Source organism: Streptomyces sp. NPDC050842 (genome assembly GCF_044456565.1).
Classification (GTDB): Bacteria; Actinomycetota; Actinomycetes; order Streptomycetales; family Streptomycetaceae; genus Streptomyces.
Genome location: NZ_JBITGA010000012.1, coordinates 1 through 56792, shown reverse-complemented (window position 1 = coordinate 56792; position 56792 = coordinate 1). Strand labels below are relative to the sequence as shown.

At 70.9% G+C, this 56792-nt stretch carries 49 protein-coding genes and 1 tRNA gene (1 of these 50 running past the window's edge); 15 read left to right on the top strand and 35 right to left on the bottom strand.

Features of this window, described 5'->3' with window-relative positions:
* The 12 genes from ACIBG6_RS33015 to ACIBG6_RS32960 form a co-directional block, all read right to left on the bottom strand.
* A protein-coding gene (locus tag ACIBG6_RS33015; protein ID WP_399226401.1) for a DEAD/DEAH box helicase crosses the window boundary here: on the bottom strand, positions 1-1995 show its 5' portion. Its footprint begins 831 nt before the window's first position; only the first 1995 of its 2826 coding nucleotides appear in the window; the start codon lies at positions 1993-1995; its stop codon lies off the left edge, out of view.
* Positions 1996-2039: 44 nt separating this feature from the next.
* Positions 2040-2969: a diacylglycerol kinase gene (locus tag ACIBG6_RS33010; RefSeq protein WP_399226400.1), complete on the bottom strand. Its 930-nt coding sequence runs from the start codon at positions 2967-2969 to the stop codon at positions 2040-2042.
* A gap of 42 nt (positions 2970-3011) precedes the next feature.
* On the bottom strand, positions 3012-3920 hold the full coding sequence (gene tatC / locus ACIBG6_RS33005; protein WP_399226606.1) for a twin-arginine translocase subunit TatC: 909 nt from the start codon (positions 3918-3920) through the stop codon (positions 3012-3014).
* A 104-nt stretch (positions 3921-4024) separates the two neighbouring features.
* On the bottom strand, positions 4025-4318 hold the full coding sequence (tatA, locus tag ACIBG6_RS33000) for a Sec-independent protein translocase subunit TatA (RefSeq protein ID WP_024755463.1): 294 nt from the start codon (positions 4316-4318) through the stop codon (positions 4025-4027).
* A gap of 185 nt (positions 4319-4503) precedes the next feature.
* On the bottom strand, positions 4504-4701 hold the full coding sequence (locus ACIBG6_RS32995; protein ID WP_024755464.1) for a hypothetical protein: 198 nt from the start codon (positions 4699-4701) through the stop codon (positions 4504-4506).
* A gap of 35 nt (positions 4702-4736) precedes the next feature.
* Positions 4737-4982 (bottom strand): hypothetical protein, encoded by a 246-nt coding sequence (locus ACIBG6_RS32990; RefSeq protein WP_376314629.1) that lies wholly within the window; start codon positions 4980-4982, stop codon positions 4737-4739.
* Positions 4983-5124: 142 nt separating this feature from the next.
* On the bottom strand, positions 5125-6078 hold the full coding sequence (locus ACIBG6_RS32985) for a YafY family protein (protein WP_141298678.1): 954 nt from the start codon (positions 6076-6078) through the stop codon (positions 5125-5127).
* Between the two features lie 16 nt (positions 6079-6094).
* Positions 6095-7051 (bottom strand): WYL domain-containing protein, encoded by a 957-nt coding sequence (locus ACIBG6_RS32980; protein WP_329624407.1) that lies wholly within the window; start codon positions 7049-7051, stop codon positions 6095-6097.
* Positions 7052-7190: 139 nt separating this feature from the next.
* Positions 7191-7562, bottom strand: coding sequence for an FKBP-type peptidyl-prolyl cis-trans isomerase (locus ACIBG6_RS32975; RefSeq protein ID WP_399226397.1), 372 nt, complete (start codon positions 7560-7562; stop codon positions 7191-7193).
* Positions 7563-7605: 43 nt separating this feature from the next.
* The gene (locus ACIBG6_RS32970; protein WP_399226396.1) at positions 7606-8547 is read right to left on the bottom strand and encodes an FKBP-type peptidyl-prolyl cis-trans isomerase; all 942 of its coding nucleotides are present in this window, start codon (positions 8545-8547) and stop codon (positions 7606-7608) included.
* Positions 8548-8664: 117 nt separating this feature from the next.
* On the bottom strand, positions 8665-10026 hold the full coding sequence (gene pafA, locus ACIBG6_RS32965) for a Pup--protein ligase (RefSeq protein WP_384149163.1): 1362 nt from the start codon (positions 10024-10026) through the stop codon (positions 8665-8667).
* Positions 10027-10095: 69 nt separating this feature from the next.
* The gene (locus ACIBG6_RS32960; protein ID WP_399226395.1) at positions 10096-11388 is read right to left on the bottom strand and encodes an MFS transporter; all 1293 of its coding nucleotides are present in this window, start codon (positions 11386-11388) and stop codon (positions 10096-10098) included.
* 201 nt (positions 11389-11589) lie between these two features.
* Between ACIBG6_RS32960 and ACIBG6_RS32955 the strand changes: the two genes are divergently transcribed.
* Positions 11590-12609: a LacI family DNA-binding transcriptional regulator gene (locus ACIBG6_RS32955; RefSeq protein WP_399226394.1), complete on the top strand. Its 1020-nt coding sequence runs from the start codon at positions 11590-11592 to the stop codon at positions 12607-12609.
* 100 nt (positions 12610-12709) lie between these two features.
* Here the strand turns inward: ACIBG6_RS32955 and prcA are convergent, their stop codons facing one another.
* The 5 genes from prcA to arc all read right to left on the bottom strand — a co-directional run bounded on the left by prcA (position 12710) and on the right by arc (position 18361).
* Complete coding sequence (gene prcA / locus ACIBG6_RS32950; protein ID WP_317593894.1) at positions 12710-13462, bottom strand: proteasome subunit alpha; 753 nt, start codon at positions 13460-13462, stop codon at positions 12710-12712.
* A 46-nt stretch (positions 13463-13508) separates the two neighbouring features.
* Entirely contained in the window at positions 13509-14348 is an 840-nt protein-coding gene (gene prcB, locus ACIBG6_RS32945) for a proteasome subunit beta (protein ID WP_399226393.1), read from the bottom strand.
* A gap of 161 nt (positions 14349-14509) precedes the next feature.
* The gene (locus ACIBG6_RS32940; protein ID WP_055644448.1) at positions 14510-14722 is read right to left on the bottom strand and encodes a ubiquitin-like protein Pup; all 213 of its coding nucleotides are present in this window, start codon (positions 14720-14722) and stop codon (positions 14510-14512) included.
* A gap of 160 nt (positions 14723-14882) precedes the next feature.
* Positions 14883-16394 carry a depupylase/deamidase Dop gene (gene dop / locus ACIBG6_RS32935; RefSeq protein ID WP_384149171.1) on the bottom strand — a complete coding sequence of 504 codons (1512 nt, stop codon included), beginning with the start codon at positions 16392-16394 and terminating at the stop codon, positions 14883-14885.
* A gap of 200 nt (positions 16395-16594) precedes the next feature.
* The gene (gene arc / locus ACIBG6_RS32930) at positions 16595-18361 is read right to left on the bottom strand and encodes a proteasome ATPase (RefSeq protein WP_141298694.1); all 1767 of its coding nucleotides are present in this window, start codon (positions 18359-18361) and stop codon (positions 16595-16597) included.
* Between the two features lie 242 nt (positions 18362-18603).
* On the opposite strand from arc, the gene ACIBG6_RS32925 reads away from it, so the two are divergent.
* Positions 18604-18915, top strand: a complete 312-nt coding sequence (locus ACIBG6_RS32925; RefSeq protein WP_399226392.1) for a ferredoxin — start codon at positions 18604-18606, stop codon at positions 18913-18915.
* A gap of 4 nt (positions 18916-18919) precedes the next feature.
* Here the strand turns inward: ACIBG6_RS32925 and ACIBG6_RS32920 are convergent, their stop codons facing one another.
* The 3 genes from ACIBG6_RS32920 to ACIBG6_RS32910 form a co-directional block, all read right to left on the bottom strand.
* Positions 18920-19504, bottom strand: a complete 585-nt coding sequence (locus ACIBG6_RS32920; RefSeq protein ID WP_399226391.1) for a hypothetical protein — start codon at positions 19502-19504, stop codon at positions 18920-18922.
* Between the two features lie 275 nt (positions 19505-19779).
* On the bottom strand, positions 19780-20667 hold the full coding sequence (locus tag ACIBG6_RS32915; RefSeq protein WP_351193250.1) for a tRNA (adenine-N1)-methyltransferase: 888 nt from the start codon (positions 20665-20667) through the stop codon (positions 19780-19782).
* Positions 20668-20693: 26 nt separating this feature from the next.
* The gene (locus tag ACIBG6_RS32910) at positions 20694-21827 is read right to left on the bottom strand and encodes a site-2 protease family protein (protein WP_399226605.1); all 1134 of its coding nucleotides are present in this window, start codon (positions 21825-21827) and stop codon (positions 20694-20696) included.
* Positions 21828-22007: 180 nt separating this feature from the next.
* Between ACIBG6_RS32910 and ACIBG6_RS32905 the strand changes: the two genes are divergently transcribed.
* Both ACIBG6_RS32905 and ACIBG6_RS32900 read left to right on the top strand, forming a co-directional pair.
* Complete coding sequence (locus tag ACIBG6_RS32905; RefSeq protein ID WP_399226390.1) at positions 22008-22928, top strand: RecB family exonuclease; 921 nt, start codon at positions 22008-22010, stop codon at positions 22926-22928.
* Between the two features lie 46 nt (positions 22929-22974).
* Entirely contained in the window at positions 22975-23649 is a 675-nt protein-coding gene (locus ACIBG6_RS32900) for a response regulator (protein WP_399226389.1), read from the top strand.
* 82 nt (positions 23650-23731) lie between these two features.
* On the opposite strand, the gene ACIBG6_RS32895 is transcribed toward ACIBG6_RS32900, so the two are convergent.
* The 4 genes from ACIBG6_RS32895 to metH all read right to left on the bottom strand — a co-directional run bounded on the left by ACIBG6_RS32895 (position 23732) and on the right by metH (position 31806).
* Positions 23732-25312: an ABC transporter substrate-binding protein gene (locus ACIBG6_RS32895; RefSeq protein ID WP_399226388.1), complete on the bottom strand. Its 1581-nt coding sequence runs from the start codon at positions 25310-25312 to the stop codon at positions 23732-23734.
* 100 nt (positions 25313-25412) lie between these two features.
* Positions 25413-27002 carry an ABC transporter substrate-binding protein gene (locus ACIBG6_RS32890; RefSeq protein ID WP_399226387.1) on the bottom strand — a complete coding sequence of 530 codons (1590 nt, stop codon included), beginning with the start codon at positions 27000-27002 and terminating at the stop codon, positions 25413-25415.
* Between the two features lie 463 nt (positions 27003-27465).
* The gene (locus ACIBG6_RS32885; RefSeq protein ID WP_399226386.1) at positions 27466-28164 is read right to left on the bottom strand and encodes an HAD family hydrolase; all 699 of its coding nucleotides are present in this window, start codon (positions 28162-28164) and stop codon (positions 27466-27468) included.
* A 129-nt stretch (positions 28165-28293) separates the two neighbouring features.
* Positions 28294-31806 carry a methionine synthase gene (metH, locus tag ACIBG6_RS32880; RefSeq protein ID WP_399226385.1) on the bottom strand — a complete coding sequence of 1171 codons (3513 nt, stop codon included), beginning with the start codon at positions 31804-31806 and terminating at the stop codon, positions 28294-28296.
* Between the two features lie 243 nt (positions 31807-32049).
* Here metH and ACIBG6_RS32875 point away from each other — a divergent pair, with 243 nt between their 5' ends.
* The 6 genes from ACIBG6_RS32875 (at position 32050) to ACIBG6_RS32850 (ending at position 39392) form a co-directional block, all read left to right on the top strand.
* Positions 32050-32814: an IclR family transcriptional regulator gene (locus tag ACIBG6_RS32875; protein ID WP_317593903.1), complete on the top strand. Its 765-nt coding sequence runs from the start codon at positions 32050-32052 to the stop codon at positions 32812-32814.
* Positions 32815-33090: 276 nt separating this feature from the next.
* On the top strand, positions 33091-33849 hold the full coding sequence (locus tag ACIBG6_RS32870; RefSeq protein ID WP_399226384.1) for an MIP/aquaporin family protein: 759 nt from the start codon (positions 33091-33093) through the stop codon (positions 33847-33849).
* A 35-nt stretch (positions 33850-33884) separates the two neighbouring features.
* A complete protein-coding gene (gene glpK / locus ACIBG6_RS32865; protein WP_399226383.1) occupies positions 33885-35411 on the top strand; it encodes a glycerol kinase GlpK in 1527 nt (508 codons plus the stop codon).
* Between the two features lie 5 nt (positions 35412-35416).
* Positions 35417-37021, top strand: a complete 1605-nt coding sequence (locus tag ACIBG6_RS32860) for an FAD-dependent oxidoreductase (RefSeq protein WP_399226382.1) — start codon at positions 35417-35419, stop codon at positions 37019-37021.
* A 100-nt stretch (positions 37022-37121) separates the two neighbouring features.
* On the top strand, positions 37122-38183 hold the full coding sequence (locus ACIBG6_RS32855) for an LLM class flavin-dependent oxidoreductase (RefSeq protein ID WP_399226381.1): 1062 nt from the start codon (positions 37122-37124) through the stop codon (positions 38181-38183).
* A 141-nt stretch (positions 38184-38324) separates the two neighbouring features.
* Entirely contained in the window at positions 38325-39392 is a 1068-nt protein-coding gene (locus tag ACIBG6_RS32850) for a PAC2 family protein (protein ID WP_399226380.1), read from the top strand.
* A 70-nt stretch (positions 39393-39462) separates the two neighbouring features.
* Here ACIBG6_RS32850 and ACIBG6_RS32845 read toward each other — a convergent pair whose 3' ends face one another.
* The 5 genes from ACIBG6_RS32845 to ACIBG6_RS32825 all read right to left on the bottom strand — a co-directional run bounded on the left by ACIBG6_RS32845 (position 39463) and on the right by ACIBG6_RS32825 (position 46185).
* Complete coding sequence (locus ACIBG6_RS32845) at positions 39463-42519, bottom strand: NPCBM/NEW2 domain-containing protein (protein ID WP_399226379.1); 3057 nt, start codon at positions 42517-42519, stop codon at positions 39463-39465.
* A 115-nt stretch (positions 42520-42634) separates the two neighbouring features.
* Positions 42635-43864, bottom strand: a complete 1230-nt coding sequence (mshC, locus tag ACIBG6_RS32840; RefSeq protein ID WP_399226378.1) for a cysteine--1-D-myo-inosityl 2-amino-2-deoxy-alpha-D-glucopyranoside ligase — start codon at positions 43862-43864, stop codon at positions 42635-42637.
* 170 nt (positions 43865-44034) lie between these two features.
* The gene (locus ACIBG6_RS32835) at positions 44035-44841 is read right to left on the bottom strand and encodes an SCO1664 family protein (protein ID WP_399226377.1); all 807 of its coding nucleotides are present in this window, start codon (positions 44839-44841) and stop codon (positions 44035-44037) included.
* Positions 44838-45428 carry a DUF3090 domain-containing protein gene (locus ACIBG6_RS32830; RefSeq protein WP_329624383.1) on the bottom strand — a complete coding sequence of 197 codons (591 nt, stop codon included), beginning with the start codon at positions 45426-45428 and terminating at the stop codon, positions 44838-44840. The genes ACIBG6_RS32835 and ACIBG6_RS32830 overlap by 4 nt, the downstream gene beginning before the upstream one ends.
* Before the next feature lie 67 nt (positions 45429-45495).
* Positions 45496-46185, bottom strand: a complete 690-nt coding sequence (locus ACIBG6_RS32825) for a histidine phosphatase family protein (protein WP_399226376.1) — start codon at positions 46183-46185, stop codon at positions 45496-45498.
* A 132-nt stretch (positions 46186-46317) separates the two neighbouring features.
* Between ACIBG6_RS32825 and ACIBG6_RS32820 the strand changes: the two genes are divergently transcribed.
* Entirely contained in the window at positions 46318-47310 is a 993-nt protein-coding gene (locus ACIBG6_RS32820; protein ID WP_399226604.1) for a magnesium and cobalt transport protein CorA, read from the top strand.
* Positions 47311-47331: 21 nt separating this feature from the next.
* Here ACIBG6_RS32820 and ACIBG6_RS32815 read toward each other — a convergent pair whose 3' ends face one another.
* Positions 47332-48117, bottom strand: a complete 786-nt coding sequence (locus ACIBG6_RS32815) for a ferritin-like domain-containing protein (protein ID WP_399226375.1) — start codon at positions 48115-48117, stop codon at positions 47332-47334.
* A gap of 299 nt (positions 48118-48416) precedes the next feature.
* Positions 48417-49466: an LLM class F420-dependent oxidoreductase gene (locus tag ACIBG6_RS32810; RefSeq protein ID WP_399226374.1), complete on the bottom strand. Its 1050-nt coding sequence runs from the start codon at positions 49464-49466 to the stop codon at positions 48417-48419.
* A gap of 129 nt (positions 49467-49595) precedes the next feature.
* On the opposite strand from ACIBG6_RS32810, the gene ACIBG6_RS32805 reads away from it, so the two are divergent.
* Both ACIBG6_RS32805 and ACIBG6_RS32800 read left to right on the top strand, forming a co-directional pair.
* On the top strand, positions 49596-50573 hold the full coding sequence (locus tag ACIBG6_RS32805) for an aldo/keto reductase (protein WP_329624379.1): 978 nt from the start codon (positions 49596-49598) through the stop codon (positions 50571-50573).
* Positions 50570-52780 carry a helix-hairpin-helix domain-containing protein gene (locus ACIBG6_RS32800; protein ID WP_399226373.1) on the top strand — a complete coding sequence of 737 codons (2211 nt, stop codon included), beginning with the start codon at positions 50570-50572 and terminating at the stop codon, positions 52778-52780. Before ACIBG6_RS32805 ends, ACIBG6_RS32800 begins: the two co-directional genes overlap by 4 nt.
* A gap of 66 nt (positions 52781-52846) precedes the next feature.
* On the opposite strand, the gene ACIBG6_RS32795 is transcribed toward ACIBG6_RS32800, so the two are convergent.
* Positions 52847-53539 (bottom strand): hypothetical protein, encoded by a 693-nt coding sequence (locus ACIBG6_RS32795; RefSeq protein WP_399226372.1) that lies wholly within the window; start codon positions 53537-53539, stop codon positions 52847-52849.
* A 47-nt stretch (positions 53540-53586) separates the two neighbouring features.
* Between ACIBG6_RS32795 and ACIBG6_RS32790 the strand changes: the two genes are divergently transcribed.
* Positions 53587-53775 carry a DUF5703 family protein gene (locus ACIBG6_RS32790; RefSeq protein ID WP_024761985.1) on the top strand — a complete coding sequence of 63 codons (189 nt, stop codon included), beginning with the start codon at positions 53587-53589 and terminating at the stop codon, positions 53773-53775.
* Positions 53776-53829: 54 nt separating this feature from the next.
* Here the strand turns inward: ACIBG6_RS32790 and ACIBG6_RS32785 are convergent, their stop codons facing one another.
* The 3 genes from ACIBG6_RS32785 to ACIBG6_RS32775 all read right to left on the bottom strand — a co-directional run bounded on the left by ACIBG6_RS32785 (position 53830) and on the right by ACIBG6_RS32775 (position 56496).
* Positions 53830-54654 carry a chaplin gene (locus ACIBG6_RS32785; protein WP_399226371.1) on the bottom strand — a complete coding sequence of 275 codons (825 nt, stop codon included), beginning with the start codon at positions 54652-54654 and terminating at the stop codon, positions 53830-53832.
* Between the two features lie 154 nt (positions 54655-54808).
* Positions 54809-55042, bottom strand: a complete 234-nt coding sequence (gene chpH / locus ACIBG6_RS32780; RefSeq protein ID WP_015032475.1) for a chaplin ChpH — start codon at positions 55040-55042, stop codon at positions 54809-54811.
* Positions 55043-55170: 128 nt separating this feature from the next.
* Positions 55171-56496, bottom strand: a complete 1326-nt coding sequence (locus tag ACIBG6_RS32775) for a M20/M25/M40 family metallo-hydrolase (RefSeq protein ID WP_399226370.1) — start codon at positions 56494-56496, stop codon at positions 55171-55173.
* A 210-nt stretch (positions 56497-56706) separates the two neighbouring features.
* Between ACIBG6_RS32775 and ACIBG6_RS32770 the strand changes: the two genes are divergently transcribed.
* Positions 56707-56791 (top strand) — tRNA-Leu (locus ACIBG6_RS32770).
* Position 56792 lies beyond the last annotated feature (1 nt).

Sequence of the window (56792 nt, the reverse complement as noted above, 5' to 3'; positions counted from 1 at the left end):
CCTGCGGGACTGCGGCGAGCGCGGGTTGAAGGACTTGGGGATCCTCATGCGGTCGAGCGCCTCGACGGGGACCGGGAAGTCGATGGAGGCGAGCCTCTTGACCTGCCGCTCCGCGGTGAGGACGAGCGGACGCGGTCCGTCGTGCTGCTCGAAGCCCCGGTGGCCGTTGGTCCGCCCCGCGGGGATGCCGGGGTCGAGGACGAGGGCGAGTCCCGCGAACTTGCCGGTGGGGACATGGATGATGTCGCCCGGCTTGAGCTTCTCCAGCGAGCCGGCCGCCTGGGCGCGCCGCTGCGCGGCGCCCTGCCGGGCCAGTTCCGTCTCGCGGTCCTTGAGGTCGCGGCGGAGCCGCGCGTACTCCTCGAAGTCGCCGAGGTGGCAGGTCATGCCCTCGCGGTAGCCCTCCAGGCCCTCCTCGTTCTTCTGGACCTGGCGCGAGATGCCCACGACGGAGCGGTCGGCCTGGAACTGGGCGAAGGAGGTTTCGAGGAGCTCGCGGGAGCGGTGGCGGCCGAACTGGTCGACGAGGTTGACCGCCATGTTGTACGAGGGCCGGAAGCTGGACCGCAGCGGGTACGTGCGCGTGCCCGCGAGCCCGGCGAGGTGGCCCGGGTCGAAGCCGCGCTGCCAGAGGACCACGGCGTGGCCCTCGACGTCGATGCCACGGCGGCCGGCGCGGCCGGTGAGCTGGGTGTACTCGCCGGGCGTGATGTCGGCGTGCTGCTCGCCGTTCCACTTGACGAGCTTCTCCAGGACGACGGACCGCGCGGGCATGTTGATGCCGAGGGCGAGCGTCTCGGTGGCGAAGACGGCCTTCACGAGGCCGCGGACGAAGAGCTCTTCGACGACCTCCTTGAAGGTGGGGAGCATGCCGGCGTGGTGGGCGGCGATGCCCCGCTCCAGCGCTTCGAGCCACTCGTAGTAGCCGAGGACGTGGAGGTCCTCGGTGGGGATGGAGGCGGTCCGCTCCTCGACGATCTCGCGGACGCGCAGACGTCCCTCTTCGTTGTTGAGGCGGAGCCCGGCGTAGAGGCACTGCTGGACGGCGGCCTCGCAGCCGGCGCGGCTGAAGATGAAGGTGATGGCGGGCAGGAGCCCCTCGGCGTCGAGACGCTCGATGACCTCGGGGCGGCCGGGGGTCCAGATGCGGGAGCGCTGGCGGCGCTCGCGCTCGCGGTCCGCCTCACGGATCATCTTGCCGCGGCGCCGGTCACGCGGGTTGTACGTCGAGTTCTCGGTGCGGGCGAGGCGGACGAGGTCGGGGTTGACCTCGCGGCGCGCGGAGCCGCGGCCGCCGTGGTCGGTCTCCTCCTCGAAGAGGTCGTACATCCGGCGTCCGGCCAGGACGTGCTGCCAGAGCGGTACGGGACGGCTCTCGGAGACGATGACCTCGGTGTCGCCGCGGACGGTGTCGAGCCAGTCGCCGAACTCCTCGGCGTTGGACACGGTCGCGGAGAGTGACACCAGCGTGACGGATTCGGGGAGGTGGATGATCACTTCCTCCCAGACGGCGCCGCGGAAGCGGTCGGAGAGGTAGTGCACCTCGTCCATCACGACGTAGCCGAGGCCGGAGAGGGCCTGTGACCCCGCGTACAGCATGTTGCGGAGGACTTCGGTGGTCATGACGACGATCGGCGCGTCACCGTTGACGCTGTTGTCGCCGGTGAGCAGGCCGACCCTGTCCGCGCCGTAACGCTTGACGAGGTCGGCGTACTTCTGGTTCGACAGCGCCTTGATGGGCGTCGTGTAGAAGCACTTGCGGCCCTGGCTGAGGGCGAGATGGACGGCGAACTCGCCGACGATGGTCTTCCCGGAGCCCGTTGGCGCGGCGACGAGCACGCCCTTGCCCGACTCGAGGGCCTGGCACGCCTCGATCTGGAAGGGGTCCAGGTCGAAGTCGTACATCTCGCGGAAGGGGGCCAGCGCGGTCCGCTGCTCGGCATTTCGGGCGAGCGCGGCTGCGTACGCTTCGGCTGGTGTGAGGTCCTCTGTCATCTTGTCATCGAGCCTACCCGCCGCCTCTGACAGTGACGCGATCTTTATCGGGGCAATGCTCCCGGGGGCGCGGGAGGCGCCAGCACGCGCAGGGCGCCGGGGACGCACTCCACCGTGAGGGGCAGCCGGCCGAGGGGCTCGCCGTCGGCGTAGCCGGTGATGCCGGGGGCGTCGAGCGTGAGGGAGCGGACGCGGTACGTGGTGACCTTCGGGTGGTCGAGGTGGGTGCCGCGGTAGACGCGGGGGAACACCTTGATCAGCGTGGCGCGGGAACAGTCGCCGACGACGGTGACGTCGAGGAGTCCGTCGTCGGTACGGGCATCGGCGCAGATGCGCATGCCGCCGCCGTAGGACGTGCCGTTGCCGACGGCGACGAGGGTCGCGTCGGTCTCGACGACCCGCCCGTCGTCGAGGGTCAGCCGGTAGGGGACGGGCCGGAAGGCCGCGAGTTCGGCGAGGATCGCGAGGTCGTACTTGAAGCGTCCGGCGGGGAGGCGCATGCGGTTGCCGCGGTCGTTCACGCGGGAGTCGAAGCCCGAGGCGAGGACGGTGCCGAACCAGCGGGTGGTGGTGGGCCCCGTGATCCGCCCGAGGTCCATCGCGTGGCCGCCGGCGCCCTTGAGGAGCTCGGCGGTGACGCGGGCGGCCGCCGCCGGGGCGCGGACCGGCAGGCCGAGGGTGCGGGCGAAGTCGTTGCCGGTGCCGACGGCGATGACTCCGAGCGGCGTCCGGGTCCCCGCGACCGCCTGGAGCGCGAGGGAGATCATGCCGTCGCCGCCGACGGCGACGAGGGCACCGGTCCCCGCGTCGACGGCCTCGCGGGCGCGCCGCAGGGCGTCGTCGGCGTCGTGCCCGAGGAGGGTGCGGACGGAGAATCCGGCGTCCCTGAGGGCCCGTGCGGCGGGTTGCGCGGCGTGGGCGCCCCGGCCGCGGCCGGCGGTGGGGTTGACGAGGAGAGTGATGTCGCTGGTCATGTGGGGGTCCCCCCGGACGGAGTCTGGGGGGACCCTACAAGATCAGGTGATGTCGTCGTAACCGTTGACCCGGTGGGCGACGGATCCCCCGGTCTCCCCCGGCCCGGTCGCCTGCTCGGGCAGGGCCCGCGCGGCGCCGACGGGTTCGATGGCACCGACGGCCTCGGGGGTGAGGTCGAGTTCGGAGGCCTCGTCGTCGTCGAGAGCGGCGTCGGGGTTGTTGCGCTTGCGCCGCCGGTCGTTCAGGAGCGAGAAGCCGACGGCACCGAAGTACAGGATCGTGATGGGCCCCGCGAGGGCGATCATGCCGATCGGGTCGGTGGTGGGGGTGATGACGGCGCCGAAGACGAAGACGCCCATGATCACGCCGCGCCACCATCCGGCCATGCGGCGGCCGGTGAGGACACCGGTCAGGTTGAGCATCACCAGGACGAGCGGCAGCTCGAAGGCGAGACCGAAGACGAGCACCATGCGCAGGGTGAAGTCGAGGACGTCACCGAGCGAGAGGAGGTTCGCCGAGCCGGCGGGCGTGAGGCTGATGAGCACCTTCACGCTGATGGGGAGGATCAGGTACGCGAGGTAGGCGCCGGCGGAGAACAGCGGCACGGCCGCGCCGACGAAGGCGTACGTGTACTTCTTCTCGCTCTTGTGCAGTCCGGGCGCGACGAAGGCCCATAGCTGGTAGAGCCAGACGGGGCTGGCGATGACGAGGCCCGCGGTCAGCGACAGCTGGATCGTCGTGCTGAAGGGGGCCATCAGCGTGCTGAAGACGACCTCCGCGCAGTTGCCGCCGTCACTGGTGACGCCCGGTGGGCACTTGGGCACCGGATCCGACAGGAACTGCATCAGCTCCTCGCTGTACACGAGGGCCACGATCGTCACCGCGGTGATGGCGAGGAGAGCCTTCGCCAGGCGGTTGCGGAGTTCACGCAGGTGCTCCACGAGGGGCATCCGACCCTCGGGATCCTTCTCCTGCTTGCGGGCAGACTTGGGCAACCCACGTCCTCATCTCGTGCGGCAGCCGCCGCACGGTGCGGCGGCCGCGGCGGACCGGGTCAGCGCTTGGTGGTGTCCGAGGGCTCGGTCACGGGACGCGAGCTGGTCACGTCGCCGGGAGCGGCCTGGATCGTGCGCGGCGCGGGCTGCGCGTCCTGCGCTCCGGTTCCGGCGTGCGGCGGGTCGGCGGGGGCGCTCTGCTGGTCGTCCGACTTCATCGCCTTGGCCTCGCTCTTGAGGATGCGGGCCGACTTGCCCAGCGAGCGGGCCATGTCCGGGAGCTTCTTGGCGCCGAACAGGAGAATGATGACGACGAGGATGAGAATGATCTCGGTGGGGCCGAGCCTACCCATAGCTTTTACCTTCTTCACCGAGGCGACATTGGAGTGCGTGCCCGGCGGGTCGGACAAGCGTCCGGCCACCGCGCTGCCTGCGATCGTAACCCGCAGGAGTAAACGCGAGGCAATGCCCGTGCATACTCCCGATTGCGTCCCGCGACCCCGGACCGAGGCCGCTTCGTGCAGCGTACGGCACCGACTCAGCGCAGTGACTCGCCGGTTCGGGCCAGTCCCACGGCGGCCGTTTCGAGCTCTTCGGCGGCCTGGGTGATCCGTTCTGTGGTGCGGGCCACTTGCCGGCCGAGGCGCTGGACCTCCAGGAACACCTTGATGCCGAGAACGCCGAGGACGGCGATGCCGAGGAAGCCGAGGGCGATGGCGAGCATGGGCCAGAACATGGGCAGAGCCTAGACCTTGAGCGGGTAGGGGTCGTTCAGACGGTGGTGTGGAGACGTAGGGTGCGGACGCCGCCGCCGGTGAGGAGTTCGACGATGCGTTCGCCCGCGGGCTTGCGGACGGAGCTGCCGCACTCGGGGCAGGTGAAGGAGTAGAAGGTGGTCCGCCGGCTGGCGCCGATGGCGAGGCGCAGGGCGCTCGCGGAGAGCTCGAAGCGGGAGCGGCAGTCGGGGCAGGCGGCCTTGAAGAGGACCGGGGCCATCGTCGCAGCAAGACCAGGCATGACGGACATCTCCCTCGTTTCCCTACGGCAACATCCGGTTCGGCAACCACCGGGTTCGGCGAGAACCGGTTCGGCGACGACCGGTCAGGCGACGACCGGTTCGGCAACTACGTCAGCAACAGCGTTCTCGCAGCGGAGAGCGTCACACGCCCTCGTACGCGGCGAGTGCGGCGGTCGCCGCCTCCCGGGCGCTGTCGGCGAGCTCGCGCGGCGCCACGATCCGCCCGTCGCTGCCCAGCCGGAGGGCGAGCCTCCGCAGCGAGGCCGGGTCCGGAGTTCGCAGAGTGATCCGCAGGCCGCCGTCGGGCAGCTCGTCGGCGCGGTCGTGCGGGTAGTACTCGGCGACCCACCGGCCGCCGGGGCCGACCTCGACCACGACCTCGGGATCGTCGGCGGAGGGCTGGACCAGCCCCTCGGAGAGATCGCGCAGTTCCAGCTCGGGCGGCGCGGCGTGCTCGTCGAGGAGTCGGATCTCGACGACCCGGTCGAGACGGAAGGTGCGGCGCGCCTCGGAGAGCCGGCACCAGGCCTCCATGTACGTGTGGCCGACGGCGAAGAGCCGGATCGGGTCGACCTCGCGCTCGGTGAGCTCGTCGCGCGCGGGCGAGTAGTAGCGCACCCACAGCCGCCTGCGCTCCGAGATCGCCCGGTCGACCTCGGCGAAGACGCCGCCCTCGGACTCGAAGGTGACCGAGAGCCGGGAGCTGGCGCCGGCGGCCTCGCCGGCCGCGGCCTCCAGCTTGGCGGTGGCGCGGACCAGCGCGTCCCGGTCGCTCTCGCGGAGCCCGGGCAGGGTGGCGACGGCACGGGCGGCGACCAGGAGGGCGGTCGCCTCGTCGGCGGCGAGCCGCAGCGGCGCGGCGACGTCGTCGGGGTTGTGCCACCAGATCCGGTCGCCGTCGGTGTCGATGTCGAGCAGATCGCCGCCGCGGAAGCTGGTGCCGCACATGGGCAGCACGTCCAGGTCGGAGATCAGCTCGTCCTCGGTGATCCCGAAGGCGCGCGCGACGTCGGCGACGTGGGCGCCGGGGCGCTCACGGAGATACGTGACGAGGGACAGCATCCGCCTCGTCTGGTCGATCGCGTTGGCAGCCATGCGGTACGTCTCCCCCTCAGCCCTTGGCCACGGCGCGCAGCCGGTCCAGTACATCCGCCCGCAGATCGGCGGGTTCCCGTACGACGACGTCCGGGCCGAACTCGACCAGCCAGGCGTCGAGCCCGTGCCCGTACGGGATCTCCAGCTCGTCCCAGCCGTCGTCGCCCACCTCCACGGACTGGGCGCGGGCCCGCAGCGGGTAGCCGCAGCCGGCGCGCAGCCGGATCCGCGCGGAGCGGGTGGCGGTCTCCCCCGCCCAGCTCTCGACGGTCTCGCGGACGGTGACGACGTCGGGCACGGGCGCGGTGAAGGCGCCGGCCCGGGAGCGGACCTTGCCGGTGATCCGGGAGAGGCGGAAGACGCGCTCGGCGCCCCGGTCCCGGTCCCAGCCCGCGAGGTACCAGTGGCCGCGCCAGCATTCGAGGGTCCAGGGCTCGACCTGGCGGGTCTCGGGGCGGGCGGCGTTGGCCTTGCGGTAGTCGAAGACGACGGGCCTGCGGTCGCGGCAGGCCAGCATGAGGGGCTCGAAGGCGGCCTCGTGCACCGGGATGCGGGGTTCGAGGGCGCTGGGCTGGACGTCGTACGAGTCCTCCGCCTCGGGCATGCCGGCGGCGCGCAGCTTCTGGAGGGCGCCGCTGGCGGCACCCGCGAGCCGGGCCTGCTGCCAGACCCTGGCGGCGAGGCCGAGCGCGGCGGCCTCCTCGGCGTCGAGGGTGATGGGCGGGAGCCGGTTGGAGTCGCGGCGGGCGAGGTAGCCGGTCTCGCCCTCCAGGTTCTCGACGGTCTCGATGACGAGACCCAGCTCGCGCAGGTCGTCCTTGTCGCGCTCGAACATCCGGTTGAAGGCGTCGTCCCCGCTCGCTTCGAGGTAGGCCTCGATGGAGCCGCGGAGTTCGCGCTTGCTCAGCGGGCGGCGCGTCCCGAGCAGACACAGCGCGAGATTCATCAGCCGCTCGGACTTGGCAATCGCCATCGACGCCCCGCACCTCTTTTGCCGGATCCACTTGTCGGACGTCCGACCGTACCGCCCCGGAGTGTCGGGACAAAAGCCGAGGGCCCCCGCCGTGGATGGCGGGGGCCCTCGGATGACCTCACCGGTCGGACACGACCGATCAGACGGCGACCAGGTCGCAGACGAAGATCAGCGTCTCGCCCGGGGCGATCTTGGCGCCGGCGCCACGGTCACCGTAGGCGAGGTGGGCGGGGATGATCAGCTCGCGACGGCCGCCGACCTTCATGCCCTGGACGCCCTGGTCCCAGCCGGAGATGACCTGGCCGACACCGAGCCGGAACTCGAGCGGCTCGCCGCGGTTCCAGGAGGAGTCGAACTCCTCGCCGGTGGAGAAGGCGACGCCCACGTAGTGGACGCGGACGGTGGCGCCGGCCTTGGCCTCGGCGCCGTCGCCCTCCCAGATGTCCCTGATCTTCAGGTCCTTCGGCGGCTCGCCGCCCGGGAAGTCGACCTCGGGCTTCTCGATGCTCACTGAACTGCTCCTCATACTGATGAACTACGCGATCGGGACAGTCTTACATCTTCGTCAGGATGTCCACGGCGAACACCAGCGTGGAGTTCTTCGGAATGCCCTGCTGCTCCTTGTCGCCGAACGCCTCGGACGGCGGGGCGACGATGAGGACGCGGCTGCCGACCTTCTTGCCGACGAGACCGTCCTTGAGGCCCTTCAGCGTGAGCTGCGCGAGCGGGAAGTTCGCGGGCTTGCCGGTGGTGTAGGTCGAGTCGAAGACCTTGCCGTCCTTCCAGAGGGCGGCGACGTAGTTCACGACGACCGTGTCGGTCGCCTTGACGGCCTCGCCCTTGGACTCGAGCACGTAGTTCGAGACGAGCTTGGTCGGCGGGTCGACCTTGGGAACCGTCAGCGTGGGCGCCTTGCCGTCGGTGTTCGTCCCGACCTTCGGCAGGTCCTTGTTCTCCTGCGCGACCGGCGTGCCGGTGGCGGACTTCGGGATCGTGACGGCCTTCAGGATGTCCACGACGAAGACGAGGGTGGCGTTCGGCTTGATGCTCGGCGGCGAGCCGGCCTCGCCGTAGCCGAGCGCCGGCGGGATGCCTACCTCGATGCGGCTGCCGACCTTCTGCCCTTCGAGGGCCTGCTCCCAGCCCTTGATGACCTGGCCTTCACCGAGAGTGACGCTGAACGGCTGACCGCGGTCGAAGCTGTTGTCGAAGGGGGTGGTGGAGTCCCAGGCCTGGCCCAGGTAGTTCACCGAGAGCGCGTCGCCCTTCTTCGTCACCGGGCCGTCGCCCTCGCTGATGACGTTGACCTTGAGTTCCTTGGGCGGGTTGCCCTCGCCCTTGGCGAGGGTCGGCTTCTCCCCGAACTTCTCACCCGCGGTGATGGCGGGGAGTCCGTTCTTCATCGAGGCGGAATCGGAGCCCTTGTCGTCGCTGCCGCACGCCGCTGTCGAGAGCAGCAGCAGCGGGACGACGAGAAGGCCGGCAAGTCGGCGCACGTGTTCCTCAGATCTCAGACGGCACAGTAGTTGTCCCGACACTCTAGGGGGTGCTCCTGTCACGCCGAAGGGCTCCGCACGTCAAACGTGCGGAGCCCCATGACCGGTATGACCTGCTTACATTCCGGCGATCAGCTTTTCGACCCGGTCGTCGACGGAGCGGAACGGGTCCTTGCACAACACGGTGCGCTGCGCCTGGTCGTTGAGCTTGAGGTGGACCCAGTCGACGGTGAAGTCCCGGCGCTGCTCCTGGGCGCGGCGGATGAAGTCGCCGCGGAGTCGCGCCCTGGTGGTCTGCGGGGGCACCGACTTGCCCTCGAAGATCTTCATGTCATTGCAGATCCGGGCCGCCTGGCCGTTCTTCTGCAGCAGGTAGTAGAGCCCACGACGGCGGTGGATGTCGTGGTAGGCGAGGTCTATCTGCGCGACCCTCGGGTTCGACATGGTCATGTTGTGCTTGGCCCGGTACCGCTCGATGAGTCGGTGCTTCATGACCCAGTCGATCTCGGTCTCGATCTTGTCGAGCCGCTCGCTCTCGATCGCGTCGAGCGTACGGCCCCACAGCTCCAGGACCTGTGCGACGGTGCCGGTGCGGATGCCGCGCCGGTCGACGAAGTCGACGGCCTTCTCGTAGTACTCGCGCTGGACCTCCAGGGCGGAGGCCTCGCGGCCGCTGGCGAGCCGGACCTTGCGCTGGCCCGTGATGTCGTGGCTGACCTCGCGGATCGCCCGGATGGGGTTCTCCAGGGTCAGGTCGCGCATCACGGTGCCGGCCTCGATCATGCGGAGCACGAGGTCGGTGGCGCCGACCTTGAGCAGCATGGTCGTCTCGGACATGTTCGAGTCGCCGACGATGACGTGGAGGCGGCGGTAGCGCTCGGCGTCGGCGTGCGGCTCGTCCCGGGTGTTGATGATGGGCCGCGAGCGGGTCGTGGCGGAGCTGACGCCCTCCCAGATGTGCTCGGCACGCTGGGAGACGCAGAAGACCGCGCCACGCGGGGTCTGGAGGACCTTTCCCGCGCCGCAGATGAGCTGCCGGGTGACGAGGAAGGGAATGAGGATGTCCGCGAGTCGGGAGAACTCCCCGTGGCGGGCGACGAGATAGTTCTCGTGGCAGCCGTAGGAGTTTCCGGCGGAGTCGGTGTTGTTCTTGAAGAGATAGACGTCGCCCGCGATTCCCTCCTCGTGCAGGCGGCGTTCGGCGTCGACGAGCAGGCCTTCGAGAATGCGCTCGCCGGCCTTGTCGTGGGTGACCAGTTCGGTCACGTCGTCACATTCCGGTGTGGCATATTCCGGATGCGAACCCACGTCCAGGTACAGGCGGGCGCCGTTCCGCAGGAAGACATTGCTGCTGCGGCCCCATGACACGACACGGCGGAAGAGGTAGCGCGCCACTTCGTCAGGAGACAGTCGGCGCTGTCCCCTGAACGTGCACGTGACGCCGTACTCGTTCTCCAGCCCGAAAATGCGGCGGTCCATGTCTGAACATTACGCCTGACGGCGTGTGATGAAACCGGGTTGGGCGTTCCCGTTTCGATCATTTTCCGATCAGTGCGTGTTCTTTTCCGTGTGTACGGGCGTGGGGCCGCCCGCGCTGACGGCGTGTCGCGCGTCGGACTCGCCCGGAACAACCGGCCCCGCCGGGTTCACGGGTACGTGGAGGACTCGCCCGGTGGTGAGGAGGACGAGGAGGGCGATGAGGCCGCCCGCTCCGGCCACGGCGAATCCGGTGACGGTTCCGGCGAGTTCGACGGCGGGTCCCGCGACCGCGGAGCCGAGGGCCGAGCCGACGCCGAAGGTCGTGACGAGCCAGGAGAAGGCCTCGGTGACGGTGCCGGCCGGGGCGTGCCGGTCGACGACGATGAACGCGCAGGCGAGCACCGGGGCGAGGAACACGCCCGAGAGGACCGAGAGGCCGGTCATGGCGACCGGGCCGGGGGTCAGGGTGAGCGGCAGGTAGCAGAGCGCGAGGAGCAGGACGAGGACCCGCAGCCGCTTCTCGGGCGCTCCGCTCCACGTGCGGGCGCCGTAGGCGACGCCGCCGAGCAGGGCGCCGAGGCCCAGGGCGGCCATGAGCCAGCCGTAGACGGAGGGCCTGTCCAGGTCGTCGGCGTAGGAGACGGCGGCGACGGTGATGGAGCCCAGGGCGAGGCCGACGAAGAAGAAGGAGCCGAGGAGGGCGAGGAGACCGGGCGAGCGCAGGGCGCCCAGCCAGTGGGCCTCGCGGGGCGCGGAACGCCAGGTGCGGGAGGGCTCGGAGAGGACGACGGCGAGGGCGCCGAGGACGCCGAGGACGTTGATGACGAGGAGGGCGGCGGCGGGCGACCAGAGGGAGACGAGGAGGGTCAGCAGGAGGGGCCCGACGGTGAACATGACCTCCTGGGCGACCGCGTCGAGGGCGTACGCGCGGTGGACCCGGTCCTCGCGGCCGAGGACGCTCGGCCAGAGGGCGCGCAGTCCGCCCTCGAGGGGCGGGGTGAAGAGCCCGGCGAGGACGACGGCCGCGTAGGCGAGGGCGAGGTCGCCGATGCCGGTGAAGGCCAGCAGGACCATGCCGAGGGCGGAGAGGACGGCGGCGGGCAGCTGGACGCGCGGCTGGCCCTTGAGGTCGACGGCGCGGCCGAGGAGCGGCTGTCCGACGGCGGTGGCGACGCCGTAGGCGGCGATGAGGCCGCCGGCGAGCGTGTAGCTGCCGCCCTGGTCGCGGACGAACAGGGTGAGGGCGATCGGGCCGACGCCGTTGGGCAGGCGCCCGACGAGCGTGCCGGCAAGGAGCCGGGCGGCGTGCGGTGCCCGGAGTATGTCGAGATAGCCGCCGTGTGCCGTGGCCTCGGTGGCCATGTCGTCTCCCCTCACCCCCGGACTCCGCCGAGGTTTTACGTATAACGTCGACGTCATACGTACCATGTCGGCAGTGCGCGGGTCCACCCCGCGACCTGGGAGCGACCGGGTAGTGTCCGGATCCCACCCGACGTACCGAAGCACCCGGGACACCCCCGGCGCCGCGGGGCGTACCGGGACCCGTCCGACGCGGAGGCTTGTGTGCAGACCCCGGAGCCGCTCGGCGGCACGCGCCCGACCAGCCGGGACGTCGCCCGGGTCGCGGGCGTCTCGCAGGCCACCGTGTCGCTCGTCCTCGGCGACAAGTGGCGCGGGCGCGTCTCCGAGCGCACCGCCGACACGGTGCGGGAGGCGGCGCGGAGCCTCGGGTACCGCCCCAACCTCGCCGCCCGCAACCTCCGCCTCGGCCACACCCGTACGGCCCTGCTCGTCGTCCCGGCGCTCACCAACGAGTTCTTCGCCCGGGTCTACACGGGCGCGGCGACCGTCGCCGCCCGGCACGGCTTCGGGGTGGTCCTGTACCCCTCCCCCGACGGCGTCGGCCCCGCCAAGGACCCCTTCGCCTCGGCGCGGGCGGCGCTCGACGGGATCATCGCCTCCTCGATGGCCTCGGACGCCCTCAAGGCCTTCCGGGGCACCGACCTGCCCCTGGTCATGCTCGACAGCGACCCCGCCGACACCGGCGCCGCCGCCCACGTCAATCTCGACATCGCGGACGGCATGCGCCAGGTCACGGGCCATCTCCTCGCCCTCGGCCACCGACGCTTCGTCCACCTCGCGTCGGCCGTGCCGTCGTGGACCTTCGACGTCCGCGCCGCCGCGCTCGCCGAGGCCCTCTCCGGCGTGTCGGTACGGACCGTCCGCGCGCCCCTGGACGTGCACGGCGCGATGGCCGCCACCGAGCGGGCCCTCGCGGCCCCCGGACCTCGGCCCACCGCGCTCGTGTGCGACGACGACATCCTCGCGGCGGGCGCCTGCAAGGCCCTGCGGCGCCTCGGGCTGCGGGTCCCGGAGGACGTCTCGGTCACCGGCTTCGACGACCTCGCGCTCGCGACCGCCGTCGAACCGGAGCTGACCACCGTCTCGCTGCCCGCCGAGCGCATCGGCGAGCGAGGAATGGCGGCCCTCCTGGCCGTCCTCTCGGGCGAGCCGCCGCGTCCTGACGACCTCCCGGTCACCCTGGTGCCCCGCGGCTCCTCGGGGCCCGCACCGGCCGCCTGAGCCGCTCTCCCCGGAGACGCCGAGGGGCCCCGGTCCGCTCGCGCGCACCGGGGCCCCTCGGGCAGAACTCGGGCAGAGTCCGGACGGGACTCGGGCCCGACTACTCCTCCGGAACCTCGTCCGAGGGCTCGTCCGTCCTCGCCGCGGCGGCGTTGTCCGCCTCCAGGAGGCGCGACAGCTGCCGGCCGACGATCCGCTTGAACTTGCGCTGCTGCGGGCGCGTACGGTCCAGGACCGCCACCTCGAGGCGCTCCGCGGGGATCTCCCGCTCGCTGCCGTTGGTGTCCCGCGAGAGGGCCTGGACGGCCAGCTTCAGGGCCTCGGCCAGCGACATGCCGTCCCGGTGCCGCTGGTCCAGGAAGGAGCCGATCTGCTCCGCGTTGCCGCCGACGGCGACCGAACCGTGCTCGTCCACGATCGAGCCGTCGTGCGGCAGCCGGTAGATCTGGTCGCCCTCCGGCTCGGTGCCGACCTCGGCGACGACCAGCTCGACCTCGTACGGCTTCTCCCCCGCGCTGGAGAAGATCGTTCCGAGCGTCTGGGCGTAGACGTTGGCCAGGCCGCGCGCGGTGACGTCGTCCCGGTCGTAGGTGTAGCCCCGCAGGTCGGCGTAGCGCACGCCGCCGATGCGGAGGTTCTCGTATTCGTTGTACTTCCCGGCGGCGGCGAAGCCGATCCGGTCGTAGATCTCGCTGAACTTGTGCAGGGCGCGCGACGGGTTCTCGCCGACGAAGACGATGCCGTCGGTGTACTGGAGGACGACGAGGCTGCGGCCTCGGGCGATGCCCTTGCGGGCGTACTCCGCCCGGTCGGCCATGGCCTGCTGGGGTGAGACGTAGAACGGAGTGGACACCGGCGGTCCGTCCCTTTCTTCTGGGCTTCTACAGAGCGACGAGTGGTCAGAGCAGGGCGGCGCGCGGCCCGTCGGGCTGCGCGAGACGACCCTCGGTGACCGCCCGGGCCAGCTCGGAGGACTCGGCGTCGGTGAGCCTGCGGAAACCCTCCTCGGTGATGACGGTGACGAGCGGGAAGATCCGGCGGGCCATGTCGGGGCCACCGGTCGCCGAGTCGTCGTCCGCCGCGTCGTACAGCGCCTGCACGACCAGGGTCGTGGCCTGCTGCTCGGTGAGGTCGGATCGGTAGAGCTTCTTCATCGAGCCGCGCGCGAAGATCGAGCCGGAGCCGGTGGCGGCGTAGCCCTGCTCCTCGGAGCGGCCGCCGGTGACGTCGTAGGAGAAGATCCGGCCCTTCCCCTTGCCCTCGTCCCAGCCCGCGAAGAGCGGCACGACGGCGAGCCCCTGCATGGCCATGGCGAGGTTGCCGCGGATCATGGTGGACAGGCGGTTCGCCTTGCCCTCCAGGGAGAGCGTGGCGCCCTCCACCTTCTCGAAGTGCTCCAGCTCCAGCTGGAAGAGCTTGACCATCTCCACGGCGAGACCGGCGGTGCCGGCGATGGCGACGGCGGAGTACTCGTCGGCCGGGAAGACCTTCTCCATGTCCCGCTGCGCGATCATGTTGCCCATGGTGGCCCGCCGGTCGCCGGCGAGGACGACCCCGCCGGGGAAGGTGACCGCCACGATGGTCGTGCCGTGCGGGGCGTCGAGGACGCCCTCCGGCAGCTTCCGGTGGCTCGGCAGCAGCTCCGGCGAGTGGGCCGACAGGAAGTCCAGGAACGAGGACGATCCCGGCGTCAGGAAGGCCGCCGGCAGACGCCCGGTGCTACGAGGGTTGGCTTCCACGCGATTCCTTCCGGGTGGGAGAGTCGGCCCGCCGTGGGACGCACGGGCCGATCTTGCTTGCTGTGCACGGACCATACCCGTGCCACCGCCTGTCATCCGTCCCCGGGCCCACGGCTTTCTCCGGGGCTCCGGGGACGGAGGAGTACAGGCGCGGAAGGCGGCTACTCGCCGCCCTTCTGGACGAAACTACGAACGAACTCCTCCGCGTTGGACTCGAGGACGTCGTCGATCTCGTCCAGCACGGAGTCCACGTCGTCGCTCAGCTTCTCCTGGCGTTCCTGGAGATCGGAGCTCGCCTCCGTGGTGGTCTCCTCGACCTCCTCCGTGGATCGCGTCGCCTTCTGCTGTCCGCCGCCGGTGTCCTTGGTCGCCATATCCCTCACCCCGCTCGAAATCGGCCCGCTCGGTTGAGTCCGTACAAGATCAGACCCTATAGGTCGGGTCTGACTTCGGCCCCGCAGTTTCCACATCGCCCGGGCACTGTTTCCATGATTCCCAGTGCCGGCGCATTTCAGGCCCGTGCCGGGCCACCGATCATCCGCCGGAAAGCACGCGGACGAGTTCCTCCGCCGTACGGCAGCGGTCCAGGAGCGCCTTCACATGGGCTTTCGTGCCGCGCAGCGGCTCCATCGTCGGGACGCGCTGGAGCGAGTCCCGGCCCGGCAGGTCGAAGATCACCGAGTCCCAGGAGGCCGCGGCGACGTCGTCGGCGTACTGCTCCAGGCAGCGGCCCCGGAAATAGGCCCTGGTGTCCTCCGGAGGCGCCGTCTCGGCCTGCCGCACCTCGGTCTCGTCCAGGAGCCGCTTCATGCGCCCGCGGGCCGCCAGACGGTTGTACAGCCCCTTCTCGGGCCGCACGTCCGCGTACTGGAGGTCCACCAGGTGGAGGCGGGGCGCGTCCCAGTCCAGGCCGTCGCGGCGCCGGTAGCCCTCCATGAGCTCCCGCTTGGCGATCCAGTCGAGCTCGCCGGAGAGGCTCATCGGGTCGTTCTCGAGCCGGTTGAGGGTGTCCTCCCAGCGCGTGAGGACGTCCTTCGTCTGCTCGTCCGCGTCCGAGCCGTACCGCTCCTCCACGTACTTCCTGGCCAGCTCGAAGTACTCCATCTGCAACTGGACCGCGGTGAGCGTCCGGCCGCTGCGGAGCGTGACCAGGTACTGGAGGGTCGGGTCGTGCGAGACCTGGTGGAGCGTCCTGACGGGCTGGTCGACGGCGAGGTCCACGGTGATGAACCCGTCCTCGATCATCGACAGGACCAGCGCGGTCGTGCCGAGCTTGAGGTAGGTCGAGATCTCCGAGAGGTTCGCGTCCCCGATGATCACGTGCAGGCGGCGGTACCGCTCGGCGTCCGCGTGCGGCTCGTCGCGCGTGTTGATGATGGGCCGTTTGAGGGTGGTCTCCAGACCCACCTCGACCTCGAAGTAGTCGGCCCTCTGACTGATCTGGAAGCCGTTCTCCCGGCCGTCCTGACCGATGCCGACCCGGCCCGCCCCGGTGACGACCTGGCGGGAGACGAAGAAGGGGGTCAGGTGGCGCACGATGTCCGAGAAGGGGGTCTCCCGCTTCATCAGGTAGTTCTCGTGCGTGCCGTAGGAGGCGCCCTTGTTGTCGGTGTTGTTCTTGTAGAGGTGGATCGGCTGGGCTCCGGGGAGCTGGGCGGCACGGACGGCCGCCTCCGCCATGATCCGCTCGCCGGCCTTGTCCCAGAGGACGGCGTCCCGCGGGTTCGTGACCTCCGGCGAGCTGTACTCGGGGTGCGCGTGGTCCACGTAGAGCCGGGCCCCGTTGGTGAGGATCACGTTGGCGAGGCCGATGTCCTCGTCGGTGAGCTGGCTGGAGTCTGCGGCCTCGCGGGCGAGGTCGAAGCCGCGGGCGTCCCGCAGCGGATTCTCCTCCTCGAAATCCCAGCGGGCGCGGCGCGCCCGGTGCATCGCCGCCGCGTAGGCGTTGACGATCTGGGACGAGGTGAGCATGGCATTGGCGTTCGGGTGCCCGGGAACGGAGATCCCGTACTCCGTCTCGATGCCCATTACTCGCCGTACGGTCATGCGGCCCTCCTTGCCCGGCGTCGCTCACAGTGCGCGACTCGGCGTTACCGAAGAGCCTAGAGCGGCTCAGCGCTGGTGGGGAGATCACTTGCGGTATTTCCCGGGCTTCCGGGAGAAACCCGTGCTGCCGGGAGAAACGCTGGAAGGAATACACCGGCTGCGGATGCCCGGTTTCCGGACATCCGCAGCCGGTGGGCGTATTACAGGTACTGACCGGTGTTGGCCACCGTGTCGATGGAGCGTCCCGTGTCCGCGCCCTGCTTTCCGGTGACGAGCGTGCGGATGAAGACGATCCGCTCGCCCTTCTTTCCGGAGATCCTGGCCCAGTCGTCGGGGTTCGTGGTGTTGGGCAGGTCCTCGTTCTCCTTGAACTCGTCCACGCAAGCCTGGAGGAGGTGGGAGACCCGGATGCCCTTCTGGTTGTGATCGAGGAAGGCCTTGATGGCCATCTTCTTGGCCCGGTCGACGATGTTCTGGATCATCGCGCCGGAGTTGAAGTCCTTGAAGTAGAGGACTTCCTTGTCGCCGTTGGCGTACGTGACTTCGAGGAAGCGGTTCTCCTCGGATTCCGCGTACATCTGCTCGACGACCGACTGGATCATTCCGTGGGCGGCGGCGGCCTTCGAGCCGCTGTGCTCGGAGATGTCGTCCGTGTGGAGCGGCAGGGTGGCCGTGAGGTACTTCGCGAAGATGTCCTTCGCGGCCTCCGCGTCCGGACGCTCGATCTTGATCTTGACGTCGAGCCGGCCGGGCCGCAGGATCGCGGGGTCGATCATGTCCTCGCGGTTGGAGGCGCCGATGACGATGACGTTCTCCAGGCCCTCCACACCGTCGATCTCGGCGAGCAGCTGGGGGACGATGGTGTTCTCCACGTCCGAGCTGACACCGGATCCGCGGGTGCGGAAGAGGGATTCCATCTCGTCGAAGAAGACGATGACGGGGGTGCCCTCGCTCGCCTTCTCCCTCGCACGCTGGAAGACGAGGCGGATGTGCCGCTCGGTCTCGCCCACGTACTTGTTGAGGAGCTCGGGCCCCTTGATGTTGAGGAAGTAGGACTTCCCCGCGGGCTGACCGGTCACCTCGGCGACCTTCTTGGCCAGCGAGTTGGCCACGGCTTTCGCGATCAGCGTCTTGCCGCAGCCCGGCGGCCCGTAGAGCAGGATGCCCTTGGGCGGTCGGAGTTCGTGCTCCTTGAAGAGGTCGGGGTAGAGGTACGGCAGCTCGACCGCGTCGCGGATCAGCTCGATCTGGTTGCCCAGACCGCCGATCTTGTCGTAGTCGACGTCCGGGACCTCTTCCAGAACGAGCTCTTCGACCTCGCTCTTGGGGATGACCTCGTAGACGTAGCCCGATCTGGCGTCGAGCAGCAGGGCGTCGCCGGGGCGGATGGTGACGTCCAGCAGAGGCTCGGCGAGCCTCACCACCCGCTCCTCGTCGGTGTGCCCGACCACCAGGGCGCGCTCGCCGTCCTCGAGGATCTCCTTGAGGGTGACGATGTCTCCGGCACGCTCGTACTCCATGGCCTCGACCACGTTGAGCGCTTCGTTGAGCATGACTTCCTGGCCACGCCGGAGCTCTTCGAGCTCGACGCTGGGACTCACGTTCACCCGGAGCTTGCGGCCCCCGGTGAAGATGTCGCATGTGCCGTCCTCGTTGGCCTGCAGGAAGACACCGAAGCCGGCCGGCGGCTGTGCGAGCCGGTCGACCTCCTCCTTGAGGGCCACGATCTGGTCGCGGGCCTCACGGAGCGTATTGGCGAGCCGCTCGTTCTGCGCGGACACGCCGGCCAGGTTCGTCTGCAGCTCGACGATCCGCTCTTCGAGAATCCTCGTGTGTCGCGGAGAGTCGGCGAGCTTGCGGCGCAGGACGGCGATTTCCTGCTCGAGATAGGCAACCTGACCGGCGGGGTCCTCAGACCCTCGCCCCGGCCGGATGCCGCGGTTGATGTCGTCGTCGTGGGCTGCCACGGTCCTCACCTCCTCCAAGGGGAGCTGGACGCTTCCTGACCCTACCTGCGTGGGTGGTGATTGAAACCCCTAGATCAAAAAGACTCCGGGCCGTGTCCGATCTTCACCCTTGCGGTTCCCCTCTCGCCAGGGGAATACCCACCCTTTCGCCGTCTGAAAGCGGGCGGTTGTATCGTCGTCATGGGTCAACACCCTTCAGAGGTGGCCCGACTTACCCGCGCGAAGCAGAAACGGCAGGAGAAATGACCGTGCAGAACGAAGCCCCGGCAACGGGCGTCGAAGAGGCGCTGGAGGTCTGGATCGACCAGGACCTGTGCACCGGGGACGGGATCTGCGCGCAGTACGCTCCCGAGGTCTTCGAGCTGGACATCGACGGGCTCGCGTATGTGAAGAGCGCGGACGACGAGCTGCTCCAGGACAGCGGGGCGACGACGCCGGTGCCGCTGCCGATGCTCCAGGACGTGGTGGACTCGGCGAAGGAGTGCCCGGGCGACTGCATCCACGTGCGCCGGGTCGCCGACAAGGTCGAGGTGTACGGCCCCGACGCGGAGTGACGGGTCAGGCGCTCCGCGCCTCGGCACGGGTGGCGCGGACGAACGCGCCCCCCTGCCAGGCCCAGCTGACCTGCTCCTTCTCGTCGGGGCAGCACATGGGTACGCCGGGGGACGAGTAGCCGAGCAGCGTGGCGTGCACCGCTCCGTCGCGCACGGCGAGCTCGGTGACGTTCTTGCCCTCCCGCGGCGCGACGAGCGTGGCCACCACGCGCGCGGGGGCGCCCGTGCCCTTGCCGCGGGTGAGGACGTAGACGCCGCTCGGCGGTGTGCCCGAGCCGGCTTCGCAGTGCACGACCGCAACGGTCTCCGGGTTCCCGTCGCCGTCGAGGTCCCCGGAGACGCGCTTCGCGACCTTGTGCGGGGCTCCCGCGCACTCCAGGGGGTAGTCGGCCGCGGCGGCATCCGGAGCGGACGCCGGACGGGGGACGGCGGGGGCCGCCGTGGCTCCGGCGGGGCCGGGCTGGAGCAGTCCGGCGAGGGCGACGACCGCGGCGGTCGCGGTGGCGGTCGCCAGCCAGTGCGCCGGCCTGGCGTGGGTGTGCGCGAGGTCCGGCAGATCCGCGGGGTCCTGGGCGGCGGAGGGCTGCACGCGAGACGTCTCCTGTAGGGCTCTGGGCGGAGGGTTTCGGGCATCGTGCCACACGTCACAGGGTGACGGAACAGGTGGGGTCTCGCCGCACGGAGCCGGGGCTCGCCGCGCGCCCCGCAGGCCGAACATGAGGACGCCGCCGCCGAGTTCCCACCCGTGGGCGGGGAACTCGGCGGCGGCGCGGCACACATGTCGGGACGTCAGCCCCCGTACGGGGCGTGAGCCCCGCGTCAGGACGTCGGCATCGGTTCTGGGAGCGGGCCCCGTTTCAGGACTCAGCTCTTGTTGGGGCCTTCGTAGTCCTCGCCGTACGCGCCCTTGGCGGGGCGGCGGCGGCGCATCGGAGGCTCGACGCCGTCCGCCAGGCGGCGGGCGGTGACGAGGAAGCCGGTGTGGCCGATCATGCGGTGATCGGGCCGGACGGCGAGACCCTCGACGTGCCAGTTACGGATCATGGACTCCCAGGGCTGCGGCTCGGCGTAGCAGCCGAACTCGCGGATGGACTCCACGGTGCGCGCGAGCTGGGTGGTGGTCGCCACGTAGCAGCAGAGGATGCCGCCGGGGACCAGGGCCTTGGAGACGGCCTCCAGGCACTCCCAGGGAGCGAGCATGTCCAGGATGACGCGGTCGACGTCCGTGTCGGACAGGTTGTCCTGGAGGTCGCCGACGGTCAGCTGCCAGGCCGGGTGAGGGCCGCCGAAGTACCGCTCGACGTTGCCCTTCGCGATCTCGGCGAAGTCCTCGCGGCGCTCGTAGGAGTGCAGCATGCCGCTGTCTCCGATGGCGCGCAGGAGGAAGCTGCTCAGCGAGCCCGAGCCCACTCCCGCTTCCACGACGCGCGCGCCGGGGAAGATGTCGGCGAAGGCCAGGATCTGCCCCGCGTCCTTGGGGTAGACCACGGCGGCGCCGCGGGGCATGGACAGGACGTAGTCGGGGAGCAGGGGGCGCAGCGCGAGGTAGGCGACGTTTCCGGTGGTGCGGACAACGCTGCCCTCGGGGGCGCCGATCAGTTCGTCGTGCGGAAAAGAACCCTTGTGGGTGTGGAAGTTCTTTCCCTCTTCGAGCGTGAACGTGTAGTGACGGCCCTTGGGGTCGGTCAGCTGAACCTGGTCCCCGACCTTGAAGGGCCCGCGTCGGCGGGCGGCACCGGTCGGTTCGGACATGTGAGCACCCTATCAAGGGCCCAGGGTTACGAAGACGGTCGTGCCATGGCCCGGACGAACGCGCGCTCGACGTCGGTGGTGGCGAGGACGCCGTAGATCTCTCCGGTCTCCTCGACGACGAGGTACTCGGTCGCCGGGCAGGCGCGGAGATGGTCGAGCAGGGGCTGGCCGGTGAGCTCCGCGGGGACGCGCATGCCGTCGGCGAGGTCCTGGGCGAGGGCGCTGACGGCGACCCAGGGGCGGCGGTGCTGGGGGACGGCGGCGATGGCGGCCTCGCGGACGATGCCGGTGGGGTCGCCGCCGCTGTCGACGACGACGAGGGCGCGGGCGCCGGCGTCGTTGGCGCGACGGAGGGCCTCGGAGAGCGGGGTGGCGGGTTCGACGGGGATGGCGCGCCGGGTGAGGGTGCGGGCGCGGAGCTCGGGGAGGTGCTCGCGTAGCCGGGCCATGCGGAGGCTGTTTCCGGCGCCGGTCCAGATGATCGCGGCCAGGATGGCGGCGAGGAGCGCGTCGGTGACGGTGTCGAGGCCACTGATGTCGTCGGTGGCGTTGCCGAGGAAGCCGGTGCGGGTGAGCAGGGGCAGGCCGATGAGGACGAGGACGGCGAGGGCGCGGCCGACCCAGGCGGCGGCGACGGTGCCGCTCATGGGCTTGCCGGTGATCTTCCAGACGACGGCGCGGAGCATGCGGCCGCCGTCGAGGGGCAGGCCGGGGAGCAGGTTGAAGGCGGCGACGATCAGGTTCGAGATCATCAGGCCGGCGAGGATGACACCGGGGACGGTGCCGGGCTCGACGGCGTACATCGAGAGATAGAACACGCCGGCGAGGACGAGGGAGAGGAGCGGGCCGACGAAGGCGAGGACGAATTCGCGGCCGGGGGTCTCGGTCTCCTTCTCGATCTCGGAGACGCCGCCGAAGAACTGGAGCTGGATGCGGCGCACGGGCAGTTTGAACCGGAGCGCGGCGATCGTGTGTGCCAGTTCGTGGACGAGCACGGAGGCGTAGAAGGCGACGGCGAAGAAGAGGGAGACGAGGTAGCGGGCGGCGCCGAGTTCGGGCAGGACTCGTTCGATCTGGTCGCCGAAGACCCAGGTGATGAGGGCGGCGACGAGGAACCAGCTGGGTGCGACGTAGACGGGCACGCCGAAGGGGCGGCCCATGAGGATCCCGCCGCCGGGCTCCTCGGTCCGCTGCGGCTTGGGCTCGTCCTGGTTCACGGGTTCCTTTCGTCGCGACGGGTGACCCACGTCGGTGCGTCACGGTTCGATCATGCAGTGCGACGGGGTCCCAGGTCGATGGTATTCCGCTCGCTGTCGGTCGCGGGTCGTAGGGTCTGAGTCATGAGTACGAGCGAGCAGGAGCCGGCGGCCGCCGCCGCGGCCGAGGAGCCCCGGGCGCCCATGTCGTTGTCGCCGTCGCGGGCGAGCGATTTCATGCAGTGTCCGCTGCTGTACCGGTTCCGGGTGATCGACCGGCTGCCGCAGAAGCCGAGTGCGGCGGCGACGCGGGGCACGCTGGTGCACGCGGTGCTCGAGCGGCTCTTCGACGACGAGGCGACGGAGCGGACGGCGCCGCGGGCGAAGGCGATGGTGCCGGGGCAGTGGGAGCGGCTCCTGGAGTCCAAGCCGGAGCTGGGCGAGCTGTTCTCGGAGGATCCGGACGGGGAGCGGCTCGCGGGCTGGCTCGGCGAGGCGGAGCGGCTGGTCGAGCGGTGGTTCACGCTGGAGGACCCGACGCGTCTGGAGCCTGCCGAGCGCGAGCTGTTCGTGGAGACGGAGCTGGACTCGGGGCTGCGGCTGCGCGGGGTGATCGACCGGATCGACGTGACGCCTTCGGGTGACGTGCGGATCGTCGACTACAAGACGGGCAAGGCGCCCCGGCCCGAGTACCGCGAGGGCGCGCTGTTCCAGATGACGTTCTACGCGCTGGTGGTGTGGCGGCTGAAGCGGGTGCTGCCGCGGCGGTTGCAGCTGGTCTACCTGGGCAGTGGGGACGTGCTGACGTACGACCCGGTGGAGGCGGACCTGTTGCGGGTGGAGCGGAAGCTCCTGGCGCTGTGGGACGCGATCCGGCTGGCGACGGAGACGGGTGACTGGCGGCCGCGGCCGACGAAGCTCTGCGGCTGGTGTGACCATCAGGAGGTCTGTCCGGAGTTCGGCGGGACTCCCCCGGTGTATCCGCTGAAGATCGTTTCCGCGCGCCCGCCGGAGTCGGGTGAATCGGGGCAGGGCAGAATGGACCTGGCGCCGCCGGCACCGTGACAGCAGCCCATCTCTTGAGCTCAGCCCGCCCCGTGAAGGAGCCCTTGTGACGATCCGCGTCCTCCTGGTCGACGATCAGCCGCTGCTGCGCACCGGCTTCCGGATGATTCTGGAGGCGGAGCAGGACATCGCCGTGGTGGGCGAGGCCGGCGACGGTCTCCAGGCGCAGGACCAGGTGCGGGCGCTGCAGCCGGACGTGGTGCTGATGGACATCCGCATGCCGCGGATGGACGGTGTGGAGGCGACCCGGCAGATCACCGGTCCGGGCCGGGACGGTCCGGCGAAGGTGCTGGTGCTGACCACGTTCGATCTGGACGAGTACGTGGTGGAGGCCCTGCGGGCGGGCGCGAGCGGCTTCCTGCTGAAGGACGCCCCGGCGAACGAGCTGGTGCAGGCGATCCGTGTGGTGGCGGCGGGTGAGGCGATGCTGGCGCCGTCGATCACGCGCCGGCTGCTCGACAAGTACTCGGCGCATCTGCCGACGGGCGAGGAGCAGATGCCGGACACCCTGGGCACGTTGACCGATCGCGAGGTCGAGGTGCTGAAGCTGGTGGCGCGGGGCTTGTCGAACGCGGAGATCGCGGCGGATCTGTTCGTCAGCGAGACGACGGTGAAGACGCACGTGGGCCATGTGCTGACGAAGCTGGGCCTGCGGGACCGGGTGCAGGCCGCGGTGTACGCGTACGAGAGCGGTCTGGTGCGGCCCGGCGGCAATCAGTAGCGCCGACGACGGACGGTACGGCGGAGGGGCCCGGTGCGCGTGTCGCGCGCCGGGCCCCTCCGCCGTCACCCTCAGGACCGGCTCAGCCCTTCTTGAGCTCCCAGAAGCGGAAGACGGTGGAGGCGTCGAGGGTCCATTCGAGGCCGGTGACGTCGTCGCGGGCGACGGCGTACTGCTTGCCCTGCCAGAGCGGGAGGAGCGGGAGTTCCTCGGCGACGATGTCCTGGAGCTGTCCGTACTCGTCGGCGGTGGCGGCGCGGTCGGCGAGGGCGGCGGTCTTCGGGAGGATGTCGCCGGTGATCTTGGCGTTCCCGTAGTGGTTGCCCAGGACGTTGCCCTCGCCGAAGAAGGGGGCGGTGAAGTTGTCGGCGTCGGGGTAGTCGGGGACCCAGCCCTTGACGTAGACGCCGTACTTACCGGCGGCGATGTCCTTCTCGTACTGGTCGAAGGCGACGGACTTGACGTCGGCTTCGAAGAGGCCGCTGTCGTTGAGCTGGCCGGCGATGGCCTTGAGCTCCTGGTCGGTGGCCGGGCCGTAGCGGCTGGGCGTGGACCAGAGGGTGAGCTTCACCTTGCCGGTGATGTCGGCGTCGCGCAGGGCCTTCTTCGCCTTGGCCTTGTCGGGGCTGCCGTAGGTGTCGAAGAAGGCCGTGTTGTGGCCGGCGATGCCCGCCGGGACGATCGAGTAGAGCGGCGTGGCCGTCGACTTGTAGACGTCCTCGACGAGGGCCTCGCGGTTGACGAGGTGGGCGATGGCCCGGCGGACGCCGAGCTTGCCGACGACGGGGTCCTTCACGTTGAAGACGAGGTGCTGGACCTCGGCGCTGCTGCCCTGCGTGACCTCGAAGCCCCGGTCGTCGGTGGTCTCGGAGGTTTCGAGGGCGGCGATGTCGTCGGCGGAGAGGCCTCGGTAGGCGACGTCGACCTCGCCGTCGGCGAGTGCCTTGGAGAGGGCCGCGCGGTCGCCGCCGTAGAGCTTGAGGGTGACTCCGCCGTTCTTGGGCTTGGCGTTGCCCTTGTAACCGGAGTTGGCGGAGAAGCCGGCCTCGGTCTCGCTGATGGAGTCCAGCTTGTAGGGGCCGGAGCCGGTGGCCTTGCCGTCGGTGCGCAGGGCGTCGGCGGGGTAGTCGCGGTGGTCGACGATGGAGCCGGCGCCCGAGGCGATCTTACTGGGGAAGGTGGCGTCCGGGACCTTGAGGCGGAAGACGACGGTCCGCTCGTCGGGGGTCTCGATGGAGGCGATCGCGGAGAGCAGCGGCGCGGGACCGGACGGGTCGGCGATCTTCAGGGCCCGCTCGAAGGAGAACTTGACGTCCTTCGAGGTGAGCGGGTTGCCGTTGGAGAAGGTGAGGCCGTCCCGGAGGGTGCAGGTGTAGACCTTGCTGCCCGCGGAGAAGCCGCACTTGTCGGCGGCCTCGGGCTCGGGCTCGGAGCCGCCCTTGGGGAAGGCCAGCAGGGACTGGAAGACGTTGTTGAACAGCAGCCAGGAGCCGGGGTCGTAGCCGGCCGCCGGGTCGGTGGCGAGGATCTCGTCGGACATGCCGACGCGTATGCCGTCACCGGAGCCGGCGCCCCCGCCCTGCTCGGTGCCGCAGCCGCTGAGGAGGGCGGCGGACAGCCCCGCGGCGAGCGGGGCCGTCAGCCACTTGTTGTGTGCCTTCACAGAACTTGCCTCTTGATCTCTTGCCAGGCCGGCCGCGCGCTGGTGCGCGGCCGGTATCCGATCCGGTCGAGGGGGTTAGGGCCTGTCCGCCGGACAGTCCCTAGGCGGTGCCGCGGCCCAGTTCCCAGAGCAGCAGGTCGGACGACGTGTTGAGCGCGTACTCGACTCCGGTGAGGTCGTCGCGCGCGGCGACGTACTGCTTGCCCTGCCACAGCGGCAGGACGGGCACGTCCTCGGCGACGATCTTCTGGATCTGCGCGTAGACGGGGCTCGCGGCGGTGCGGTCGGCCTGGCGGCGCGACCGCGGGATGAGCTGGTCGCGGACGACCTTGTTGACGTACGGGGTGTTGAGGAAGTTGTCGCTGTCGAGGAACGGAGCGACGTAGTTGTCCGGGTCCGGGAAGTCCGGGAACCAGCCGAGGCCGTAGACGGCGTAGTCGCCGCGCTTCTGGGCCGGGCGGAAGGTGGACCACTCCGCGCCGCGGGTGGTGGCGTCGAAGAGTCCGCTGGAGACGAGCTGCTTCTTGAGCGCCTCGAACTCCTGGGCGGTCTCGGCGCCGTAGTGGTCGGTGGTGTAGTTCAGCGTCACCTTGACCGGGGTCTTGACGCCGGCGTCCTTGAGGATCTCGGCGGCGCGGGCGGGGTCGGGGTCGCCGTACGTGTCGTAGAAGGGGGTCGCGTGGCCGGTGATGCTGGAGGGGATCAGCGAGTAGAGCGGCTCGGCGGTGGGGCCGTAGACGCCGTTGACGAGGGCGCCCCGGTCGACGACGGCGGCCATGGCCTGGCGTACGGCCTTCTCCTTGACGGAGGGGGCCTTGGTGTTGAAGCCGAGGTAGCGGATCTCCAGGCCGGGGACCTCGGTGACGCGGATGCGTTCCTTGGGGGTCTCGGTGAGGTCCTTGATCTGCTTCTGCGACAGGGAGCGGGCCATCATGTCGATGTCGTCGCTCTCCAGGGCCTTGCCCATGGCGCCGGCGTCGGCGAAGGCGCGCAGCTCGACCTTGTCGTTGCGCGGGACGATGTCGCCCTTGTACTTCGGGTTCCTGGTGAACACGAACCGGGAGGCCTTCTCGCCCTCGCGCTCGACCTTCATGGTGTACGGGCCCGAGCCGTCGACGTCGAAGCCGTCACGGAGCTTCCCGGCGGCGTACTTGTCCTTGCTGAGGATGCCGGCGACCGGGGTCGAGAGCTTGTACGGGAAGGTGGCGTCGGGGGCCTTGAGGTGGAAGACGACCTCGGCGTCGCCCTTGGTCTCGACGGTGTCGACGTTGGAGAGGAGCGCGGCCGTTCCGTTGTCCGACTTGATCTTCAGCACGCGCTCGATGGAGTACTTGACGTCCTCGGCGGTGACCGGCGTGCCGTCGGCGAAGGTGAGGCCGGAGCGGAGCTTGCAGCGGTAGCTCTCGCTGGCCTTGTCGGAGAAGCCGCAGCTCTGGGCGGCCTCGGGGACGGGCTCACCGCCGCCGCGGGGCACGTGCAGCAGGGTCTGGACGGTCTGCCGCAGGATGTTCCAGGTGCCGGTGTCGTAGGCGAAGGCCGGGTCGAGGGGGGCGGGGGCGTCCTCGGTCGCGATGAACTGGTCCGTGGTGCCGACGACGATGGCTCTGCCGTCCTCCGCTCCGCCACACGCGGCGAGCAGGGGGGTCAGCAGTACGGCCGCGGCGGGCAGCACCAGGGTCTTGCGGTTCATCAGGGACGTTCTCCTCATCCGGCACTGGGATACAGCGGTCTGTGGACACTCCGCCGCCGGCCGCCCGGTCGGGGCGGGAGCGATCGGGCCGGGTGTTGCGATCGGTCCTGTGTTCACGGCGACTTGGGTGTGCGCCGGTGCACGCGGTTATGCGGCGAAGTACTCGCGAAAGATTAGTGGGCGCCGCCGCTATTGCCCGACCGCGGGCAGGCTCGGGGTAATCGCACGGTGATCATGAATACGGGCGGTTCGATAGTCATGCGGTGCCGCGATGCGGACGGGGGCCATCGAACCGGGACACATGGGATCACCGAAACCGGAAGATTCCGGGCATGGAACGCACCCAGGCCACCCACCGACGGGCACTCTGGGTGACGAAGGTCACGTGGAGGCTTTATCGGTGAATGGCCTGGCTGATTTCCGCGCGTGAAAGCGCATTCAGTCCGGAAGGCTCAGACGAAGCTCAAATTCCGGTGATCAATGTGCGCAGGAAGGGCACGTCGACTTCTTCCAGGGAACGCACGACGACCCGGCCCGGGGAGGGGGCGATCGGGGCGACGGAGGGCACCGCGACGACCCGGCAGCCGGCTGCCTCGGCGGCCGCCACACCGGTCGCCGTGTCCTCGATGACGGCGCACAGGGCCGGGTCGGCACCCACGCCGCGCGCGGCCGTCAGATACGGCTCGGGGTGCGGCTTGGTGCGGACGACCTCGTCCCCCGCGACGGTGAGCGCGAAGCGGTCCCGGCCGAGCGAGGCCAGGATCCGGTCGATGATCCGGCGGTGCGAGGCGGAGACCAGGGCGGTGGGGATGTTGTGCCGGGCCAGCTCGGCGAGGAGGCGCTCGGCGCCGGGCATGAGCGGGACGCCCCGCTCGATGCGCTGCGTGAACTTCTCGTTGAGCAGGACGGTCAATTCCTCGAGGGTGATGTCGGCGCCGGTGGACTCGATCAGGTAGCCCGCGCTGCGGGTCATCGGGCCGCCCACGACGATGTCGCGCCAGGCCTCGTCCAGCTGGTGCCCGAGGTCGGCGAAGACCTCGACCTCGGCGTCCCACCAGAACCCCTCCGTGTCGACGAGGGTCCCGTCCATGTCGAGGAAGACCGCCTGCAGCGCGGAGCTTCCGTTCGTGCGGAGCAGGGACGCGGGGACCGTACTGGTCATCCGGCACACCTTCCATGGAGGGACGAGAAGGCCGGCCCCCCTCCCCGGTACGGGGAGGAAGACCGGCCTGCACTGGACCGACAAGTCTACGTCTCGATCAGCGAGGACGCCGAGATTTACGTAGGGCGGTCACCGTGCGTTGAAGTACTTCGCCTCGGGATGGTGGATGACGATGGCGTCGGTCGACTGCTCGGGGTGGAGCTGGAACTCCTCCGACAGGTGCACGCCGATCCGCTCCGGCCGCAGCAGGTCCGCGATCTTCGCGCGGTCCTCCAGGTCGGGGCAGGCGCCGTACCCGAGGGAGAAGCGCGCGCCCCGGTACTTGAGGTCGAACATGTCCTCGACCTTGGCCGGATCCTCGCCGCCGAAGCCGAGCTCGGCGCGGACCCGGGCGTGCCAGTACTCGGCCATGGCCTCGGCGAGCTGGACGGACAGGCCGTGCAGCTCCAGGTAGTCGCGGTAGGAGTCGGACGCGAAGAGCTTGGCCGTGGCCTCGCCGATCTTCGACCCGACGGTGACCACCTGGAGGCCGACGACGTCGGTCTCGCCGGACTCCTCCGGGCGGAAGAAGTCCGCGAGGCACAGGCGGCGGCCCCGGCGCTGGCGGGGGAAGGTGAAGCGGGTCCGCTCGTTGCCCGCCTCGTCGAGGATGATCAGGTCCTCGCCCTTGGAGACGCAGGGGAAGTACCCGTAGACCACGGCCGCTTCGAGCAGGTTCTCGGTGTGCAGCTTCTCCAGGAGGCCCCGGAGCCGCGGCCGGCCCTCGCTCTCGACGAGCTCCTCGTACGTGGCGCCGCCCGCGCGGGCCTGCTTGAGGCCCCACTGGCCCTTGAAGAGGGCGCCCTCGTCCAGCCAGGAGGCGTAGTCCTTGAGCGGAATGCCCTTGACGACACGGGTGCCCCAGAACGGCGGGGTGGGGACGGCGTTGTCGACGGCGACGTCGGAGCGGCCGCCGGGCTCCTCCGGCTCCTCCACCTGGAGGACCGGAGTGTCACGCTTGGCGACGCGGCGCGGCTTGAGCTCGGGGAGCGCGGCTCCGGGGACGCCGCGCTTCACGGAGATGAGGGCGTCCATGAGGCGCAGGCCCTCGAAGGCGTCGCGGGCGTACCGCACCTCGCCCTGGTAGATCTCGTGCAGGTCCTGCTCCACGTAGGCCCGGGTGAGGGCCGCGCCGCCGAGGATCACCGGGTACTTGGCGGCCAGCTCGCGCTGGTTCAGCTCCTGCAGGTTCTCCTTCATGATCACGGTGGACTTGACGAGGAGACCGGACATGCCGATGACGTCGGCCTTGTGCTCCTCGGCGGCTTCCAGGATCGCGGAGACGGGCTGCTTGATGCCGATGTTGACGACGTTGTAGCCGTTGTTGGAGAGGATGATGTCGACGAGGTTCTTGCCGATGTCGTGGACGTCGCCGCGGACCGTCGCGAGGACGATGGTGCCCTTCCCCTCGGCGTCGGACTTCTCCATGTGGGGTTCGAGGTGGGCGACCGCGGTCTTCATGACCTCGGCGGACTGGAGCACGAACGGCAGCTGCATCTGGCCGGAGCCGAAGAGCTCTCCCACGGTCTTCATGCCGTCGAGCAGGGTCTCGTTGACGATGTCGAGGGCGGGGCGCTCGGTGAGGGCCTCGTCGAGGTCCGCCTCCAGGCCGTTCTTCTCGCCGTCGATGATCCGGCGCTTGAGCCGCTCGTCGAGCGGCAGCGCGAGGAGCTCCTCGGTCTTGCCCGCCTTCATCGACTTGGTGTTGACGCCCTCGAAGAGCGCCATCAGCTTCTGCAGCGGGTCGTAACCCTCGGCACGACGGTCGTAGATCAGGTCGAGGGCCGTCGTGACCTGCTCGTCGTCGAAACGGGCGATCGGCAGGATCTTCGAGGCGTGCACGATCGCCGAGTCGAGGCCGGCCTTCACGCACTCGTCGAGGAAGACCGAGTTGAGGAGGATGCGCGCGGCGGGGTTGAGGCCGAAGGAGATGTTCGACAGGCCCAGCGTGGTCTGGACGTCCGGGTGGCGCCGCTTCAGCTCGCGGATCGCCCCGATCGTGGCGATGCCGTCCTTGCGCGACTCCTCCTGACCGGTGCAGATCGTGAAGGTCAGGGTGTCGATGAGGATGTCCGACTCGTGGATGCCCCAGTTGCCGGTGAGGTCGTCGATCAGCCGCTCGGCGATGGCGACCTTGTGCTCGACGGTACGGGCCTGGCCCTCCTCGTCGATGGTGAGGGCGATGAGCGCGGCACCGTGCTCCTGCGCCAGCCGGGTGACCTTCGCGAAGCGGGACTCGGGGCCGTCGCCGTCCTCGTAGTTCACCGAGTTGATGACGGCCCGGCCACCGAGCTTCTCGAGGCCGGCCTGGATGACGTCGACCTCGGTGGAGTCGAGGACGATCGGCAGGGTGGAGGCGGTGGCGAAGCGCCCGGCCAGCTCCTCCATGTCGGCGACGCCGTCGCGGCCGACGTAGTCCACGCAGAGGTCGAGCATGTGCGCGCCCTCGCGGATCTGGTCGCGGGCCATCTCGACGCAGTCGTCCCAGCGGGCCTCCAGCATGGCCTCGCGGAACTTCTTGGAGCCGTTGGCGTTCGTCCGCTCGCCGATCGCCATGTACGCGGTGTCCTGGCGGAACGGGACCGTCTGGTAGAGCGAGGCGGCGCCGGGCTCGGGGTGCGGAGTGCGCTCGGGGGGCGTGACGTCCCGCACCCGCTCGACGACATGGCGCAGGTGCTCGGGGGTCGAGCCGCAGCAGCCGCCGATCAGCGACAGGCCGTAGTCACGGACGAAGTTCTCCTGGGCGTCGGCCATCTCCGGCGGCGTCAGCGGGAAGTACGCGCCGTCCTTGGTGAGCACGGGCAGGCCGGCGTTCGGCATGCACATCAGGGGCGTACGCGAGTGGCGGGCGAGGTAGCGCAGGTGCTCGCTCATCTCGGCCGGACCGGTGGAGCAGTTCAGGCCGATCATGTCGATGCCGAGCGGCTCCAGGGCGGTCAGCGCGGCGCCGATCTCCGAGCCGAGCAGCATGACGCCCGTGGTCTCGAAGGCGAGCGAACAGATGAGGGGCACATCGACGCCCAGGGCGTCCATGGCACGGCGCGCGCCGATGAGGCTCGACTTGGTCTGCAGCAGGTCCTGGGTCGTCTCGACGATCAGGGCGTCCGCGCCGCCGGCCAGCAGGCCCTCGGCGTTCTGCTGGTAGCCGTCGCGGAGCACGTCGTACGTGATGTGGCCGAGCGACGGGAGCTTCGTGCCCGGGCCGATGGAGCCCAGCACCCAGCGCTGACGGCCGTCCTTGGCGGTGAACTCGTCGGCGACCTCGCGGGCGATCCGGGCGCCCGACTCGGAGAGCTCGTGGATCCGGTCGGCGATCTCGTACTCGCCGGCAGCCGAGTGGTTGGAGCCGAAGGTGTTCGTCTCGACGCAGTCGACGCCGACCTCGAAGTACGCCTCGTGGACCGAGCGGACGATGTCGGGGCGCGTCACGTTCAGGATCTCGTTGCAGCCTTCGAGGTTCTGGAAGTCCTCGAGGGTGGGGTCCTGAGCCTGGAGCATGGTGCCCATGGCACCGTCGGCGACGACCACGCGGCTGGCGAGTGCCTCACGGAGGGCTGCGGCGCGGGTCCGGCTGTCAGCGGAAGGGGTCGGCAACGAGGCCATGGATGAGCTCCCTGGGATGCGACGGCTGTCGGCTTTGCACTCTCGGTGGAGGGTGCACGGGGTCAGCGTAACCGTGCTTGCCCCGGGGTGGACATGGTGTCCCACGGGGCGGACGGCATCCTGTGTGCGGGGACTCCCGGTGCGGCCCGTTCTTGACGGACACTGTCATGTGTGAGCCAAGGTCGGCATCGACCGATAGTGTTCAGCATTGTCGAACAACGTAAGAGGGAGAAGGGTCGGGCGATGGCGAAGAACATCCAGTCGCTTGAACGGGCGGCGGCGATGCTGCGACTGCTCGCGGGCGGCGAGCGCCGGCTCGGCCTGTCCGACATCGCGTCCTCGCTGGGGCTCGCGAAGGGCACGGCACACGGGATCCTGCGGACCCTCCAGGCGGAGGGCTTCGTGGAGCAGGAGGCGGCCTCGGGCCGCTACCAGCTGGGGGCGGAGCTGCTGCGGCTCGGCAACAGCTATCTGGACGTGCACGAGCTGCGGGCCCGGGCCCTCGTCTGGACGGACGACCTCGCGCGGTCGAGCGGCGAGAGCGTGCACCTGGGGGTGCTGCACCAGCGCGGCGTCCTGATCGTGCACCACGTCTTCCGGCCGGACGACAGCCGCCAGGTGCTGGAGGTGGGGGCCATGCAGCCGCTGCACTCCACCGCGCTCGGGAAGGTCCTCTCGGCCTACGACCCGGTGGCCCACAGCGAGGTGCTGGAGGTCGAGCGGGAGGCGTTCACGCCCCGGACGACCACGGAGCTCGGCGCCTTCGAGTCGCTGCTCGACCTGGCGCGCGCCAAGGGCTGGGCGGAGGACGTGGAGGAGACCTGGGAGGGCGTGGCCTCGGTGGCGGCGCCGATCCACGACCGGCGGCGGATGCCGGTGGGCGCGGTGGCGGTCACCGGCGCGGTGGAGCGGCTCCGCCCGGGCGGGGAGCTGCGCCCCGAACTGGTGGCGGCGGTGCGGGACTGCGCCCGCGCGGTCTCCCGGGACCTGGGGGCCGGCCGCTTCTGACGGCGCCGGGCGCCCGCCCGCGCGCACGAGCCCGTACGCGCGAACCCGTCGGTAACGATCCAGTTATCGGCGGGTTTTTCGCATCCCGGGCCCTTGACGTGCTGTTAACCCGGGGGCAAAACTTCCGTTCACCGGTCGGCATTGTCGAACACCTAACGGCAATACACGCTAGAGTGTGCCAGTGCCAAGGGCCGGTAACGCCCTCACACGAGGGCGCGGACCACCGGTGGGACCCGGGGTTCGCCTTCCCCTGGACGAAGGACAAAGGAGTCGCGGGTGTCCAGCTCCGACATCTTCCTCGGCGAGACCATCGGTACCGCCGTACTCATCCTGCTCGGCGGCGGTGTCTGTGCCGCCGTCACGCTCAAGAGCTCGAAGGCCCGCAACGCGGGCTGGCTCGCGATCACCTTCGGGTGGGGCTTCGCCGTCATGACGGCCGTCTACATGACGGCTTCCCTCTCCGGCGCCCATCTGAACCCCGCAGTCACGGTCGGCATCGCGATCAAGGACGGCGAGTGGGGCGACGTCCCCGTCTACATCGTCGGCCAGATGCTCGGCGCGATGATCGGCGCGGCGCTGGTCTGGGTGGCCTACTACGGACAGTTCCAGGCCCACCTCAGGGACCCGGAGACCGTCGGCGAGAAGCCGATCGAGGGCCCCGGCCCGGTGCTCGGCGTCTTCTCCACCGGCCCCGAGATCCGGAACACCTGGCAGAACCTGGCCACCGAGATCATCGGCACCGTCGTGCTGGTGCTCGCGGTGCTGACGCAGGGCCTGAACGACAGCGGCAAGGGCCTCGGCGTCATAGGCGCGCTCATCACCGCCTTCGTCGTCGTCTCCATCGGCCTCTCGCTCGGCGGCCCGACCGGCTACGCCATCAACCCGGCACGTGACCTCGGCCCGCGCATCGTGCACGCGCTGCTCCCGCTGCCGAACAAGGGCGGCTCCGACTGGAGCTACGCCTGGATCCCGGTCGCCGGTCCGCTGATCGGTGGAGCCATCGCCGCGGGTATCTACAACCTCGCGTTCGCCTGAGCCGTCCTTCTTCCAGACCTTCCTTGGAGCACACCGTGACCGACGCACACACGTCCGGCCCCTTCATCGCGGCCATCGACCAGGGCACCACCTCCTCGCGCTGCATCGTCTTCGACAAGGACGGCCGGATCGTCTCGGTCGACCAGAAGGAGCACGAGCAGATCTTCCCGAAGCCGGGCTGGGTCGAGCACGACGCCGCCGAGATCTGGACCAACGTCCAGGAGGTCGTCGCCGGAGCCCTCGACAAGGCGAACATCACCTCCGCCGACGTCAAGGCGATCGGCATCACCAACCAGCGCGAGACCACGCTGCTCTGGGACAAGAACACCGGTGAGCCCGTCCACAACGCCCTCGTCTGGCAGGACACCCGCACCGACGCCCTCTGCAAGGAGCTCGGCCGCAACGTCGGCCAGGACCGCTTCCGCCGCGAGACCGGCCTGCCGCTGGCGAGCTACTTCGCCGGCCCGAAGATCCGCTGGATGCTCGACAACGTCGAGGGCCTGCGCGAGCGCGCCGAGGCCGGCGACATCCTCTTCGGCACCATGGACTCGTGGGTCATCTGGAACCTCACGGGCGGCGCCGACGGCGGCGTGCACGTCACCGACGTCACCAACGCCTCGCGCACCATGCTGATGAACCTGCACACGCTGGCCTGGGACGAGAAGATCGCGGAGTCGATGGGGGTCCCCCTCAACGTCCTCCCCGAGATCCGGTCCTCCGCCGAGATCTACGGCCACGTCAAGGACGGCGCCCTCGCCGGTGTCCCGGTCGCCTCGGCGCTCGGCGACCAGCAGGCCGCCCTGTTCGGCCAGACCTGTTTCGCCGAGGGCGAGGCCAAGTCCACGTACGGCACCGGCACCTTCATGCTGATGAACACCGGTGACAAGATCATCAACTCCTACAGCGGCCTGCTGACCACGGTCGGCTACCAGATCGGCGATCAGAAGCCGGTCTACGCGCTGGAGGGCTCGATCGCCGTCACCGGTTCGCTGGTGCAGTGGATGCGCGACCAGATGGGCCTGATCAAGTCCGCGGCCGAGATCGAGACCCTCGCGTCCTCGGTCGAGGACAACGGCGGCGCCTACTTCGTGCCGGCCTTCTCCGGCCTGTTCGCCCCGTACTGGCGCTCCGACGCCCGCGGTGTGATCGCCGGCCTCACCCGGTACGTCACCAAGGCGCACATCGCCCGCGCCGTCCTGGAGGCCACCGCCTGGCAGACCCGCGAGATCACCGACGCCATGACGAAGGACTCCGGCGTCGAGCTGACCGCGCTGAAGGTCGACGGCGGCATGACCTCCAACAACCTGCTGATGCAGACCCTCTCCGACTTCCTGGACGCGCCCGTCGTGCGTCCGATGGTCGCCGAGACCACCTGCCTCGGTGCCGCCTACGCCGCCGGTCTGGCCGTCGGCTTCTGGCCGGACACCGACGCCCTGCGCGCCAACTGGCGCCGCGCGGCGGAATGGACCCCTCGCATGGACGCCGACAGGCGTGACAGCGAGTACAAGAGCTGGCTCAAGGCCGTGGAGCGGACCATGGGCTGGATCGAGGACGAGGAGTAAGACACATGACCACCCTGCAGAGCGTCCCTGCCCTTGGGACGCACCCGGCGTCCGGCTCCCTCCCGAGCCGCGCCGAGACCCGGGAGCAGCTCTCCAAGGCGACGTACGACCTCCTGGTCATCGGCGGCGGCATCCTGGGCATCTCCACCGCCTGGCACGCCGCGCAGTCCGGTCTGCGGGTGGCCCTGGTGGACGCCGGCGACTTCGCCGGCGCCACCTCCTCCGCCTCCTCCAAGCTCCTCCACGGCGGTCTGCGCTACCTGCAGACCGGCGCGGTGAAGCTGGTGGCGGAGAACCACTTCGAGCGGCGTGCGGTCTCGCGCCAGGTGGCACCGCACCTCGCCAACCCGCTCACCTTCTACCTGCCCGTCTACAAGGGCGGCCCGCACGGCGCGGCCAAGCTGGGCGCCGGCGTCTTCGCGTACTCCGCCCTGTCCGCCTTCGGCGACGGCGTCGGACACCTGCTCTCCCCCGCCAAGGCCGCGCAGGACGTGCCGGAGCTGCGGACGGACAACCTGAAGGCCGTGGCCGTCTACGGCGACGACCAGATGAACGACGCCCGCATGGCGCTGATGACGGTCCGCGCCGCCGTCGACGCCGGGGCAACCGTCCTCAACCACGCCGAGGTCACCGGCCTGCGCTTCACCCGGGGCCGGGTCACGGGCGCCGAGCTGAAGGACCGTACGAGCGGCGACGAGTTCGGCGTCACCGCCCGCCTCGTCCTGAACGCGACCGGCCCGTGGGTCGACCACCTGCGCACGATGGAGGACCCGAACGCGGCCCCCTCCATCCGCCTCTCCAAGGGCGCGCACCTGGTCCTCAAGCGGACCTCGCCGTGGAAGGCCGCGCTGGCCACCCCGATCGACAAGTACCGCATCACCTTCGCCCTCCCCTGGGAGGACATGCTGCTCCTCGGCACGACCGACGAGGAGTACGAGGGGGACCCCGGCCAGGTCGAGGTCACCGAGAAGGACACCGCCCAGATCCTGGACGAGGCCGCGTTCTCCATCCGCGACCAGCAGCTCGACCGCGATCTGATCACCTACGCCTTCGCGGGTCTGCGGGTGCTCCCGGGCGGTCCCGGCGACACCTCGAAGGCCAAGCGCGAGACGGTCGTCACCGAGGGCCGCGGCGGCATGCTGTCGGTGGCCGGCGGCAAGTGGACGACCTTCCGCCACATCGGCCGTACGGTGATGAAGAAGCTGGAGGCCCTCCCGGGCCACCCGCTGGGCGACGACTACGAGTCGGTCTCGACGCTGCCGAAGCGGCTCCCGCTGCCCGGTATCGCCAACCCGAACGCGGTCACGCACCGGCTGCTCTCCGACGGTCCGGCGCCCGGTCCGCGGATGGCCGCCGACACCGCCAGGCACCTGGCGACGCACTACGGCTCGCTCTCCTTCGACATCGCCCGCATGGCGAACGAGAACCCGGAGCTCGCCCGGCGGATCCACCCGGACGCCCCGGAGATCTGGGCGCAGGTCGCCTACGCCCGCGACCACGAGTGGGCCGAGACGGCGGACGACGTGCTGCGCCGCCGTACGACGCTGACGATACGAGGCCTGGCGACGGACGAGATCCGCGCCGGCGTCGAGTCCATGCTGCGGAAGTAACTCCCGCGGACGGAGGGGCGGTTCCCGAGCCGGGGACCGCCCCTCACGCGTGCCACGCTCCGTCCACACCGCCGCAACACTCCGCGCGCAGAGTGGACGCATGAAATTCCAGGTCCTCTCGATCGTCCACCACACCCCGCACCCGCTCACCGGCGAACTGCTCTCCGCCGCCGACCGGTTGGAGCAGGTGGTCACGCTCGGCGAGACCGCCGAGCGCCTCGGCTTCGACGCGTACGCGGTAGGCGAGCGCCACGCGGGCCCGTTCCTCTCCTCGGCCCCGACCGTGCTGCTCGCCGCGCTGGCGGCCCGGACCACCCGGATCCGGCTGCTCACCGGAGTGACCGTCGTCGCGATCCTCGATCCCGTCCGCGTCGCCGAGGACTACGCCACCCTCGACCAGCTCTCCCGCGGCCGGCTCGAACTCGTCGTCGGCAAGGGCGCGGAGGCCGGCCACTTCGACCTCTTCGGGCTGGACGAGGAGCGGCAGTGGGACCTCCAGAAGGAGAAGTACGAGCTGCTGCGCCGCCTCTGGTCGGAGGAGGGCGTCGACTGGGAGGGCGAGTTCCGGCCGCCGCTGAAGAACGTCACCACGGTGCCGCGCCCGTACGCCGGTCCGCCGCGGATCTGGCACGGCTCGGCCACCAGTCTCAACTCCCCCGAGCTCGCGGCGCGGCACGGCGATCCGCTCTTCACCGCCAACGCGATCCAGCCGAGGGAGGCGTACGCGCGGCTCATCGCCCACTACCGCGAGAAGTTCGAGGAGTACGGGCACGACCCGGCCCACGCGCGCGTGGCGGCCGGTTCGGGCGGGCTGCTCATCGCCGACACCACCGAACAGGCGGTCACCCGCTACCGGGACCTGTACGAGGCGAAGGTGCGGCAGAGCTTCCGCCCGCACCTGGAGGGGAAGGCCGGCTACAACACCCCGTTCCGCACGATCGAGGACGCGATCGCGGCCGGGCCCCAGCTGATCGGTTCGCCTCAGCAGATCATCGACAAGATCCTCGGCTACCACGAGCACTACGGGCACGACCTCCAGTCGGTCACCGTCGACACCTTCGGGCAGTCCACGGCCGAGCAGACCGAGACGCTCCAGCGGTTCGCCGAGGAGATCGCGCCGGTGGTGCGGAGGGAGGCGCCGAGCACGCTCTGGGAGGAGTGAGACCGCCGTGTGCGGAGGCGAGTTCCTGGGTAGTCGATCAAGGCCGCACGGGTTTTCGGGGATGCCCGGGGGCTGCGGACGGACCGCCGGAAAGCCGTAAGGTTGGTCCGTACGACAGGAACTTCGAAAAGGAGGCGCTGGGTGATCGAGCTCGAGGGGGTACCCGAGCTGATCGACCCGGTCATGGTGGCCGCGTTCGAGGGCTGGAACGACGCCGGCGACGCCGCCTCCACCGCGGTCGCCCATCTGGACCGGGAATGGAAGGGCGAGGTGTTCGCGGCCCTCGACGCCGAGGACTACTACGACTTCCAGGTCAACCGTCCCACGGTCTTCCTGGACAACGGTGTCCGGAAGATCACCTGGCCGACGACCCGGCTCTCCGTGGTCCGGATCGGCGGCGACAAGCCGCGTGACCTGGTGCTCGTGCGCGGGATCGAGCCCTCGATGCGCTGGCGCTCCTTCTGCAACGAGCTGCTCGCCTTCGCCCACGAGCTGGGGGTGGAGATGGTCGTGATCCTGGGCGCGCTGCTCGGGGACACGCCGCACACCCGACCGGTCCCCGTCAGCGGGGTGACGTCCGATCCGGACCTGGCGCGGACGATGGACCTGGAGGAGACCCGGTACGAGGGTCCGACGGGCATCGTCGGCATCCTCCAGGAGGCGTGCACGCACGCGGGCGTGCCCGCGGTGAGCCTCTGGGCGGCGGTGCCGCACTACGTGTCGCAGCCGCCGAACCCGAAGGCGACCCTCGCGCTCCTCAACCGTCTGGAGGACCTGATCGGTCTGCGCATCCCGCTGGGCGACCTGCCCGAGGACGCGCGGGCGTGGCAGCTGGGCGTGGACCAGCTGGCCGCCGAGGACAGCGAGGTCGCCGAGTACGTACAGACGCTGGAAGAGGCGCGGGACACGGCGGAGCTGCCGGAGGCCTCGGGCGAGGCGATCGCCCGCGAGTTCGAGCGGTATCTGCGGCGGCGCGAACCGGGCACCGGGCCCGGGGGCCCCGGGGTGGCGACGGAGGGCGGCGACTCGCCGTTCCTGCGGGACCCCGGGAGCGGCAGGACGAGGCCGCCGAAGCCGGAGCGGCCGGGGCCGGAGTCGGTACCGGGGCCGGTACCGGAGCCCGGCGCGGATCCGAGTCCCGAGGGGACGACCGAAGGATCCGCCGAGGACTCGTCCGACGAGGGCGGGAACGGCGACTCCGAGTCGTAGACATCGGTACGGGAGGGGTGCCCGAGGGCGCCCCTCCCGTACGCGTATCAGGCCGTCACGCGGTGAGCGGTCATGCGCAGGTGAACCGGGCCGCCGCCCAGTCCCCGTGGTCGCCGCTCTTCGATCCGTTGGTGTCCGTGATCCGCAGCCGGACGTGCCGGGCCCCGGTCACGTCGACGTCCACCGGCAGGGTCGCGGAGGCGCCCGTCAGCCGCGGTGAGGTCCACAGGACCCGGCCGTCCGCCTCGACGGAGAAGGCCACGTCCCCGTAGCCGTTGATCTCGTCGTCGATGCCGACGTCGGCGGTGAAGGCGGTGCAGCGTCCGCCGAGGTAGACCTCGATGTCGGAGTCGGCGTGGCCACCGATCCCCTTCTCGTAGGTCGTCCCGGCCAGGGTGAGCGGCCGGCCGTCGGCGGCGCCGGACTCGCCGTTGGAGCGGTCGCGTTCGGGCGGTCCCCAGCCGTTCGTGGAGCGCAGCCAGACCAGGTCGCTCGCCCAGGCGTCGCCCGTCGGCGGCGGAGGCATCACGCCGACCGCGAACCGCTGGGTGGCGGTGCGGTCGGTACCGGCCACGCGGTGGCGGGCGGTCGCGGTGAGGGCGGCCTCGCCGGGCTTCGCGTCCGCCGCCGGGGTGACGGTGACCTCGACGCGCCGGGTGGTGCCGGCCGGGATCCGGCCGATCGGTGCGGCCGGGGTGACCTGCCAGCCGGCCGGTGCGTCGAGCGTGACGCGTACGTCGCCGGCATCGCGGTTGCCCGCGGTGACGTCCACGGCGACCGTGCCCGGGGTGCCCGCGCCGAGCTCCTGCCCGGTGGGGGCGGCGAGGACGGCGGACGCGCCCGGTACGGCGCCGCCGACCGCGCTGGTGTCGGTCAGCCGCAGCTCGAAGCCGCGGTCGGTGGGCAGGGCCGCGGTCTTGACGCGGACCACTCCCCCGCGCTCGTCGCGGTCGTACCACCAGCCCTGGGCGGCGGCGTCGAAGGCGGCGCGCGAGGTGAGGGCGGGCAGCTTGCGCCCGTCGAGCCGGACGGCGCCGGGGGCGTCGCCGGTGTGGACCGTGAAGGCGTACGGCCGGGCGGCGGGCTTTCCGGTGTAGGTGCCGTTGCTCGCGCCGATGCGGACGGAGACGTCGCCGGGGCCGCCGTTCGGGGCGCGGACCTCGGCGCGCTGGGTGGCGTACCGGCCGCCGCGGTGTTCGCGGGTGACGCCGTCGTCCTCGTACAGCTCGAAGGAGGAACTGCCCTTCGGGTAGACGTCCCAGGCGATCGGGTCGCCGGGGGCGCGGTCGGTGTACGAGCGGATGTCACCGGGCCACATGGGGACGGTGGCGCCGGCCCGGACGAAGAGGGGCAGGGTGTCGAGCGGGGCGCTGTAGTCGTCGACGGTGACGGGGCCTTCGTAGGTGCGCCCGCTCCAGTAGTCGATCCAGGTGCCCTTGGGGAGATGGATACCGTCGCGCTCCACGGCGTCCTGGTAGACGGGGGCGACGAGGAAGTCCTCACCGCTGAGGAACTCGTACTTGGCGGCGTCGCTCGCGGCCTTCGGGTCGTCCGGGTACTCCAGGGCGAGCGGCCGGGCGAGGCCGACGCCGGTCTTCGTGGCCTGGTGGGCGTGGCTGTAGATGTACGGGAGCAGGGCCTCGTGGAGCTTGAGGGAGGCGCGGTTGATCGAGGTGTACGGCTCGCCGTACCGGAAGGGCTGCTTGTCGTTGGCGGCCCAGCCGTCCATGGTCATCGTGACGGGCAGGAAGGTCTTCCACTGGAGGTCGCGGGTGTACGTCTTGGCGCTGCCGCCGAAGATCCCGTCGACGTCGCCGGTGGTGTAGGCGAGGCCGGACATGGAGGCGCCGGCGTAGGTGGGGATCTGCCAGCGGATGTACTCCCAGGTGCCCGACTGGTCGCCGGACCACTGGACGCCGCAGCGCTGGGCGCCGGACCAGCTCTCGGGGGCCCAGGTGAAGCCGCGGGCGTCGCTGTGGGCCTCGATGCCGGCGTGGGCGTCCTTGCAGCCGTCGAGGGCGAACTTGTAGCCCGCGCCGACCCAGGCGACGTCGAGCTTGGCGACCCGCTGGCCGGCCTTGACCTGTTCTTCGAGCCGGTCGATGCCGTCCTCGGTCCACAGGCCGAGCTTCATGCCCCGCTCCCCCAGGCCGGCGGAGGCCTCGGGGAGGTTCTCGTAGCCGCAGCCGTAGCCGTCGTTGACGAGCATCCAGCCGTTGGGCATGTCGTTCTCGACGTAGCCGTCGGCGACCTTCAGGGCGTCGAGGGTGTGGCGTTCGCCGCGGTTGGCGTTGTGGAGGTAGCAGTCGGCGTCGCCGATCTCCAGGCCGTACACGGGCGGCAGGAAGGGCTTGCCGGTGAGGCGGGTGTACTGGCCGATGACGTCCTTGAGGGCGTCGCGGCCGGTGCCCGCGAAGTAGTAGGCGTCGAAGCGCTGTTCCTTCGCGGTGGTGGTGACGGGCTCGGTGAAGGCGTAGGTGTTGGGCGCGTAGGTGTTGCGGTAGACGCCGTAGCCGGCCGAGGAGAGGTAGAAGGGGACGGAGTTGGGGTGGCCGCCGTCGTTCCAGTTGTAGTCGACGCCGACCTCGACCGTCTTGTCGCGGTGGGTGGTGTTGCCGCGGCCGTTCTGCATGCCGGCGCCGTAGAACTGCTCGTCGGCGCCCCGGGCGAGGGTCTGGGTGGTGCGGTCCTGGTTCCAGGTGAGGCCCTGGGATTCGGACCAGAGCGGGGTGCCGTCGGCGCGTACGGCCGAGAAGCGCAGCGGGGACTTGGTGACGCGCAGGGTGACCGCGGCGGTGCCGAGCTCGTAGCGGTCGCCGAGGTCGCGCCAGTGGGTGACCGGGGGCGGGCCCTGGGGCAGGACGATGTCGGTGCCGGTGGGGTCGGTGAACCTGCCGTCGGGGGCGAGTTCGATGCGGAAGGTGTCGGCGGTGACGAAGGAGACGCGGGCCTCCGCCTGGCCCGCGGTCAGCCGGTAGACGGATCCGTCGGCGGCGAATCCGGTGACGTCGCCGACGGTGGTGTCGGACGGTTCGGCCGAGGCGCTGCCACCGGGTCCCGCGAAGGCGGTGAGCAACCCGAGCAGTGCACCGACGACTGCAGCTCTCATGCGCATTGATGATTGCATGAGGCCTATTTAGCGCAGATTCGAGCATCGCGACAGGACAAAAGGGAACCGCCCTCGGACTTCGTCGAGAAGTCCAAGGGCGGTTGCACTCACGGGAGTTGCTCCGCGGCGCTCGCTACAGGGCGACACCCAGGAGCGCGTCGACGGCGCGGGAGACGAGACCGGGAGCGGACTCGTCGGTGCCCCCCTCGGCGATCTGGAGCGCGGCCCAGCGGTCGACCGCGGCCAGGGCGGCCGGGGCGTCGAGGTCGTCGGAGAGGGCCTCGCGGATCTCCTCGACGAGCGCGTCGGCGGACGTGCCGTCGGGGCGGGAGACCGCGGCGCGCCAGCGGTCGAGCCGTTCCACGGCGTCCTGGAGGACCTGGTCGGTCCACTCCCAGTCGGCGCGGTAGTGGTGGGAGAGGAGCGCGAGCCGGATGGCGGCCGGGTCGACGCCGTCGCGGCGCAGCCGCGAGACGAAGACGAGGTTGCCCCGGGACTTGGACATCTTCTCGCCGTCCAGGCCGACCATGCCGGCGTGGACGTACGCCTTGGCCATCGGGAACTCGCCGGTGAGGGCCTGGGCGTGGGAGGCGCCCATCTCGTGGTGCGGGAAGATCAGGTCGGATCCGCCGCCCTGCACGTCGAAGCTCATGCCGAGGTGGTCCAGGGCGATGGCGACGCACTCGATGTGCCAGCCGGGACGCCCGGCGCCGAGGCTGGCGCCGTCCCAGCTCGGCTCGCCCTCGCGGGCGGCCATCCAGAGCATCGGGTCGAGCGGGTTCTTCTTGCCGGGGCGCTCCGGGTCTCCGCCGCGCTCGGCGGAGAGGTGGCGCATCAGCTCGGTGGAGTAGTTCGAGACCTCACCGAAGTGCGGGTCGGCGTCGACGGAGAAGTAGACGTCGCCTTCGAGCTCGTACGCGGCGCCGGAGTCCCGGAGCCGCTCGACGAGCGGGACGATGCCCGGTATGGCCTCGACAGCACCGATGTAGTGCTGCGGGGGCAGCATCCGCAGGGCGGTCATGTCCTCGCGGAAGAGGGCGGTCTCCCGCTCGGCCAGGCCGACCCAGTCGATGCCGTCACGGATGGCTCGTTCCAGCAGCGGGTCGTCCACGTCCGTCACGTTCTGGACGTACAGCACCTGCCGCTTGGTGTCGAGCCACACGCGCTGAACGAGGTCGAACGCGTTGTAGGTCGCCGCGTGACCCATGTGGGTCGCGTCGTACGGCGTGATGCCGCAGACGTAGATACGGGCGACGGGGCCGGGGGCGAGGGTGACTCGTCCGCCGGTCGCGGTGTCGTGGATCCGGAGGTCGCGGCCCTTGCCGGGAAGGGCGGGGACCTCAGAAGCGGGCCAGGCATGCATGACCCGAGCGTAACCGGACAGGTGTTCCGGATACGAACCGGATCCGGGATCTTGACCGATTAGGCGCTCTTGCGGGTCGGAGGCGTGCGTGCATACCCCCCAGGGGTCCAGACCCTCCCGGCCCGTGATGGCCGAAACTTTTCGGTCCGGCCCCCGCCTTGGACCCGATCTCAGACCGGCGGCCAGGGGATCGCCGGCCACAGCCCCGAGGGCTCCGGGTGCCGCCCGCTCGCCCGCAGCGCGGCCACACGGGCGCGTACCGCCGCCACCTCGGCCCCGGTGAGCAACTCCGCCAGACGGGTCGCGAGCGGCTCTCCGGGCGCCAGGGAGCGGTCCAGGGCGTCGAGGACCGCGGCCGCCTCGGCGGGCAGCTCCTCGCCCGCCCAGCCCCAGAGGAGCGTGCGCAGCTTGTCGTCGACGTGGAAGGAGACGCCGTGGTCGATGCCGTACAGGCGTCCGTCGGGGGCCGGCAGCAGGTGTCCGCCCTTGCGGTCACCGTTGTTGATGACGGCGTCCAGGACGGCGAGACGCCGCAGCTCGGGGGTGTCGGCGTGGACGAGGAGCGCGGTGCGGTCCTCGGCGATCTGGGCGGGCCCCACGGCCTTCCAGCCGTCGCCCGCCTCCTCGTCCTCGGTGAGGGCGAGGAGCCGCGCCTCCGGATCGGCCTCGATCCACAGCTGGACCATGCCATCGCCGTACGGGCCCTCGCGGAGCACCGTCGGCGGGATCAGGCCCCAGCCGGTGGCCTCGGAGATCTCGTACGCGGCGACCTCGCGCTGCGCGAGGGTGCCGTCCGGGAAGTCCCACAGGGGCTGCTCCCCCGCGACCGGCTTGTACACACAGGCCGCCTCACGGCCCTCGTACGCGACGGAGCAGTAGAGCACGGCGTTGGACGCCTCGCCGACCCGGCCGCGCACGGTCAGCTCACCGTGGGCGAGCAGCTCCGCGGCCGGCAGGGTCTCGGGGCTGCTGCTCATGCTCCGCGGCGGTATCCGTTCTGGCGCGGGCAGACGTGCCCCTCGGGGTCGAGCGGCAGGCTGCACAGCGGGCACGGCGGCCGGCCGGCGTTGACGACGTCCAGGGCCCGCTTGGCGAAGGACCGGGCCTGGGCGCCGCTGAGCCGGACGCGGAGCATCGGCGGGCCGTTCTCCTCGTCCTGGAGCATCCGCTCCTCGGCCTCGGCGAGGTCCTCCTCGGAGTCCACGTCGAGCTCGACGAGCGCCTGCGCCTCGACGATCAGCCGCTGCTCCTCGCCGTCCCACGCGAGCGCCATGGTGCCGACCCGGAACTCCTCCTCGACGGGGGCGTCGAGCGGGGCGGTGTCCGCGCTGTCGGCGGGGGCGATCGAGGGGACGGGGGCATTGCCGCCGGTGCGGCGCACGACCTCGTCCAGAAGCTCGTCGATGCGCTCGGCCAGTGCGGCGACCTGCGCCTTCTCCAGCGCGACGCTCGTCACCCGACCGCTCGCCGACGCCTGGAGGAAGAACGTACGGCGGCCAGGCAGCCCGACCGTACCGGCCACGAAACGCTCCGGTGGGTCGTAGAGGAACACCTGACGGGACACGTTCCCGGCTCCCTAAAGTCTCGACAGTCGTACGACAACGGCGCGTCCACCCTACTGCGCGAAGGGATCACGGTGCGCCCGCACCACCCCCGACCTCCGCCGCACCGCTGCTGTCGGGGGTCTCCCGGGGGACGAGTCCGGCGAAGTCGCCGGTGTCGCCGAGGCGGAGGAGGAAGGGGCGCAGCCGCGTGTAGCGGATGACGGTGACCGAGCACGGGTCGACGTGGATGCGCTGGAAGAGGTCGAGGTGGAGGCCGAGCGCGTCGGCCACGATCGACTTGACGATGTCCCCGTGGGAGCACATGACGTACGTGGCGTCCTCGCCGTGCTCGGCCTCGATCCGGGCGTTCCAGTCCCGTACGGCCTCGACGGCGCGGGCCTGCATGCCGCGCATGGACTCGCCGCCGGGGAACGCGGCGGCGGAGGCGTGGGCCTGGACGATCTCCATGAGGGGGTCGTCGCTCAGCTCGGCCAGTTTGCGGCCGGACCAGTCGCCGTAGTCGCACTCGCTGATCCGCTCCTCGACGTGCAGCGGGAGGCCCGGACGGGCGTCGAGGAGCGGCCGCAGGGTCTCCCGGCAGCGCTGGAGGGGGCTGGAGACCGCGGCGGCGAGCGGGATGCCCGCGAGGCGCCCGGGGAGCGCGGCGGCCTGCGCCGCGCCGCGCTCGTCGAGCGCGACCCCGGGCATGCGCCCGGCGAGGACTCCGGAGGTGTTGGCGGTGGAGCGTCCGTGCCGGACGAGGATCAACGTGGCCATGGCGGCCAGCCTAGGTCCACGCGGCGCGTGGATGGCGGGGATCGGCCGTTGTGCGCCACGCGCGCGCGTGGATGGCGCGGATCGGCCGGTGTGCGCCACGCGCGCGTGCGTGCTGGAGGACGGCGGGGGAGAATACGGCGCGTGATCGTGGACTCAGCCATCTACCGGGACGGGCGCCGGACTCCCGGGCCCGCCGACCTGTCCGACGCGCTGGACGAGGCGCGCCGGACGGGGGACGCCTTCCTCTGGGTGGGGTTGCACGAGCCGTCGGAGGCGGAGTTCGCCCACGTCGCCTCGGAATTCGCGCTGCACCCGCTGGCCGTCGAGGACGCCTTGAAGGCCCATCAGCGGCCCAAACTGGAGGTCTACGACGACTCGCTGTTCGTAGTGCTCAAGCCGATCGTCTACGAACCGGAGAGCGACCGGGTCTCCTCCGGCGAGCTGATGTTGTTCGTCGGCGACTCCTTCGTGGTGACCGTCCGGCACGGCGAGGGCGCGGCGCTGGCGGCGGTGCGCAGGCGGCTGGAGGCGGAGCCGGCGGTGCTGAGGCACGGGCCGACGGCCGTGCTGTACGCGGTGAGCGACGCGGTCGTGGACCACTACCTCGATGTGGCGGGTGAGCTCCAGGTGGACCTGGAGGAGCTGGAGGCGGACGTGTTCGCGCCGACCGGCGGCAATCCGTCGAACACCGCGGAGCGGATCTACACGGCGAAGAGGCAGGTCCTGGAGTTCCGCCGGGCGAGCGGCCCGCTGGCCGGGCCGCTCGCCCGGCTGACGGCCGGCTCGGTGCCCTTCGTGAACGCGCACGCCCAGCCCTTCTTCCGCGACGTCAACGACCATCTGCTGCGCTCGAACGAGCAGGTGGAGGGACTCGACCGGCTGTTGTCCGACGTGCTCTCGGCCCATCTCGCGCAGATGGGCGTGCGGCAGAACGACGACATGCGGAAGATCTCGGCGTGGGCGGCCATGGCCGCGGTCCCCACGATGATCGCGGGGATCTACGGCATGAACTTCGACCACATGCCCGAGCTGGGCTGGACCTGGTCCTACCCGGCGCTGATCGTCCTGATGGCGGGGATCGTCACCGGTCTCCACCGGCTGTTCAAGCGGCGCGGCTGGCTCTGAGGCCGGCGTGGGACCGCGCCCTCAGAAGGCGGGGGCGGGGGTCGCGGGCCCTCCGAGGGCGTCGCGCCGCTCGGGCATCCTCAGGTCGACCATCCTGTGCCAGCCGGCGACCCGCTCGTACGCGTACATGCCGCGGATCCCGGCGGCGAGGGTGGCCGCCTTGGGCTTGGGCCAGCGCAGGATGCGGCCCATGTGGCTCATCACGGCGAGGCTGACGTCGCGGTAGACCTTGATCTCGGTGAGCGCGGAGTCGCGCAGGGTGCGCTGGATGAGCCGGCCGTGGCCCTCACGGGCCAGCCGGAGCAGCTCCTCGTGGCAGTACGCGAGGTGGTTCGCCTCGTCGTTGTCGATCATGTGGATGGCCCTGCCCAGTTCGGGATGGTCCCCGAAGTACGTGACGAGCATGTCCATCTGGTCGGCGGCCCGCTGCTCGGTGACCCGACTGTGGGCGAGGTAGACGACGATGTCCGACTCGGCCAGCGGCTCGTCGCGGCGGAGCTTGTCGTGGGCGAGACCGATCCCGCGCTGTTCGAGCAGCATGGTGTAGTCGGTCTCGGGCGGTACGGGGACGGGTTCGAGGCCGCGCTTCTTCAGCAGGGCGTTGAAGATCCGGCCGTGCTTGTCCTCGTCGGCGCCGTGCCGGGTGATCTTGGGCGCGAGCTCGCGCATGCCGGGGGCGACGAGGGCCGCGATCCGCGCGTTCTCCCAGCCCCCTTGGGTTTCGCCGCTGGCGGCGATGGAGCAGAAGAGCCGGAACGACTCGTCGTCGTCGATGATTTCCTGGAACAGGCTCCTGGCCGTGAGCATCGCCGCCACCTCCGTGCGCAACCGCACTTCGTCGCCCCCGGACCACCGAGTCAAATGCGGTCCGGGGCGAGGGGCAACAGGAGGGCCTGACTACTCGGCCGAAAGAGTGAGGCCCGGGGGCGTAACCGGTGGCCCTGCGGAGCCGTTGTGCTGCGTGACGGCCGTGGCGGGGAAGACCCCCGAGCCCCCACCACGGCCGCAGGCCAAGGCCCGCGGGATCACCCCCCGCGGGCCTTCATTTCGCCCTCGCCGCCCTCGTCGTTCTCGTCCTTCTCGTCCTTACGGAGCCCGGCGGCGTCCTACGACAGGCCCGCGCGCTCCATCGCCTCGACGCCCGCCCGCAGGGCCGCCAGCCGCTCGTCGAGCGTGAAGCCGGCCGGGGCGAGGGTCAGGGTGGTGACCCCGGCCTCCGCGTAGGCGGTCATCCGCTCGGCGATCCGCTCGACGGAACCGAGCAGGGTCGTCTGGTCGATCAGGCTGTGGGGCACGGCGGCCGCGGCCCCCGCCTTGTCGCCGGCCAGGTACTTGTCCTGGATCTCGGCGGCTTCCTTCTCGTAGCCCATGCGCTGCGCGAGCTGGTTGTAGAAGTTCTGCTTGCGGCTGCCCATCCCGCCGACGTACAGCGCCGTGTACGGCCGGAAGACGTCGGCGAGGGCGGTCACGTCGTCGCCGAGGGCGAGCGGCAGCGTCGGGCAGACGTCGAAGCCGTCCATGGTCAGCCCGGCCTTCTCGCGGCCCGCGCGCAGGTGGCGGAGCGCGGTCTCCTCCAGGTGCTCGGCGGAGGGGAAGATCAGCAGGGCGCCGTCGGCGATCTCGCCGGTCTGCTCCAGGTTCTTGGGGCCGATGGCGGCGATGTAGAGCGGGATGTGCTCACGCTGCGGGTGGACGGTGAGCTTGATGGGCTTGCCGGGGCCGTCGGGCAGCGGCAGGGTCCAGTGCTCGCCCTCGTAGCTGAGGCGCTCGCGGGTCATGGCCTTGCGGACGATCTCGACGTACTCGCGGGTCCTGGCGAGCGGCTTGTCGAACTTCACGCCGTACCAGCCCTCGGAGACCTGGGGGCCGGAGACGCCGAGGCCGAGGCGGAACCGGCCGCCGGTGAGCGAGTCGAGCGTGGCGGCGGTCATCGCCGTCATGGCGGGCTGGCGCGCCGGGATCTGCATGATCGCGGAGCCGACGTCGATCCGCTCCGTCTTCGCCGCGACCCAGGCGAGGACCGTGGGGGCGTCCGAGCCGTAGGCCTCGGCGGCCCAGCACACGTCGTAGCCGAGGCGGTCCGCCTCCTGGGCGACGGCGAGATTGTCGCCGTCCATTCCGGCGCCCCAGTAGCCGAGGTTGATGCCGAGCCGCATTCCACACACCCCTTACCCATCGGTAACGTCCCTGTGGGCCGGACTCTAGCGCGCTGCTCCGGCATCCGTCAGGGTCCGGTTGTCCACAGGCTCTCTCCGCGTGGTGCCCTGGCCAGTAATCTCGCGCCCATGGAGCAGAGGCATCTCGGACGTACCGGCCTGCGCGTGTCGCGCATCGGACTCGGCACGCTCACCTGGGGGCGGGACACCGACGAGCACGACGCCGCCGAGCAGTTGAAGGCGTTCTGGGACGCGGGCGGCACGCTCGTGGACACCGCCGACGTGTACGGCGGGGGCGAGGCGGAGTATCTGCTCGGGCGCCTGATGGAGCGTCTGGTGCCCCGGCAGGACCTCGTCCTGTCGACCAAGGCGGGCAGCGTCGCGGACCCCGACCGGCGCACCGACGGCTCGCGCGGGCATCTGCTCGCCGCGCTCGACGCCTCCCTCACCCGGCTCGGCACCGACCATGTGGACCTGTGGCAGTTGCACGCCTACGACCCGTGCACGCCCCTCGACGAGTCCCTCCAAGCGCTCGACATCGCCGTACGGAGCGGGCGGGCGCGGTACGCGGGCGTGGCGAACTTCTGCGGCTGGCAGCTGGCCAAGGCGGGCACCTGGCAGCTCGGCGGGGACCGGACCCGGCTCGCGGGCGCTCAGCTGGAGTACTCGCTGCTCCAGCGGGGCGTGGAGCGCGAGGTGCTGCCGGCCGCCCTGGACCTCGGCATAGGCCTGCTGCCCTCCTCGCCCCTGGGCCGCGGGGTCCTGACGGGCAAGTACCGCAGCGGGACGCCGACGGACTCGCGGGGCGCGTCGGAGACCATGGCGCCCTTCGTGGAGCCGTACCTGGACGAGGCGGCGAGCCGGATCGTGGACGCGGTCGCGACCGCCGCCGACGGACTCGCCACGACCCCGCTGGAGGTGGCACTCGCCTGGGTCCGCGACCGGCCGGGAGTGACCGCGCCGATCGTCGGCGCGCGCACGGCGCGGCAGCTCACGGCCGCGTTGTCGGTGGAGAGCCTTAGTCTTCCTGACGAGATCTGCCGGGCGCTGGACGATGTGTCGGCGCCCGTGCACCGCTATCCGGATCACGACTGGAGCACCCTGTGACCGAGCCTGCCGGGGAGACCGCGCCCGAGGCACCCGAGGCCGTGGACCCCATCGAGGAGCCCGTCGTGGAGCCTGTCGAGGAGCCCGCCGAGGACGTACGAGAGGGCGCCGAGGCCACCGGAGCCGCCGACACGACCGGAACCGCCGACGCGGAGACGCCCGAGGGCGAGGCGCCCGAGGCCGAGGCCGGGACGGACGACGCCGAGGCCGCCCAGGTTTCCGACACGCCCGAGCTGAGCGACGCGCAGGCCGAGCTCGCCGCGCAGCGCGAGCTGCGGGCCCGGATCGAGGCGCGGAAGGCCGAGAAGGAGGGCACCGTGGCGAGCGGCGCCAAGCTGAGCGGCACGGCGGCCGACCTCCTCGCGGCGGTCCGGGCCGTGGAGGGCGGCGCGGCCGCGGGCAGCGCGTTCTACGAGGCTCCGGCGCCCGCGCCCCGGCGCCCCGCCCCTGAGGCCGCCCCCGCCGTGACCGTGCGGGCTCCCGCCCAGGACACCGCGCCGGTTCCGGCGCCGGGCACCACTTCGGCCGTGCGCGAGGTACTGGCCCAGGGCGGCGCGCCCGAGACGCTGGCCGGACAGGTCGCCGCCGCGCTCGGCGAGGGCGCCGCCGGTGCGCTGCGCGAGGACCCCTGGCAGCTCCTCGCCGTGCCCGGGGTGCGACCGGAGCAGGCCGACGGTTTCGCGCGGGCGCTGCTCGGCGCCGCGTGCGGACCCGACGACCCGCGCCGGACCGTCGCCCTGACGGTCTGGCTCCTTGAACAGGCCGCGCTCCAGGGCCACACCGCCCTTGAGCTCCAGACCGTGCGTGCCGGACTCGCCCGGCACTCGGTGCCCGATCCGGACAAGGCCGTCGAGGTGGCCGTCTCCGCAGGGGCCGTCCTCGTCTTCCAGGAGGAGACGGCGGAGGAGCACGGCACCGACGAGGACGAAGCCGACGAGGCGGCGGAGGCGGAGGAGGTCGCCGAGGAGCCGGCCACGCCCGTGCTGCTCGGGCTCGACCGGTACGCGCTGGCGGAGGAGAGCCTCGCGGACGGTCTGTCCCGGCTCGTCAGAACGGCCACCGCCGACACCTGGCAGGGTCCCGAGCTCGACCGCGCCGCCGGGGCGCACGGACTCGTCCTGCACACGGGGGGCGAGGCGGCCCGCGCCGAACCCGTCGCGCTCGTCGCGGCGGCCCGCGAGCGGGGTCTGCGCGCGCTGCTCGCGGTCCACTCGGAGGGCGGGCGGCAGGCGCTCGGCGCCGCCGGGGCGGACGCGGTGACGGTCGCCGCGCTGCTCTCCGGGGACGCCGGTCCCGGTCGCGACGAGGAGGGCGCCCTCGCCCTGGACGTGCTGGCCGTCCTCGACGCGCCGCAGCTCGACGTGGAGACGGCCGCGATGCTCGTCGAATCCCTCCCGGACGGCTGCCGGCTGGTACTGAGCGGCGACCCCGAGGTCCTGGGGGCGCCGGGCGCGGGCCGGGTCTTCACCGACGTGCTCGCCGCCCGGGTGTGCCCGCGGATCGCCTCGCGCGTGCCCGATCCGGGGCCGCTCGGCGAGCTCGTGTCGGGCATCGGCGTCGGCGAACTGAACCAGGTCGAGGCGCCCGGCAAGGAGGTCGTGATCGTCCCCGTACGGGACGCCGGCGAGGCCGTGCACCGTACGGTCCAGCTCGTGGCCGACTCGGTGCCCCGGGCGATCGGCGTACCGCCCGAGCAGACCCAGGTGGTCACGGTCGGGCACGGCGGCTCGGCGGGCACGCGCGCGCTGAACGCCGCGCTCAAGCAGCGGCTCAACCCGGGCCCCGGCCGCTTCGGCGGCTACGACCCCGGGGACCGGGTGGCGTACGCGCCGGTGCCGGGCCGGACGGTGACGGGGACCGTGGTGGGAGCCGACGCCGAGGGCCTGCGCCTGCGGAGCGGCGACGACGAGCTCCTCGTACCGAAGGAGCGGGTGGAGTCGGCGCTGCGGCACGGCTGGGCGCTGACCGCGCACCAGGCGGCCGGGACGCGCTGGCCCGCGGTGGTCGTGGTGCTGCCCGGGGACGCCGCGGCGGGCCTGAGCCGCGCCTGGGTGTACACGGCCTTCGGCCGCGCGGAGCGCCATCTGTCGGTCGTCCACGGCGTGGACCAGGCGCTGCCCCGCGCGGTGGCCGAGGGGGTCGCGCCGGAGCGTACGACACGGCTGCGGCCGCTCCTGGAGGGTCTCCTCGCGACGCCCGAGGACTAGGAACGAACGGGAGAAGCGGCGGAGGGCCGGACCACCCTTGCGGTGTTCCGGCCCTCCGCCGTCTCCTCAGGAGCCGTCGCCCACGGTCACGGGCCTGTCCCCCACGGCCCCGGCCCCGTCGTCGTCCTCGTCGCCTTCGTCCTCGTTCTCGTCGAAGACGGAGCTGACGTCGAAGCGACAGACGATCCGCTCCGGATCGGCGTGCTCGAAGGGGGCGTTGAGCCACTCCCCCGGCTCCGGGAGCTCCTCGGCCGCGGTGACCCAGAGCGTGGAGTCGCCCTCCTCCAGGCCGAACTCCTTGTGCCGGGAGGCGATCTCGTCGGGTTCGTACTCGCCGAAGAGGACCCCGAGCGCGGCGAGGGGGGAGGCGTCCGCCTTGGCCGCCGCGCCGGTCGTGTCCTCCGCGCCGTCGAGTTCGGCGACGCGCCGTGCCTGGGCGAACAGTCGCTGCGGTTCCACCACGGCGTAGTCGCGGCGGATCAGGAGGCTGAGGGCATGAGGTTCGTCAGGTCCGGCGTAGGGCGGCAGGGCTCCGTCCGCGCCGGGGATCTCGAAGGGGGTGACCTCGTCGTAGCGGTCGTAGAGGAGTTCGTCGTACTCCTCGGCTGCCGCCGCGAGGGCGTTGAAGGCTTCGTAGACGGCCGTGTCGTCGTCCCCCGTACGGCGTTCGACCGCCGCGAGGTGACGGTCCAGTGCGGCTTTCACCGCCTCGGCGGCGGCGCGTACCTCGGCAGCGGTGGGCTGCGCAGCATCAGACATGGGACGCACGCTATCCGTAGCGGGCCCGTGCCCGCACAATAGATGCGATGCCGGAATACGAATTTGTCGACGTGTACGTGCCGCGCGGTGTCTCCCGCAGGGAGGCGACGCGGCTGCTGACCGACCATGCCGAGTACGGACACTGGGAGTTGGACCGTCTGAGCCTGCACCGGGACGGGAGCCGCAGGGTGCGGCTGAAGCGGCGGATCATCCGCCAGATCCGGGCGACCTGGTAGGTAGCGAGAAGGGGCCCCGCCGTGTGCGGGGCCCCCGTGCGTGGTGCGGTGCGATCAGGCCGCGCTGCGGGCGCGACGGTAGATCAGCGAACCGGCGAGCAGCAGACCGGCGCCCGCGGGAACGATCACACCGAGCGGGCCGGAACCGGTCTCGGCGAGCTCCTCGACGGCACGCGGCTGCGTGAGGCCGTGCGTATCGGGCGTGTTCGGGCCGGGGGTGTGCAAGCCACCCTCACTTCCCGGAGTACCGGGGTTACCGGGCGTGCCCGGGGCGCCCGGAGTCCCAGGGTTACCCGGGGTGCCGGGGTTACCGGGGGTCCCGGGGTTGCCAGGAGTGCCGGGGTTACCGGGGTTACCCGGATTCCCGGGATTACCAGGATTGCCGGGGTTCCCCGGATTCCCGGGGTTGCCCGGATTCCCAGGGTTCCCGGGGTTGCCCGGGTGCGTCGGCTCGATGCCGTTGCCGCAGCCGTTGCCCGCCGCGGCGTTGCCCAGGCCGATGCCCGTGACGCTGTTGCCGCACACGTTCACCGGGACGTCGACCGGCACCTGCACGGTGTTGCCGGAGCCCACACCGGGAGAGTCGCTCGTGTGCCCGCCGGCGGACGAGCCGCCGCCCGGCTTGCCGGGCTTGGAGGTGTTGGCGCACTTGTTGCCCATCGCCGGGTTCAGCAGTCCGACGACGTTGACGGTGTTGCCGCAGGCGTTCACCGGTACGTGGACCGGGACCTGGACGGAGTTTCCGGACGCGACGCCCGGGGAATTCTTGGCCGTACCGCTCGCGCCGGAATCGGCGTGTGCGTAACCGCCACCGACGGCGGCGAAAACGCCTCCCGCGGCGGCGACGGTGATGAGACCTTTGCGCGTGACCTGTCGCATAGCTTGTTCCCTGCCTTTTCGGCTCTCGCCTTCTCGGCTTCGCAAAAGCGCCACCGGGTGGAGCACCCGGGGCGGAAATGGCCACCGGCCCCGGAGTGCATGGCACGCACTCCGGGGCCGGACCGGCTCACACCCTTACGGGCGAGGCACAACGTCAGGCGTTGACGCAGGTGTTGCCGAAGGCGGGGTTCAGCAGACCGATCACGGAGACCGTGTTGCCGCACACGTTCACCGGGACGTGAACGGGAACCTGGACGACGTTGCCCGAGAGCACGCCGGGGGAACCGATGGCGGCACCCTGAGCGCCCGCGTCGGCAACGGCCATGCCCGCACCCGCGAGAACGAGACCGCCAGTGGCAGCCGCAGCAGCGACGACCTTCTTGATCATTATTCCTCCTAGTTGCCAATGCGATCCCAGCCGCGGACCGCACCACCTGTAACGAGGGGGAATGGAGGGGGCTACGAGCCCCCGAGCGCATTCACTCTTTCCGGGCACGCACGAACGGGCGGCCGAATTCAGCTGGCGTCGATGAAACGGTCCAGGACGCGGACGCCGAACTTCAGGCCGTCGACCGGCACGCGCTCGTCGACGCCGTGGAACATCCCGGCGAAGTCGAGCTCCGGCGGCAGCTGGAGCGGCGCGAAGCCGAAGCAGCGGATGCCGAGGTCGTCGAATGACTTCGCGTCGGTACCGCCGGACAGCATGTACGGCACGGCACGGGCGATCGGGTCCTCGGCGCTCAGCGCCAGCTGCATGGCGTCGACCAGGGCCCCGTCGAAGCTGGTCTCCAGGGCCTTGTCGCCGTGCACGTCCTCGCGCTTCACCCGGGGTCCGAGGATCCGGTCGAGATCGGCCAGGAACTCCTGCTCGTATCCGGGCAGGAAGCGGCCGTCGACGTGCGCCGTGGCCTGGCCGGGGATGACGTTCACCTTGTACCCGGCGCCGAGCATGGTCGGGGCGGCCGAGTTGCGCAGGGTGGCGCCGACCATCTTGGCGATGCCGCCGAGCTTGGCGAGGGTGCCGTCCATGTCCTCGGGGTCGAGCGGGGTGCCGAGCGCGTCGGAGAGCTCGTCCAGGAAGGAACGGACGGTCTTGGTGACCCGTACCGGCCACTGGTGGCGGCCGAGACGGCCGACGGCCTCGCAGAGCTCCGTGATCGCGTTGTCGTCGTTGGTCATCGAGCCGTGGCCGGCCGTGCCCTCGACGGTCAGCCGCATCCAGTGCATGCCCTTCTGGGCCGTCTCCACGAGGTAGAGGCGCAGGTTCTCGTTGACGGTGAAGGAGAAGCCGCCGACCTCGCCGATCGCCTCCGTGACCCCGTCGAAGAGGCCCCGGTGCTTGTCGACCAGGTGCCGGGCGCCGTACGTGCCGCCGGCCTCCTCGTCGGCGAGGAACGCGAGGACGATGTCGCGCGGGGGCTTGCGGCCGCTGCGCATCCGGTCGCGGACGACCGCGAGGGTCATCGCGTCCATGTCCTTCATGTCGACGGCGCCGCGGCCCCAGACGCAGCCGTCGGCGATCTCGCCCGAGAAGGGGTGGTGGGTCCAGTCCTCGGCGTTGGCCGGGACGACGTCGGTGTGGCCGTGGATGAGCAGGGCCGGGCGGGACGGGTCCTCGCCCTCGATCCGGGCGACGGTGGACGCCCGCCCCTTGTGCGACTCGATGATCTTCGGTTCGAGTCCGACCTCCGCGAGCTTCTCCGCGATGTACTCGGCCGCCGCCCGCTCGCCCGGGCCGGAGTGGTCGCCGTAGTTGCTGGTGTCGATGCGGATGAGGTCGCGACAGAGATCGACGACCTCGTTCTCACCGGTGATGCCCCGCGCCGTGTTCGACTCGCTCACTCTGCTTCCTCCCACTACGTGCCCCACGTGGTTCCTTGTGATCGGTCCCATCCTCCCGCGTGGCCCCCTCGCCGCCCAAGGGCGACGGTCGGCCGACATGCCGCCTTCACACGACGGAGGCCGGAAAGGGGGTGGTGATCGACCCCCTCGAATGTTTGCTATTGTTTTCCTCGTCGGAAGGGCCGAGCGGCCCGGAAGACAAGACACCTTGTCCGGGTGGCGGAATGGCAGACGCGCTAGCTTGAGGTGCTAGTGCCCTTTATCGGGCGTGGGGGTTCAAGTCCCCCCTCGGACAC

What these genes read in the sequence shown, in the direction of transcription:
- ACIBG6_RS33010 (WP_399226400.1), bottom strand. Translation starts at nt 2,969, where the DNA reads ATGACCAGCGACATCACTCTCCTCGTCAACCCCACCGCCGGCCGCGGC.
- tatC (WP_399226606.1), bottom strand. Translation starts at nt 3,920, where the DNA reads ATGCCCCTCGTGGAGCACCTGCGTGAACTCCGCAACCGCCTGGCGAAG.
- tatA (WP_024755463.1), bottom strand. Translation starts at nt 4,318, where the DNA reads ATGGGTAGGCTCGGCCCCACCGAGATCATTCTCATCCTCGTCGTCATC.
- ACIBG6_RS32995 (WP_024755464.1), bottom strand. Translation starts at nt 4,701, where the DNA reads ATGTTCTGGCCCATGCTCGCCATCGCCCTCGGCTTCCTCGGCATCGCC.
- ACIBG6_RS32990 (WP_376314629.1), bottom strand. Translation starts at nt 4,982, where the DNA reads ATGCCTGGTCTTGCTGCGACGATGGCCCCGGTCCTCTTCAAGGCCGCC.
- ACIBG6_RS32985 (WP_141298678.1), bottom strand. Translation starts at nt 6,078, where the DNA reads ATGGCTGCCAACGCGATCGACCAGACGAGGCGGATGCTGTCCCTCGTC.
- ACIBG6_RS32980 (WP_329624407.1), bottom strand. Translation starts at nt 7,051, where the DNA reads ATGGCGATTGCCAAGTCCGAGCGGCTGATGAATCTCGCGCTGTGTCTG.
- pafA (WP_384149163.1), bottom strand. Translation starts at nt 10,026, where the DNA reads ATGGACCGCCGCATTTTCGGGCTGGAGAACGAGTACGGCGTCACGTGC.
- ACIBG6_RS32960 (WP_399226395.1), bottom strand. Translation starts at nt 11,388, where the DNA reads ATGGCCACCGAGGCCACGGCACACGGCGGCTATCTCGACATACTCCGG.
- ACIBG6_RS32940 (WP_055644448.1), bottom strand. Translation starts at nt 14,722, where the DNA reads ATGGCGACCAAGGACACCGGCGGCGGACAGCAGAAGGCGACGCGATCC.
- dop (WP_384149171.1), bottom strand. Translation starts at nt 16,394, where the DNA reads ATGACCGTACGGCGAGTAATGGGCATCGAGACGGAGTACGGGATCTCC.
- ACIBG6_RS32925 (WP_399226392.1), top strand. Translation starts at nt 18,604, where the DNA reads ATGACCGTGCAGAACGAAGCCCCGGCAACGGGCGTCGAAGAGGCGCTG.
- ACIBG6_RS32915 (WP_351193250.1), bottom strand. Translation starts at nt 20,667, where the DNA reads ATGTCCGAACCGACCGGTGCCGCCCGCCGACGCGGGCCCTTCAAGGTC.
- ACIBG6_RS32910 (WP_399226605.1), bottom strand. Translation starts at nt 21,827, where the DNA reads ATGGGCCGCCCCTTCGGCGTGCCCGTCTACGTCGCACCCAGCTGGTTC.
- ACIBG6_RS32905 (WP_399226390.1), top strand. Translation starts at nt 22,008, where the DNA reads ATGAGTACGAGCGAGCAGGAGCCGGCGGCCGCCGCCGCGGCCGAGGAG.
- ACIBG6_RS32890 (WP_399226387.1), bottom strand. Translation starts at nt 27,002, where the DNA reads ATGAACCGCAAGACCCTGGTGCTGCCCGCCGCGGCCGTACTGCTGACC.
- ACIBG6_RS32885 (WP_399226386.1), bottom strand. Translation starts at nt 28,164, where the DNA reads ATGACCAGTACGGTCCCCGCGTCCCTGCTCCGCACGAACGGAAGCTCC.
- metH (WP_399226385.1), bottom strand. Translation starts at nt 31,806, where the DNA reads ATGGCCTCGTTGCCGACCCCTTCCGCTGACAGCCGGACCCGCGCCGCA.
- ACIBG6_RS32875 (WP_317593903.1), top strand. Translation starts at nt 32,050, where the DNA reads ATGGCGAAGAACATCCAGTCGCTTGAACGGGCGGCGGCGATGCTGCGA.
- ACIBG6_RS32860 (WP_399226382.1), top strand. Translation starts at nt 35,417, where the DNA reads ATGACCACCCTGCAGAGCGTCCCTGCCCTTGGGACGCACCCGGCGTCC.
- ACIBG6_RS32855 (WP_399226381.1), top strand. Translation starts at nt 37,122, where the DNA reads ATGAAATTCCAGGTCCTCTCGATCGTCCACCACACCCCGCACCCGCTC.
- ACIBG6_RS32845 (WP_399226379.1), bottom strand. Translation starts at nt 42,519, where the DNA reads ATGCAATCATCAATGCGCATGAGAGCTGCAGTCGTCGGTGCACTGCTC.
- mshC (WP_399226378.1), bottom strand. Translation starts at nt 43,864, where the DNA reads ATGCATGCCTGGCCCGCTTCTGAGGTCCCCGCCCTTCCCGGCAAGGGC.
- ACIBG6_RS32835 (WP_399226377.1), bottom strand. Translation starts at nt 44,841, where the DNA reads ATGAGCAGCAGCCCCGAGACCCTGCCGGCCGCGGAGCTGCTCGCCCAC.
- ACIBG6_RS32825 (WP_399226376.1), bottom strand. Translation starts at nt 46,185, where the DNA reads ATGGCCACGTTGATCCTCGTCCGGCACGGACGCTCCACCGCCAACACC.
- ACIBG6_RS32815 (WP_399226375.1), bottom strand. Translation starts at nt 48,117, where the DNA reads ATGCTCACGGCCAGGAGCCTGTTCCAGGAAATCATCGACGACGACGAG.
- ACIBG6_RS32810 (WP_399226374.1), bottom strand. Translation starts at nt 49,466, where the DNA reads ATGCGGCTCGGCATCAACCTCGGCTACTGGGGCGCCGGAATGGACGGC.
- ACIBG6_RS32805 (WP_329624379.1), top strand. Translation starts at nt 49,596, where the DNA reads ATGGAGCAGAGGCATCTCGGACGTACCGGCCTGCGCGTGTCGCGCATC.
- ACIBG6_RS32795 (WP_399226372.1), bottom strand. Translation starts at nt 53,539, where the DNA reads ATGTCTGATGCTGCGCAGCCCACCGCTGCCGAGGTACGCGCCGCCGCC.
- ACIBG6_RS32790 (WP_024761985.1), top strand. Translation starts at nt 53,587, where the DNA reads ATGCCGGAATACGAATTTGTCGACGTGTACGTGCCGCGCGGTGTCTCC.
- ACIBG6_RS32785 (WP_399226371.1), bottom strand. Translation starts at nt 54,654, where the DNA reads ATGCGACAGGTCACGCGCAAAGGTCTCATCACCGTCGCCGCCGCGGGA.
- chpH (WP_015032475.1), bottom strand. Translation starts at nt 55,042, where the DNA reads ATGATCAAGAAGGTCGTCGCTGCTGCGGCTGCCACTGGCGGTCTCGTT.